General features: G+C 60.8%; 37 protein-coding genes (1 of these 37 running past the window's edge). 26 read left to right on the plus strand and 11 right to left on the minus strand.

Annotation, left to right across the window (positions count from 1 at the left end):
- The 3 genes in view from U367_RS0104425 to U367_RS0104435 are tightly spaced (at most 29 nt apart) and all read left to right on the plus strand, a layout consistent with a single transcriptional unit that may run on beyond the window.
- A protein-coding gene (locus U367_RS0104425) for an aldo/keto reductase (RefSeq protein WP_028615846.1) crosses the window boundary here: on the plus strand, positions 1-982 show its 3' portion. Its footprint begins 23 nt before the window's first position; 982 of the gene's 1,005 nt are visible here — the last part of the coding sequence; the start codon falls outside the window, past its left edge; the stop codon is at positions 980-982.
- A gap of 17 nt (positions 983-999) precedes the next feature.
- Positions 1,000-1,797, plus strand: coding sequence for an SDR family NAD(P)-dependent oxidoreductase (locus U367_RS0104430; RefSeq protein ID WP_028615847.1), 798 nt, complete (start codon positions 1,000-1,002; stop codon positions 1,795-1,797).
- Positions 1,798-1,826: 29 nt separating this feature from the next.
- Entirely contained in the window at positions 1,827-2,243 is a 417-nt protein-coding gene (locus tag U367_RS0104435; protein ID WP_028615848.1) for an SRPBCC family protein, read from the plus strand.
- Positions 2,244-2,402: 159 nt separating this feature from the next.
- On the opposite strand, the gene U367_RS0104440 is transcribed toward U367_RS0104435, so the two are convergent.
- Positions 2,403-3,794: a sensor histidine kinase gene (locus tag U367_RS0104440; RefSeq protein ID WP_028615849.1), complete on the minus strand. Its 1,392-nt coding sequence runs from the start codon at positions 3,792-3,794 to the stop codon at positions 2,403-2,405.
- Positions 3,772-4,455 (minus strand): response regulator transcription factor, encoded by a 684-nt coding sequence (locus tag U367_RS0104445; RefSeq protein ID WP_010211030.1) that lies wholly within the window; start codon positions 4,453-4,455, stop codon positions 3,772-3,774. Before U367_RS0104445 ends, U367_RS0104440 begins: the two co-directional genes overlap by 23 nt.
- Before the next feature lie 315 nt (positions 4,456-4,770).
- On the opposite strand from U367_RS0104445, the gene U367_RS0104450 reads away from it, so the two are divergent.
- A complete protein-coding gene (locus U367_RS0104450; protein ID WP_028615850.1) occupies positions 4,771-5,676 on the plus strand; it encodes a hypothetical protein in 906 nt (301 codons plus the stop codon).
- Between the two features lie 98 nt (positions 5,677-5,774).
- On the opposite strand, the gene U367_RS0104455 is transcribed toward U367_RS0104450, so the two are convergent.
- Positions 5,775-6,986, minus strand: coding sequence for a multidrug effflux MFS transporter (locus U367_RS0104455; RefSeq protein WP_028615851.1), 1,212 nt, complete (start codon positions 6,984-6,986; stop codon positions 5,775-5,777).
- Positions 6,987-7,078: 92 nt separating this feature from the next.
- On the opposite strand from U367_RS0104455, the gene pdxR reads away from it, so the two are divergent.
- From pdxR to U367_RS0104480, 5 genes are all read left to right on the plus strand, one after another.
- On the plus strand, positions 7,079-8,500 hold the full coding sequence (gene pdxR / locus U367_RS0104460; RefSeq protein WP_028615852.1) for a MocR-like pyridoxine biosynthesis transcription factor PdxR: 1,422 nt from the start codon (positions 7,079-7,081) through the stop codon (positions 8,498-8,500).
- A gap of 26 nt (positions 8,501-8,526) precedes the next feature.
- Positions 8,527-8,865 (plus strand): hypothetical protein, encoded by a 339-nt coding sequence (locus tag U367_RS0104465; protein ID WP_028615853.1) that lies wholly within the window; start codon positions 8,527-8,529, stop codon positions 8,863-8,865.
- Positions 8,866-8,961: 96 nt separating this feature from the next.
- Positions 8,962-10,191 carry a TolC family protein gene (locus tag U367_RS0104470; RefSeq protein WP_028615854.1) on the plus strand — a complete coding sequence of 410 codons (1,230 nt, stop codon included), beginning with the start codon at positions 8,962-8,964 and terminating at the stop codon, positions 10,189-10,191.
- The gene (locus tag U367_RS0104475; protein WP_028615855.1) at positions 10,184-11,362 is read left to right on the plus strand and encodes an efflux RND transporter periplasmic adaptor subunit; all 1,179 of its coding nucleotides are present in this window, start codon (positions 10,184-10,186) and stop codon (positions 11,360-11,362) included. Before U367_RS0104470 ends, U367_RS0104475 begins: the two co-directional genes overlap by 8 nt.
- Complete coding sequence (locus U367_RS0104480) at positions 11,359-14,517, plus strand: efflux RND transporter permease subunit (RefSeq protein WP_028615856.1); 3,159 nt, start codon at positions 11,359-11,361, stop codon at positions 14,515-14,517. Before U367_RS0104475 ends, U367_RS0104480 begins: the two co-directional genes overlap by 4 nt.
- Here the strand turns inward: U367_RS0104480 and U367_RS0104485 are convergent.
- Positions 14,447-15,355 carry a MurR/RpiR family transcriptional regulator gene (locus U367_RS0104485; protein ID WP_028615857.1) on the minus strand — a complete coding sequence of 303 codons (909 nt, stop codon included), beginning with the start codon at positions 15,353-15,355 and terminating at the stop codon, positions 14,447-14,449. The genes U367_RS0104480 and U367_RS0104485 overlap by 71 nt on opposite strands.
- A gap of 284 nt (positions 15,356-15,639) precedes the next feature.
- Between U367_RS0104485 and U367_RS0104490 the strand changes: the two genes are divergently transcribed.
- The 14 genes from U367_RS0104490 to U367_RS0104550 all read left to right on the plus strand — a co-directional run bounded on the left by U367_RS0104490 (position 15,640) and on the right by U367_RS0104550 (position 31,190).
- On the plus strand, positions 15,640-17,577 hold the full coding sequence (locus U367_RS0104490) for a bifunctional 5-dehydro-2-deoxygluconokinase/5-dehydro-2-deoxyphosphogluconate aldolase (RefSeq protein ID WP_028615858.1): 1,938 nt from the start codon (positions 15,640-15,642) through the stop codon (positions 17,575-17,577).
- A gap of 104 nt (positions 17,578-17,681) precedes the next feature.
- A complete protein-coding gene (gene iolE / locus U367_RS0104495; RefSeq protein ID WP_028615859.1) occupies positions 17,682-18,569 on the plus strand; it encodes a myo-inosose-2 dehydratase in 888 nt (295 codons plus the stop codon).
- 3 nt (positions 18,570-18,572) lie between these two features.
- The gene (gene iolB / locus U367_RS0104500) at positions 18,573-19,361 is read left to right on the plus strand and encodes a 5-deoxy-glucuronate isomerase (RefSeq protein ID WP_028615860.1); all 789 of its coding nucleotides are present in this window, start codon (positions 18,573-18,575) and stop codon (positions 19,359-19,361) included.
- A gap of 29 nt (positions 19,362-19,390) precedes the next feature.
- Entirely contained in the window at positions 19,391-20,206 is an 816-nt protein-coding gene (locus U367_RS0104505; RefSeq protein WP_028615861.1) for a TIM barrel protein, read from the plus strand.
- 10 nt (positions 20,207-20,216) lie between these two features.
- Positions 20,217-22,148 (plus strand): 3D-(3,5/4)-trihydroxycyclohexane-1,2-dione acylhydrolase (decyclizing), encoded by a 1,932-nt coding sequence (gene iolD / locus U367_RS0104510; protein WP_028615862.1) that lies wholly within the window; start codon positions 20,217-20,219, stop codon positions 22,146-22,148.
- Positions 22,149-22,167: 19 nt separating this feature from the next.
- Positions 22,168-23,178, plus strand: coding sequence for a Gfo/Idh/MocA family protein (locus tag U367_RS0104515; protein WP_028615863.1), 1,011 nt, complete (start codon positions 22,168-22,170; stop codon positions 23,176-23,178).
- Between the two features lie 153 nt (positions 23,179-23,331).
- Positions 23,332-24,360 (plus strand): Gfo/Idh/MocA family protein, encoded by a 1,029-nt coding sequence (locus U367_RS0104520; RefSeq protein ID WP_028615864.1) that lies wholly within the window; start codon positions 23,332-23,334, stop codon positions 24,358-24,360.
- A gap of 127 nt (positions 24,361-24,487) precedes the next feature.
- Positions 24,488-24,664 (plus strand): hypothetical protein, encoded by a 177-nt coding sequence (locus U367_RS1000000132005; protein WP_162834916.1) that lies wholly within the window; start codon positions 24,488-24,490, stop codon positions 24,662-24,664.
- A gap of 48 nt (positions 24,665-24,712) precedes the next feature.
- Entirely contained in the window at positions 24,713-25,642 is a 930-nt protein-coding gene (locus U367_RS0104525) for a sugar ABC transporter substrate-binding protein (RefSeq protein WP_028615865.1), read from the plus strand.
- Positions 25,643-25,706: 64 nt separating this feature from the next.
- Complete coding sequence (locus U367_RS0104530) at positions 25,707-27,260, plus strand: sugar ABC transporter ATP-binding protein (RefSeq protein ID WP_028615866.1); 1,554 nt, start codon at positions 25,707-25,709, stop codon at positions 27,258-27,260.
- Positions 27,261-27,286: 26 nt separating this feature from the next.
- Positions 27,287-28,309: an ABC transporter permease gene (locus U367_RS0104535; RefSeq protein ID WP_016975559.1), complete on the plus strand. Its 1,023-nt coding sequence runs from the start codon at positions 27,287-27,289 to the stop codon at positions 28,307-28,309.
- Positions 28,310-28,690: 381 nt separating this feature from the next.
- Positions 28,691-29,095 (plus strand): TraR/DksA family transcriptional regulator, encoded by a 405-nt coding sequence (locus U367_RS0104540; protein ID WP_010564800.1) that lies wholly within the window; start codon positions 28,691-28,693, stop codon positions 29,093-29,095.
- Between the two features lie 543 nt (positions 29,096-29,638).
- A complete protein-coding gene (locus U367_RS0104545) occupies positions 29,639-30,871 on the plus strand; it encodes a methyl-accepting chemotaxis protein (protein ID WP_376713301.1) in 1,233 nt (410 codons plus the stop codon).
- A 115-nt stretch (positions 30,872-30,986) separates the two neighbouring features.
- Entirely contained in the window at positions 30,987-31,190 is a 204-nt protein-coding gene (locus U367_RS0104550; RefSeq protein WP_028615868.1) for a hypothetical protein, read from the plus strand.
- Positions 31,191-31,197: 7 nt separating this feature from the next.
- Here the strand turns inward: U367_RS0104550 and U367_RS0104555 are convergent, their stop codons facing one another.
- The 3 genes from U367_RS0104555 to U367_RS0104565 form a co-directional block, all read right to left on the minus strand.
- Positions 31,198-31,434 carry a DUF2789 domain-containing protein gene (locus tag U367_RS0104555; RefSeq protein WP_028615869.1) on the minus strand — a complete coding sequence of 79 codons (237 nt, stop codon included), beginning with the start codon at positions 31,432-31,434 and terminating at the stop codon, positions 31,198-31,200.
- 67 nt (positions 31,435-31,501) lie between these two features.
- The gene (locus tag U367_RS0104560; RefSeq protein ID WP_028615870.1) at positions 31,502-31,732 is read right to left on the minus strand and encodes a hypothetical protein; all 231 of its coding nucleotides are present in this window, start codon (positions 31,730-31,732) and stop codon (positions 31,502-31,504) included.
- Between the two features lie 110 nt (positions 31,733-31,842).
- Complete coding sequence (locus U367_RS0104565; protein ID WP_028615871.1) at positions 31,843-32,118, minus strand: hypothetical protein; 276 nt, start codon at positions 32,116-32,118, stop codon at positions 31,843-31,845.
- Between the two features lie 417 nt (positions 32,119-32,535).
- On the opposite strand from U367_RS0104565, the gene U367_RS0104570 reads away from it, so the two are divergent.
- Together U367_RS0104570 and U367_RS0104575 are read left to right on the plus strand one after the other, a co-directional pair.
- Entirely contained in the window at positions 32,536-32,985 is a 450-nt protein-coding gene (locus U367_RS0104570) for a hypothetical protein (RefSeq protein ID WP_174890956.1), read from the plus strand.
- A 133-nt stretch (positions 32,986-33,118) separates the two neighbouring features.
- On the plus strand, positions 33,119-34,135 hold the full coding sequence (locus tag U367_RS0104575; RefSeq protein ID WP_028615873.1) for an ABC transporter substrate-binding protein: 1,017 nt from the start codon (positions 33,119-33,121) through the stop codon (positions 34,133-34,135).
- A gap of 90 nt (positions 34,136-34,225) precedes the next feature.
- On the opposite strand, the gene U367_RS0104580 is transcribed toward U367_RS0104575, so the two are convergent.
- Both U367_RS0104580 and U367_RS0104585 read right to left on the minus strand, forming a co-directional pair.
- Entirely contained in the window at positions 34,226-36,352 is a 2,127-nt protein-coding gene (locus U367_RS0104580; protein ID WP_028615874.1) for a TonB-dependent receptor, read from the minus strand.
- Between the two features lie 95 nt (positions 36,353-36,447).
- On the minus strand, positions 36,448-36,837 hold the full coding sequence (locus U367_RS0104585; protein WP_028615875.1) for a DUF2946 domain-containing protein: 390 nt from the start codon (positions 36,835-36,837) through the stop codon (positions 36,448-36,450).
- A 93-nt stretch (positions 36,838-36,930) separates the two neighbouring features.
- On the opposite strand from U367_RS0104585, the gene U367_RS0104590 reads away from it, so the two are divergent.
- On the plus strand, positions 36,931-37,368 hold the full coding sequence (locus U367_RS0104590; protein WP_028615876.1) for a DUF3995 domain-containing protein: 438 nt from the start codon (positions 36,931-36,933) through the stop codon (positions 37,366-37,368).
- A gap of 126 nt (positions 37,369-37,494) precedes the next feature.
- Here U367_RS0104590 and U367_RS0104595 read toward each other — a convergent pair whose 3' ends face one another.
- On the minus strand, positions 37,495-37,854 hold the full coding sequence (locus U367_RS0104595) for a hypothetical protein (protein ID WP_028615877.1): 360 nt from the start codon (positions 37,852-37,854) through the stop codon (positions 37,495-37,497).
- A 7-nt stretch (positions 37,855-37,861) separates the two neighbouring features.
- Positions 37,862-40,624: RHS repeat-associated core domain-containing protein (locus U367_RS01000000129860; RefSeq protein WP_032864134.1), on the minus strand; the 2,763-nt coding region annotated here is incomplete at its 5' end.

The following is a 40,624-nucleotide window of genomic DNA, read 5'->3' on the forward strand; positions in this document are numbered from 1 at the left end:
CGGCCAACTCGGCTTTGGCACCGCACCGCTGGGCAACATGTTTCGCGCCATTCCTGAAGACGAGGCCCAGGCCACCGTGGAGGCCGCCTGGAGCGCCGGCGTGCGCTATTTCGACACCGCGCCGTTCTACGGCTCGGGCCTCTCGGAAATCCGCCTGGGCCAAGCCCTGTCGCAGTACAACCGCGACGACTTCGTGCTCAGCACCAAGGTCGGCCGGGTGATCCTCGACGAAGTCGAAGACAGCGCCCGTGACCTCGGCGAAAAAAGCGGCGTGTTCGAACACGGCCGCCCGAACAAGATGCTCAACGACTACAGCGCCGACGCCACTTTGCGCTCCATCGAAGACAGCCTGACCCGCCTGAACACCGATCGCCTGGACATCGTATGGATTCACGACATCGCCCAGGACTTCTACGGCGACCAGTGGCTGGAGTACTTCAACCAGGCCCGTACCGGTGCGTTCAAAGTGCTGACTCGCTTGCGCGAAGAGGGCGTGATCAAGGCCTGGGGCCTGGGCGTGAACCGCGTCGAGCCGTGCGAATTGACCCTGGACCTGACGGAGGCGCAGCCCGACGGCTTTTTGCTGGCCGGCCGCTACACTCTGCTGGACCACGATCGTGCCCTGCAACGCCTGATGGACGCCGCTTCGGCCCAGAACGTCGAGATCGTCGTCGGTGGCCCCTACAGCTCCGGCATCCTTGCCGGTGGCGAACACTTCGAATACCAGAAAGCCAGCCCGGCGATCATCAGCAAGGTCGAGCAGATCAAGGCGATTGCCCAGGCGTTCGGCGTCAGTGTGAAAGCCGCCGCGCTGCAATTCTCCCTGGCCCATCCGGCCGTGGCGGCGGTGATTCCCGGTGCCAGCCGTCCGGGCAGGATTGCCGAAGACGTCGCGGCGTTGTCAGAAAAGATCCCGGCAGCCTTCTGGCAGGCCCTGCGCGATGCCCGATTGATTTCGGATCGCGCACCACTGCCGCTTTAACTTCAGGAGTTTCAACCATGAAAATTGATGTAAGCGGCAAAGTAGCGATTGTCAGCGGCAGCACCGCCGGCATTGGCCTTGGCATCAGCCAGGCGCTGGCGCAGTCCGGCGCCACGGTGGTGGTGATCGGGCGTGACGCGGGCAAGGTGGATGACGCCTTGGCGAGCATCCGCCAGGCCGTTCCCGGCGCTGACCTGCGTGGTTTGGTGGCGGATCTCGGTACGGCTGAAGGCGCAGAAAAACTCTTCGCCGCCGAACCGCGTGCCGACATCCTGGTCAACAACCTGGGCATCTTCAACGACGTGGATTTCTTTGAGGCCCCGGACAGCGAGTGGACACGCTTCTATGAGGTCAATGTGATCTCCGGTGTACGCCTGGCGCGGCATTACACGCCGGGTATGGTCGAGCAGGGCTGGGGGCGGGTGATTTTCCTGTCGTCGGAGTCCGGCGTGGCAACCCCGGCGGACATGATCAACTACGGCGTGACCAAGAGCGCCAACCTGGCGGTGTCCCATGGTTTGGCCAAACGCCTGGCGGGCACCGGTGTGACGGTAAACGCGGTGTTGCCTGGCCCGACCTTTACCGACGGCCTGGAGCAAATGCTCAAGGACGCCACCGCACAATCCGGGCGCAGTGCGCGGGACGAGGCGGATGTGTTTGTGCGTCACGCACGGCCGACCTCGATCATCCAGCGCGCGGCAAATGTGGATGAAGTCGCCAACCTGGTGGCGTACATTGCTTCACCCCTGTCATCTGCCACCACCGGTGCCGCGCTGCGGGTCGACGGTGGTGTGGTCGACAGCATGGCCATCTGAATTGTTTTCTATTTTCTGGAGTAATTAACGTGGCAACAGCGTCTTCTGTGATTGAAATCCCGGTTTCGGCCGATCAGGTCTGGCAATTGGTCGGTGGCTTCAACAGCCTGCCGGACTGGCTGGCGTTCATTGTCAAAAGCGAGCCAAGCGATGGCGGCCGCGTGCGTCACCTGCAAACCGCCGACGGTGGCGTGGTGGTGGAGCGGTTGCAGAGCTTTGATAACGTTGGGCGCACCTACAGCTACACCATCGAGCAGTCACCGTTCCCGGTGAGTGCGTACCTGGCGACATTGCAGGTTGAGGCCTTGACCGAAACGTCGGCGAAAGTGACCTGGTCGGGTGTGTTCACGCCGGCGACGGGGACTACGGATGCGACGGTGGAGGAATTGTTTGCCGGTGTCTACAGCGGTGGGCTTGACGCGTTGCGCGCCAATTTCCCAGACTGAAACTGAACCTGTGGTGACTGGGTTTTGTGGTGAGCGGGCTTGCCCCGCGCTGGGCCGCGCAGCAGCCCCAAAAATCTTGGGAGCGCTACGCACTCCAGCGCGAGCAAGCTCGCTCACCACAGCAAGCCCGCTCACCGAAGTAAATCTCAACAGCGCAAGCTATTCGGGCATGAGCTGCTGGCGGCATTCCAGGACTAATCTGGCACCGCCTTGTTCACTGGTACCCACTTCCAACTTGAACCCATGCAAGTTGATGATCGCCGCCACAATCGACAAGCCCAACCCGAACCCGCCTTGCTGGTCGCTTTCATCCACGCGATAGAAGCGCTGGAACACTGCGTCACGCTCCGCCGCGGGTATGCCGGGGCCGGAGTCGTGCACTTCAATGCGCGTGCTGCCGGCATCATTGACCCCGCGCAAGATCACTTCGCCGCCCGGTGGGGAGAACTTGATCGAGTTGCTCAACAGGTTGGCCAGGGCCTCGAACAGCAGCGCGCGGTCGCCGGTGATCCATGGCAGGGATTCCGGGGTTTCGAGGCGCAGTTGCAGTTCGCCTTCTTCGGCCAGCGGCAGGTAGAAGTCGTGCAACTCGCGCAACAGCGGCAGCGGGTCCATGACCAAAAAGCCTGAGCGACGCTGGTGGTCTTCCAGTTCGGAGATACGCAACAGCCCGCGAAAGCGCGCCATCAGCGTATCGGTTTCGGCAATCGCGTCATCCAGTTTCACCGCGTAGTCCGACTCCGCCTCGGCCTCCTGCTTGATCCGGTACAACTGCGCGCGCAAGCGTGTCAGCGGGGTGCGCAGGTCGTGGGCGATGTTGTCGCACACGCCCTTGACCTCGTTCATCAGCTTCTCGATGCGATCCAGCATGGCGTTGACGATGGCCGCGAGCATGTCCAGTTCGTCGCGTCGGTTCGACAGCGGCAGGCGGTGGGTCAAGTCCCCGGCGACGATGGCTTCGGCGCTGGCCTGGATCCCGCGAATCCGCCGCAACGGGCGTCGACGCAGTAAGTGCCAGCCGGCAACACCGGGGATAATCGTCAACGAAAGTGCCCACAGCAGGGCATGCCAGATGATCCGGGTCACGCCAAACAGCGACCCATTGGCGCGCACTAGTACCAGCCAGCGGCCGTCTTCGGTGTGGGTGGCGACGGCGTCGCAGCTGTCCTTGGGCAACTTGGGGTCGTCGGAGTCGACGCAATTGACCAGGGCGTGGATCTTGCCGTCCAGCGGCAGGTCGGGCGGTACCGCACGGATCGGCCCACTGAGCGGGCGAAACTGCTCATCGAACAGGCCGTAGGCGTCCACGCCCTTCATGTCGAAGGTCATGCTGGTGGTCAGGGCTTCCACCAGTTCCTCGCCGTCAAAGCGCTGGAACAGGTGCTGGCGCTGCATCAGCGAATGGCGCGACAGGTCGCCCAGGTAACCCGACACCTCGTAATACAGCACCCCCATGAGGATGCAGCTCCAGGCCACGAACAATGAACTGTACAGCGCCAGCAAGCGGCTGCTGGAAGAGCGCCAGCCTTTAGAGGGGTTCAGCAATGACATAACCGGAACCTCGTACCGTGCGGATCAGCGGCGTGAGGCCTGGTGGGTCGATCTTCTTGCGCAGACGGCCGATGTGCACGTCGATCAGGTTAGTGCCGGGGTCGAAGTGATAGCCCCAGACTTCTTCGAAGATCATCATCCGCGACAGGATCTGCCCGGTGTTGCGCATCAGGAATTCCAGCAACTTGTATTCGGTGGGCAGCAGGCTCAGGGGCTGATCGGCGCGACTGGCTTCGCGGCTGATCAGGTTCAGCTCCAGGTCGGCCACGCGCAGGGCGGTTTCGAACTCCTGAACCGTGCTTTTGCGCCGCAGCAGCACTTCGACGCGGGCGGCCATTTCATCCGAGGCGAACGGCTTGGTGAGGTAGTCATCCCCGCCGGCACGCAGGCCGCGCACACGCTCATCCACGTCGGAGAGGGCGCTGATCATCAGGATCGGCGTCGACACACCAATCGTGCGCAGCGTGGTGACGATGGCCAGGCCATCGAGCTCCGGCAGCATGCGGTCGAGGGTGATCAGGTCGTAATCGCCACTGACGGCGCGGACCAGGCCTTCACGGCCGTTGTCTACCCAATCTACATCCAGTCCATGGCTACTCAGCTCGGCGACGATCTCGCGGGCCGTTACGGCGTCATCCTCGATGGTCAAAATACGGGTCATAGGATTACCTTTCACACTGGAAGACCGCAATCGCCGGCAAGCCGGCTCCTACAGAAGTGCGGGCATTTTGCCAAGAAATGGCTGAACGCTTCCTAAATAAAACTTCATGTTGGCAAAACCGCCACATTGATCTTCGGGAATGCATAAAGCCCGCCTGCCACTGCTGTTTCTTGCAACTTGCATGGTTTTAGGAAGTTCAAGTTATTTAACCTGTTGAAATATATAGATATTTATTTTTGTGGCGACTGGCATGGTGCCTGCACTGTCCCTTTTGAGACTTGTAACACTATTTTTCTGCCTTGGAGCACAACAACAATGATCACATCTTCATCCACGCTGCAAGAGTCGAGCGCGCTCTCCGGGGTTTCCTGGGGGGCGATTTTTGCTGGGGCGGCCGCTGCGGCCGCATTGTCCCTGATCCTGGTGCTGCTGGGCTTCGGCCTGGGCTTTTCGGCGGTATCGCCGTGGGCTGACAGCGGCATCAGTGCCAAAGGGCTTGGCATTTCCACGATTGTCTGGCTGGCGTTTACCCAGATCGTCGCGTCCGGGCTGGGCGGTTATATCGCCGGCCGGTTGCGGGTGAAGTGGGCGAATATGCATGGCGATGAGGTGTACTTTCGCGACACCGCCCATGGTTTCCTGGCCTGGGCTGTGGCCACGCTAATTACTGCGGTACTGGTAGTCGGTTCGGTGAGCAGTGTCGTCAGCGGCGGCGTGAAAGCCGGTGCCAGCGTTGCAGCCGGCGCGGCCAGTGGCATCACCCAAGCCGCTGGCAGTGCTGCCAAGGGCGTCAACGGTGGCGACTTCGACTACTACGTCGACAGCCTGTTCCGCGATGATCGCCCGGCCGCCGTCAGCGATGACGCCGCCCATGGTGTGGTTGCCCGCATCTTCACCCGCACCCTGAGCAACGACGGTCAACTGGCCCCTGAAGACCGTGCCTACCTGGCCCAGTTGATCAGCCAGCGCACCAACCTCAGCCAGGCGGATGCCGAGGCGCGTATCGACAAGGTCTATGGCGATGCCCGTAAAGCCGTTGAAGACGCCAAGCTCAAAGCCAAGCAAGCCGCTGACACCGCTGCAAAAGTCGCTGCCTATACCTCGCTGTGGACCTTTGTTGCCCTGTTGATCGGCGCGTTCTTCGCCAGCTTCGCAGCCACCTTTGGCGGTCGCCGTCGCGATGCCGTGGTGTATGTCGAAACCGAACACTTCGTACGTTAATTCAAGGAGAACATCATGCGCTCATTACTGCTTTGGTTCCTCGGTGTGCCTATTCCGGTGATCATCCTGATCGCGATCTTCATGCACTGATTGTTGCGTTACCCAAGCCGCGCCTGAGCAACAGGCGCGGCTTTTTGCTGCAAGGCCAGCCAGCTTGTCACCAGCAACACACTGGCCAGTGCCGTCATCATCACCAACGGTGCCGACGTCCCATCGGACAACAGCCCGGTCGCCCAACTGCTCACAGCCGTCAGGAACATCTGGGTAAAAAAGAACAGCCCGGATGCCGTTCCCGCGATTGCACCATAGGGCTGCAGCACCGAGAGCTGACAGGCCGGAATCACCATCCCCACCGACACCATGATCAGCACCATCGGCAGCACGATCGCCAGCCATTCCCCCGGCAGCGCGACGCTCGCCAGCGCGAGAATCCCACTGCCCAGCACGTTCATTGCTATGCCGACGACGATCAAACGGTCTGCCTCGAAGCGCCGCACCAGCCGACGAAACAGGTTCGCGCCCAGCATGTAGCCGCTGATGGTTGCTGCGAACACCAGTGCGTAAGCAGTCGCGGACAGATGAAACCCCCGTTGCAGCAACGCCGATGACTCGCTGATAAACGGAAAATAGGTGCTGTACACGCAACCGATCGCCACGGAGTAACGCAGGAAGTAACGGTCACGCAGCAGTTGGCCGTAAATGCGCAGCAGCCCACGCGGCGGGGCGGCGGCGACTTCCGGTGGGCGGGTTTCAGGCAGACGGCGATACACCACCAGGCACAGCACAGCTCCGATGACGCCCAGCAGCACGAACAGTCCGCGCCAGTGGATGAACGGCAGCATCAGGCTACCCAGTACCGGCGCGGCCATGGGCGAAATTGCCATGGCCATGGAGATCAGCCCAAGCAGGCGTGCTTGCTCGTTGCGGTCGAAGTAATCGCGCACGATCACACGGCCGATCACGGTGGTGCAACAGCCACCCAAGGCCTGGAACAGTCGGGCGATGATCAACACGGCGATGTTGTCCGCCAGGGCACAAGCTGCCGTGGCGAGGACATACAGAAACAACCCGGCCAGCAACACCGGACGACGACCAAAGCGGTCGGTGAGCGGACCACTGACCAGAAGCGAAATCGCCGAGCCGAGGGCGTACAGCGTCAGGGTCAGTTGCAACTGGCTGTCGCTGGTCTGGAAGTAATCGGCCATGGCGGGCAGGGCCGGCAGGTGCATGTCCAAGGTCACGCGTGGCAAGGCGATGAGCACGGTCAGCAGCACCAGCCAGAACCCGGTGGAGAGGGCGCGTTGAGTCATGGGACGTCTCGATGCAAAGAGTAGAGTCCTGACTCTAGCTGCATTGTGGTTTAATCATTAGGACCACTTGTGCCATGTTCGATAGGACCACTATGAGCCGAGGAAAAACCGCATCCGCCCTCGACCTGCCGCGCCCCGATACGCTGGACGCGGGCAAGCAGCAGGGCGCCTACGAAGCCTTGCGCGGTGCGATCCTGAACCGCCAACTGCCGGCAGGCAGCCGCTTGCCTTCCACGCGGAGCCTGGCCGAACGCTGGCGGGTCTCCCGTGGCACGCTGGAGGCCGTGTTCGACCGTCTGCACAGCGAAGGCTACGTGCAGCGGGTCGCCGGGTCCGGCACGCGGGTGTGCGCGGTGATTCCCGAGCAGTTCATCGCCGCGCCGTTGGCCAAGGACATACCCCGTCGGCCTGTGGAGTCTGATCTGCCGGACAGTGGTGTGCAGAGCCATGTGCCCTTTGTCGCACGGCGCCCGGATGCCAGCCTGTTCGATCTGAAGAGCTGGGCCCGCTGTATCACCCGTGGGCTGTTGTCAGTCGGGCCGGGCGTGTTGGAAGCGTCACACCCGGCCGGCCTGCCCGAGTTGCGCGCACAGATCGCCGACTACCTGCGCAGCTATCGCGGCCTGCATTGCGAAGCCGATGAGGTGATTGTCACCACCGGCATCCGCCACGCCCTGGACCTGATCGCGCGCAGCGTGCTCAAGGCCGGCGATAGGGCCTGTGTCGAGGATCCCGGCTACCTGCCGGCACGGCGCCTATTCACGCTGGCAGGCGCCAATGTGCAGGGCATCCCCGTCACCGCCGAGGGCCTCGATACTGCGCACCTTCCCGAGACAGCCCGCTTGGCCTACGTCACCCCGGCGCACCAGGCGCCGCTGGGCATGACGCTGTCGGTGTCCCGTCGCCTGGCGCTGCTGGACTGGGCAGCCCGCGCCGACGCCTGGGTGGTCGAAGACGATTACGACAGCGAGTACAACTACAACACCGCGCCACTGGCCGCGCTCAAGTCCCTGGATTCGGCCGACCGCGTGATCTACTGCGGCAGTTTCAACAAGAACCTGTTCCCCGGTTTGCGCGTGGGCTTCATGGTGGTGCCCAAGGCGTTGCGTCGCGGGCTGTTGCGCACCTTGCAACTCACCGGGCATTCGGTGGGGGCCACTGATCAATTGGGGTTGGTCGAGTTCTTGCGCAGTGGCGCCTTCGTGCGTCACTTGCGTGCCTCGCGCCAGGCGTACCAGGCCCGTCGTGATGCGTTGCTGGAATGCCTGGACGGGCGCTGCGCGGTCAGTGGCCAGCAGGCAGGGTTGCATTTTGTGTTGTGGTTGCCGGCCGGTGTCGAAGAGGGCGATTTCTGCAACCATGCCGCCGAAGCCGGGTTGACGCTGCAGCCTCTGGGCAAGTTCTGTCACGGCGTGAGCTTGCCGCCGGCGGTGATCATCGGCTACACCGCGTTGACCCTGGCCCAGATCCGCTATCACGGCCGAGTTCTCACGCAATTGTTAATAGCGGCTTAACCCGCGCTTGGCTAGACTCGCGCCCCATGAGCCGCCTCTTGCGTTTAGTCCTGGTCCTGCTGTTGAGCCTCACGCTTCCCCTGACCGGGATGGCGGGTGTGCCGTCCAGCACCGAACCCTGCCCGATGAAGATGTCGGACATGCAGGTGATGACCGACATGAACCCTGACTGCTGTCAGGATGGCGTCGATCACGGCAAGGCCTGCAAACCCGGCCAGGAATGCAAGACTGGCGGCTTGCTGCAACTCTCCTTGCCGGTGCTCAAGGCGCCGTTGACCCTGACGCATCCGCTGCTCGTCAGCGCCTCTTCGGATTTCATTCCAGACCGCACGCCGTCCGGCGTCTGGCGCCCACCCCGTGCCTGATTCCTGTTGCACCTCAAGACGCATCCCCTGACCGGGATGGCTTTGCTGTGGGCCGCGTAATGCGGCGCGCAGCGCAACGGAACAGGAATTTTCAACATGAATCCCTTCTACTTGCGCGCCCTGGTGGTGGGCGTGCTGGCGTGGCCGGCGTGGGCGAGTGCGCTGACCCTGGACGACGCCCTGCGCCTGGCGCAGAACAACGCACCGTCGCTCGCTGCTGAGTCGGCCAAGCTGCAAGCCGCGACCCAGGCGGCGATCCCGGCGGGCGAACTGCCAGATCCGAAGCTGGTGGTTGGCCTGCAGAACTTCCCCATCGGTGGGCCCAATCGCGGCACGTTGTATGGCGATGACATGACTGAACAAATGATCGGTATCCAACAGCAGGTGCCCAGCCGCGACAAGCGCAAGGCGCGTATCGAGCTGGCCGATGCCACGGTGGAGCGCACCGTGGCCGAAGGTCGGATCGAGCGCCTGAACGTGCGCCAGGCCACGGCCCAAGCCTGGATCCGTGCCTATGCGGTGGAACGCAAGGAGGCCTTGTTCAAGGACTTCTACCAGCAGAACCGCCTGCTGCAAGACAGCGTGCGTGCGCAATTGGCCGGTGGTCGCGGCCAGCCCTCGGATGCGGTGATACCACGACAGGAAGCCGCCGAACTGGCCGGACGCGAAGATGAACTGGTCCAGCAACGCGCCCAGGCCCGTGCGGCGCTCAAGCGCTGGATCGGCCCAGCCGCCAATGAAGCACCCAGCGGCCAGTTGCCCAACTGGCCCATCGACGGGCGTTACAACCTGCATCAACACCCTGAATTGCAAGCTTTTGCGCCGCGCACCCGCGAGGCCCAAGCGCGGTTGCGCGAAGCCAAGGCGCAAAAGACTTCGGACTGGAGTTGGGAAGTGGACTACCAGCACCGTGGCCGTGAATACGGCGATATGGTCAGCCTGCAATTGAGTTTCGACCTGCCGATCTTCCCCGGCCGTCGGCAAAACCCCGGGATCGCCGCCAAGCAAGCCGAGCTGGATCAGCTGGATGCCGAGCGCGAAGCGGTCACCCGCGAACACACCCAGCAACGGGATGATGACCTCGCGCAATACCAGCGTGTGGACCGCGCCGTGCAGCGCAGCCAGGACAGCCTGGTGCCCCTGGCCGAAGAGAAGGTCGCGCTGAGCTTGGCCGGTTATCGCGCTGGCAAGGGTGACTTGCTCAACCTGGTCGGCGCCCGACGTGAGCTGGTCGAAGCGCGTTTCAAGCAGATCGATGCCCTCGAGCAACGTGCCCTGGTTGGCGCGCAGCTGTATTTCGCCTACGGAGAAGCCTCCCATGATTAATCGACTCCTCGCGGTGGCGTTGTTGGGCGGTGGCCTGGGCGCCGGTTACTGGCTTGCGCAGGCACCGGCTCCGGTCGCGGCCATGGCCGACAACAAACCGGCGCTGTACTGGTATGACCCGATGTACCCGCAGCAGAAATTCGACAAACCCGGCAAGTCGCCTTTCATGGACATGCAATTGGTGCCGCGTTATGCCGAAGGCGCTGCAGGCAGCGCCGCTGTGCAGATCGACCCCCGTGTGGCGCAGAACCTCGGTGTGCGCCTGGCAACGGTAACCCGTGGCGTGTTGGCGTCCACGCTGGAGCTGTCTGGCATCCTCGCCTTTAACGAGCGTGACGTCGCCGTGGTACAGGCGCGGGCCAGTGGTTTTGTCGAGCGGGTGTATGACCGCGCGCCGGGCGACGTGCTCAAGGCCGGTGCGCCTCTGGCTGACCTGTTGATACCCGAATGGGCGGCGGCCCAGGAAGAGTTCCTGGCCTTGCGCCGTAGCGCGGATGCGCGTCTGTTGGCGGCTGCGCGCCAGCGTTTGCGCCTTAGCGGTATGCCCGCCGGGTTGATCGCGCAGATGGAGCGAAGCGGCCGTGTGCAATCGGTATTGACCGTCGCCAGCCCCATCGGCGGCGTGGTGCAAACCCTCGACGTGCGCGAAGGCATGACGATGGCGGCGGGGCAGAGCCTGGCGCGCATCAATGGCCTGGATCGCCTGTGGTTGCAGGTTGCTGTGCCGCAAGCTCAAGGTGCTGCGCTGGCTGTGGGGCAAGCGGTGGAAAGCCGCTTTGTCGGGCTGCCGGGGCAAACCGTCAAGGGCACCGTCAGTGCTATTTTGCCGACGATCGCCGGCGACAGCCGTACCGTGCAGGTTCGCGTTGAACTGCCCAATGCCGATGGCACCTTGCGCCCCGGCATGACGGCCCAAGTGCGTTTGGCGCAATCTTCCGCGCAATCCGTGCTGCAGGTGCCCAGCGAAGCGTTGATCCGTACCGGTAAACGCACGTTGGTGATGCTGGCCGAGGAGGGCGGGCATTACCGCCCGGTGGACGTCGAGGTCGGCGCTGAAAGCCAGGAGATGACGGTGATCCGCAGCGGTTTGCAGGAAGGCCAGCAGGTGGTCGCGTCCGGTCAATTCCTGCTGGATTCTGAAGCCAGTTTGCGCGGGATTATCCAACCATGATCGCCTTATTGATTCGTTGGTCAGTCGCCAACCGTTTTCTGGTAGTGCTCGCGACGTTGTTTGTCACGGCTTGGGGCGTCTGGGCGGTGCAAAACACGCCGGTCGATGCACTGCCGGACCTCTCCGATGTGCAGGTGATCATCCGCACGCCGTATCCCGGCCAGGCGCCGCAGATCGTGGAAAACCAGGTCACCTACCCGATGACCACCACCATGCTTTCGGTGCCGGGCGCCAAGACCGTGCGCGGGTTTTCCTTTTTCGGCGACAGCTACGTCTATGTGCTGTTCGACGAAGGCACCGACCTGTATTGGGCGCGTTCGCGGGTGCTGGAATACCTCAGCCAGTTGCAGGCGCGCTTGCCCGTATCGGCCAAGCCAGCGCTGGGTCCGGACGCCACTGGCGTCGGCTGGATCTACCAGTACGCACTGGTAGACCGCAGCGGCCAGCATGACCTGGCGCAGTTGCGCGCCTTGCAGGACTGGTTCCTCAAGTTCGAACTCAAGACCCTGCCCAATGTGGCCGAAGTCGCGACCATCGGTGGCCAGGTCAAGCAGTACCAGGTGCAGCTCGATCCGCTGGCCCTGGCCAATCGCGGCATTACCCAGGCACAGGTGGTGGAGGCCATCGGCAAAGCCAACCAGGAAACCGGCGGCTCGGTGCTGAACATGGGTGAGTCCGAGTACATGGTGCGGGCGTCCGGCTACCTCAAGTCGCTGCAGGATTTTCGCGGGATTCCCTTGCGGCTGGACGCGAACAATGTGCCCGTTACGCTTGGCGACGTGGCAACCATTCAGTTGGGCCCGGACCTGCGTCGGGGCGTCAGCGAGCTGGACGGCGAAGGCGAGGCGGTGGGCGGTGTACTGATCCTGCGCAGTGGCAAGAATGCCCGTGAAGCCATCGCTGCGGTCAAGGCCAAGCTGGAACAACTGAAAAGCAGCCTGCCGCCCGGCGTGGAGATCGTCACCACCTACGACCGCAGCAAACTCATCGACCGCGCCGTGGACAACCTCAGCCACAAGCTGCTGGAAGAGTTCGTGGTGGTGGCGCTGGTCTGCGGGATTTTCCTGTGGCACCTGCGCTCATCCCTGGTGGCGATCATCTCGCTGCCGGTGGGGGTGTTGATCGCGTTTATCGTCATGCGCTTCCAGGGCATCAACGCCAACATCATGTCCCTGGGCGGCATCGCGATTGCCATCGGCGCGATGGTCGACGCGGCGGTGGTGATGATCGAAAACGCCCACAAGAAACTCGAAGCCTGGCACCACGCCAATCCGGGTCGTGAGCTCAAGGGCGAAGACCATTGGCAGGTGATGACCGACGCGGCGGTAGAGGTCGGCCCGGCGCTGTTTTTCTGCCTGTTGATCATCACCTTGTCGTTCATTCCGGTGTTCACCTTGCAGGCCCAGGAAGGTCGCTTGTTCGGCCCGCTGGCCTACACCAAGACCTACGCCATGGCGGCCGCCGCCGGTTTGTCGGTGACCTTGATCCCGGTGCTGATGGGCTACTGGATTCGCGGGCGCATTCCGGATGAGCAGCGTAACCCGCTCAATCGCGGCCTGATCAAGCTCTACCAGCCTGCACTGGAGGCGGTGCTGCGTCGGCCGCGCCTGACCCTGGTGGTAGCGTTGCTGGTGGTCGCCAGTGCGGTGTGGCCGATCTCGAAACTGGGCGGTGAATTTTTGCCGCCGCTGGACGAAGGGGACTTGCTGTACATGCCCTCGGCACTGCCGGGGCTGTCGACGCAAACGGCGGGTGAGTTGTTGCAACGCAGCGACCGGCTGATCAAGACCGTACCCGAAGTCGCACACGTGTTCGGCAAGGCCGGTCGCGCCGAAACAGCCACTGACCCGGCCCCGCTGGAAATGTTCGAGACCACTATCGAGTTCAAGCCCCGTGACCAATGGCGCCCCGGTATGACCCCGGACAAACTGGTGAAGGAGCTCGACCGCGTGGTGCAGGTGCCGGGCCTGACCAACATCTGGATCCCGCCGATCCGCAACCGCATCGACATGCTTGCCACCGGCGTGAAAAGCCCGGTCGGCGTGAAGGTGGCCGGTACCAGCCTGATGCAGATCGACGCAGTGACCCAGGCGGTGGAAAAGGTCGCCAAGCGTGTGCCGGGCGTCAGTTCAGCCTTGGCCGAACGCTTGACCGGCGGGCGTTACATCGACGTGGATATCGACCGGGCAGCGGCCGCGCAATACGGACTGAACATCGCCGATGTGCAGTCGATTGTGTCGGGTGCCATCGGCGGGGAAACCATTGGCGAAACCGTGGAAGGCCTGGCGCGCTTCCCGATCAGCCTGCGCTATCCAAAGGAATGGCGCGACTCGGTGACGGCCTTGGCAGACTTGCCGATCTACACGCCGTCAGGCAGTCAAACCACCCTGGGCACGGTGGCCAAGGTCAAGGTGAGCGACGGCCCGCCGATGCTCAAGAGCGAAAACGCACGGCCTTCCGGCTGGGTCTACATCGACGTGCGCGACCGCGACCTGGCATCGGTGGTGAAGGATCTGCGCGCGGCAATCAACCAGCAGGTGCAGCTCCAACCGGGCATGAGCCTCAGCTATTCGGGGCAGTTCGAATTCCTGGAACGGGCCAATCAACGCCTGAAACTAGTGGTGCCGGCGACTTTGCTGATCATCTTCGTGCTGCTGTACCTGACCTTCCGCCGCGCGGACGAAGCGCTGCTGATCCTGGCGACTTTGCCGTTCGCACTGACGGGCGGGGTGTGGTTGCTTTACGGGCTGGGTTTCAACTTGTCGGTGGCGACGGGCGTGGGGTTTATCGCGCTGGCCGGTGTGTCGGCGGAGTTCGGCGTGATCATGCTGCTGTACCTGAAAAACGCCTGGGCTGATCGCAAGGATGGGGATCTGCTGGCCGCCATCACCGAAGGCGCGGTGCTGCGGGTACGGCCCAAGGCGATGACCGTGGCGGTGATCATCGCGGGCTTGTTGCCGATCCTGCTGGACGGCGGCACCGGCAGCGAAGTGATGAGCCGCATCGCCGCGCCGATGATCGGCGGGATGCTCACGGCGCCGTTGTTGTCGCTGTTTGTGATTCCGGCGGCCTATCGGTTGATGCTCAGTCGTCGAAGCCGACCTGCTCATGAATCTCATCCACCTTCAACTCCAATCGGTACGCCACCGCAATAAACAACGCCTGGCACAGGCACAGGGTGGCGCTCAACGAGCGGAAGGCAAACGACGAGCCTTCATTCACCAACAGCACCGCGTTCGCCCGCTTGGCCAGGGGCGACAGGTTGCTGTCGGTGATGATCAGGGTCTTGGCCTGGTGGTGCTGGGCGATGCGCAGACAGTGCTGGGTCTCTTTGCCGTAGGGCGTAAAGCTGATGGCAATCACCAGGTCATTGGCGCGCACGCTGCGCATCTGCTCGCGGTAGCTGCCGCCCAGGCCTGAGATCAGGTGGATGCGCTTGTTGGTGTGCTGCAGGTTGTAGACCAGGTAATCGGCCACCGCAAAAGAGCGGCGCACGCCGACTACGTAGATATTGTCGGCATTCACCACCAGGTCCACGGCTTTGTCGAACGCGACATCATCCAGCTCCAGCCCCAGGCGCTCGATGCCGGACAAGGTCGCGTTGACGCATTCGCGCGCCAGGTCGCCGCCGCTGGCCTTCTGCGACTTGTTGGCGATCATGCTGCGGATGCGTTGCTGGTAGTTCTGCACCGGCGTGGTCTTGTGGGTGTAGGCCTCGCGGAACAACGCCTGCATCTCACTGAAGCCACTGAACCCGAAGCGTTGCGAGAAGCGCACGATGGCCGACGGGTGCACCTCGCACTCGCGGGCGATGTCGCTGATGCGGTCGACCATGATCCGGTCGCTCTGTTGGCTCATGTAGCTGGCGATGCGCTTGAGCTGGCGCGGCAGGCTCTCGTATTCGTCGGTGATCAGCTGCAACAGGCGCTCGGCATTGATCGGAGGGCTGGCGAGAGTGTCTTCCAGGGTGGTCTCGGGATCGGTGCGGGACATGGGCAATCCTTCTGGCGTTGTTGTCTGTTGCGCTGATGGGTGGCGCAAGTCTACAGGGTAGGCGCAAAAAAATACCCCGGCATCACGGCCGGCGTGGCCTGCTGAAACGATGCACTGTAGTGGGACTGGCTCTGTACAAGCTTAATGGAAAAAATATTCCAATGAAAAAATATCTGGAATAAATATTGATTGGCGTCGCCGGACGTTCTAGTCTGCTCCCACCAAGAGCGTTTGCCGTCGCCACGTCGGCACAACGCAGGCTGATAAAAATAACAGGAGCCAGCATGGGCCAGACTCGTTTTGCCAGTGGGCGTCAATTGGATCTAATTTGCCTCGGGCGCCTGGGCGTCGACCTTTATGCACAGCAAGTAGGTGCGCGGCTTGAGGACGTGTCCAGCTTCGCCAAGTACCTCGGCGGGTCCTCCGCCAACATCGCCTTCGGCACCGCCAGGCTGGGGCTCAAGTCGGCGATGTTGAGCCGGGTCGGCGACGACCATATGGGGCGCTTCCTGGTGGAGTCCCTGGCCCGCGAAGGCTGTGACGTCAGCGGCATCAAGGTCGACGCGGAACGCCTCACCGCCCTGGTATTGCTCGGCCTCAAGGACCGCGAAACCTTCCCCCTGGTGTTCTACCGCGAAAACTGCGCCGACATGGCCCTGCGCGCCGAAGACATCAGCGAAGCCTTTATTGCCTCCAGCAAGGCGCTGCTGATCACCGGCACGCATTTCTCCACCGACGGCGTGTACAAGGCCAGCATCCAGGCCCTGGACTACGCGGCCAAGCACAACGTCAAGCGCGTGCTGGATATCGACTACCGCCCGGTGCTGTGGGGCCTGGCGGGCAAGGCCGATGGCGAAACCCGGTTTGTCGCCGACCAGAATGTCAGCCAGCACGTGCAGACCATCCTGCCGCGCTTCGATTTGATCGTCGGCACCGAAGAAGAATTCCTCATCGCGGGCGGCAGTGAAGACTTGCTCACCGCGTTGCGTAAGGTGCGCGAACTGACCCCGGCGACCCTGGTGGTCAAGCTTGGTCCGCAGGGTTGCACGGTGATCCATGGCGCTATTCCAGCGCGGCTGGAAGACGGTGCCATCTACCCCGGTGTGCGGGTTGAAGTGCTCAACGTATTGGGCGCCGGCGATGCGTTCATGTCGGGTTTCCTCAGCGGCTGGATCAACGACGCGAGTGACGAGCGTTGCAGCCAGTTGGCCAACGCCTGTGGCGGCCTGGTCGTCTCACGCCACGCTTGCGCTCCGGCCATGCCGACGCCGGCGGAGCTGGAATACCTGTTCAACAGCCCGGTGCCGATTACCCGCCCGGACCAGGACGTGACCCTGCAACGTCTGCACCGCGTGACGGTGCCGCGCAAGGCCTGGAAGCAATTGTTCGTGTTTGCCTTCGATCACCGCTGGCAACTGGTGGACCTGGCGCAAAAGGGCGGCCAGGACCCGGCGCGCATCAGTGATGCCAAGCAACTGTTTATCCAGGCCATCGAACGCGTCGAGAAAAAACTCGCCGAGCAAGGGGTGGAAGCCGACGTCGGCCTGCTTGCCGACCAACGCTTCGGCCAGGACGCGCTCAACGCCGCCAGTGGTCGTGGCTGGTGGATCGCGCGCCCGGTGGAAGTGCAGAACTCACGGCCACTGGCCTTCGAACATGGCCGTTCAGTGGGCAGCAACCTGATCGCCTGGCCCCAAGAACAGATCATCAAGTGCCTGGTGCAATTCCACCCGGATGACGAGCCGATGCTGCGCCTGGAGCAAGAGGCACAACTCAAGGCGGTATATGAGGCGTCGATTGTCAGCGGCCATGAACTGCTGCTGGAAGTCATCCCGCCCAAGGATCATCCGTCCACCTACCCGGATGTGCTCTACCGCAGCCTCAAGCGCCTGTACAACCTGGGTATCTACCCGGCGTGGTGGAAGATCGAGGCGCAATCGGCCGAAGACTGGAAAAAGCTCGACGAACTGATCGAGGAGCGCGATCCGTACTGCCGTGGCGTGGTGTTGTTGGGCCTGAATGCCTCGGCGGAATTTCTCGCCGACGGCTTCCAGCAGGCCAGCCAGAGCACCACCTGCCGTGGCTTTGCCGTGGGCCGCACGATCTTCCAGGAACCGAGCCGCGCGTGGATGGCGGGGGAGATCGATGACGAGACCTTGATCCAGCAGGTGCAGGCCACCTTCGAACAGCTCATTAACGCCTGGCGCAGTGCTCGAACCTAAGCACAGCTCCAGATAGGGAATGCAATCAAATGTGGGAGCGAGCAAGCCCGCTCCCACATAAAGCAGATCTCATGCAACTTTGAAAAACAATAAAAGGTGCAGCCATGCCCGCAATCCGAATTGGCATCAACCCGATCTCCTGGAGCAACGACGACCTGCCGGCCCTGGGCGGTGAAACCCCCTTGAGCACCGCCCTGAGCGAAGGCAAGGAAATCGGCTACGAAGGTTTTGAACTCAACGGCAAGTTCCCCAAGGACGCCAAGGGCGTCGGCGATGTTTTGCGCCCTTATGATTTGGCGCTGGTTTCCGGCTGGTACTCCAGCCGCCTGGCCCGGCGCTCGGTGGCTGAGGAGATCGAGGCCATCGCCGGGCATGTCGAGTTGCTCAAGCAGAACGGCGCCAAGGTCTTGGTCTACGGCGAGGTGGCCGATTCAATCCAGGGCTCGCGCATTCGCCTGATCGAACGTCCGCGTTTCCACAGCGAACAGGCCTGGCAGGACTACGCCGACAAGCTCACTGAACTGGCGCGCTTCACCCTGTCCCAGGGCGTGCGCCTGGCGTATCACCACCACATGGGCGCTTATGTCGAATCCCCGGAAGACATCGACCAACTGATGCGCCGCACCGGCCCTGAAGTCGGCCTGCTGTTTGACTCGGGTCACTGCTACATGGGCGGCGGCGAACCTCTCGAGGTGCTGCGCAAACACATTGAGCGCATTTGCCACGTGCACTTCAAGGACGTGCGCAAACCGGTGGTGCAACTGGCGCGTAACCAGATGTGGAGTTTTCCCGACTGCATCGTCAACGGCACTTTCACCGTGCCCGGCGATGGCGATATCGACTTCGCCGAATTGCTCGACGTGCTGCTGGCTGCCCACTACGAGGGCTGGCTGGTGGTGGAAGCCGAGCAGGACCCGGCAGTAGCCCCCAGCTATATCTACGCGAAAAAAGGCTATGACACCTTGCGCGCGCTTCTCAACGAGAGGACTTGAGTGATGAGCTTGTTGGTCAAAAGCAGCAAACGCGGCCAGACCATGGTCGCCCTGGAAGCCGGGCGCCTGGAGTACGTGGGTTTTTCCGCCTACCGCCTGAGCCTGGGGGAAACCCTGCCGGTCAGCGCCGGTGATAAAGAACTGTGCCTGGTTCTGCTCAGTGGCCGGGTGAACATCCAAGGTGAAGGCTTCAACTGGCAGAACCTGGGTGATCGCCAATCGGTGTTTGAAGACAAATCGCCGTTCGCCGCCTACCTGCCGCCGGGCACCGATGCCCAGGTCACGGCGTTGAGCGACGTGCAGATTGCCGTGTGCGCGGCGCCTGGCACCGAGGGCTACGAGCCACGCCTGATCCGCCCCGAAAACTGCAAGCGCAGCGTACGTGGCAAGGGCGCCAACACCCGCTACGTGTGCGACATCCTGCCCGACAGCGAGCCGGCCCATTCGCTGCTGGTGGTGGAAGTGCGCACGCCGTCCGGGCATTCGTCGAGCTACCCCCCACACAAGCACGACACCGACGACCTGCCGCACCAGAGCTTCCTGGAAGAAACCTACTACCACCAGATCAACCCGCCCCAGGGCTTCGTGTTCCAGCGCGTCTACACCGACGACCGCAGCATCGACCAGGCCATGGCCGTGGAAAACAGCGACCTGGTGGTGGTGCCCAAGGGTTATCACCCAGTCAGCGTGCCCTATGGCTACGAATCCTATTACCTGAACGTAATGGCCGGCCCCAAGCGTGCCTGGCATTTCCACAACGACCCGCAGCACAGCTGGCTGCTGGACCTTTAATCAGCGGTTTGGACGGAGAACAACAATAAATGAAGTCGCCTCTACGTTTCGCCCTTAACCGCATGGTCGCTCCCAACCTGTCCCTGCCGGATTTCATCCAGTTGGCCGCAACGCTCAAATGCGATGCGATCGAGATTCGCAACGACCTGGCCGACAAGCAGATCGAATTCGGCACCCCGGCCAGCCGCGTGCGTGAACTGTGCGCGGTGCAGGGCATTACCGTGCTGTCGATCAACGCGCTGTACCCTTTTGATGTGTGGAACGACGAGCGTCGGGCCCAGGCAATCACACTGGCGACCTACGCCCGTGAATGCGGCGCCCAGGGCCTGGTGATGTGCCCGCTCAATGAGCCGGGCGACACGCGCAATGAAGCCCAGCGTGCCGCCGGTTTGCGCACGGCCTTGAGCGAGTTGGCGCCGATCCTGCGCGACTACGGGATTCTCGGCTTTATCGAGCCCCTGGGTTTTGAAGAGTGTGCCCTGCGGCGCAAGCGCGTGGCGGTGGAGGCGATCAAGTCCATCGGCGGCCTGGATGTGTTCCGTCTGGTGCACGACACCTTCCATCATCACCTGGCCAGCGAACATGAGTTCTTCCCGGAGTTGACCGGGCTGGTGCATATCTCCGGCGTGGAAGATAGCGAGGCGCCGCTCAGTTCGATTCGCGACGGCCACCGCGTGCTGGTGGGCGAGGGCGACATCCTGGGTAACGCCGCACAGATCGACACCTTGCTCAGCACCGGCTACAGCGGCTACCTGTCATTCGAACCGTTTGCCGAGAGCGTGCATGCATTGGCGGATATCCAGCAGGCGTTGGGGGCAAGCATCGCCCACCTGCAGAAACGATAAGGGGCGCGAGATGACCACAACAAGACTGACCATGGCCCAGGCCCTGGTGAAGTTCCTGGACAACCAATACATCGAAGTCGATGGCGTGCAGAGCAAGTTCGTCGCCGGAGTGTTCACGATTTTCGGCCACGGCAATGTGCTGGGCCTGGGTCAGGCCCTGGAACAAGACGCCGGCGACCTGGTGGTGCACCAGGGCCGCAACGAGCAGGGCATGGCCCACGCTGCCATCGGTTTCGCCAAGCAGCATCTGCGCCGCAAGATCTACGCGTGTACGGCCTCCGTCGGCCCTGGCGCCGCCAATATGCTGACAGCCGCCGCGACCGCCACGGCCAACCGTATCCCGTTGTTGCTGTTGCCCGGCGATGTGTACGCCAGCCGCCAGCCTGACCCGGTGCTGCAACAGATCGAGCAGTTCCACGACTTGAGCATCAGCACCAACGATGCCTTCCGCTCGGTCAGCAAGTACTGGGACCGCATCAACCGCCCCGAGCAGTTGATGACCGCCGCCATCCACGCCATGCGCGTGCTTACCGACCCGGCCGAGACCGGCGCGGTGACCCTGGCATTGCCCCAGGACGTGCAGGCCGAGGCCTGGGATTATCCGGATTATTTCCTGCAGAAACGCGTGCATCGCATCGACCGTCGCCCGGCGACCGCCGCGATGATCAGTGATGCATTGGCGGCGTTCCGCGGCAAGCGCAAGCCGCTGATCATCTGCGGTGGTGGGGTGAAGTACTCCGGCGCCAATGCCGCGCTGCAAGCCTTTGCCGAACGGTTTGATATTCCCTTCGCGGAAACCCAGGCGGGCAAGAGCGCCGTGGTTTCCAACCATCCGCTGAACGTCGGCGGGATCGGTGAAACCGGCTGCCTGGCGGCGAATCTGCTGGCGCCCGAAGCGGACCTGATCATTGGGATCGGCACGCGCTACACCGACTTCACCACCTCGTCCAAATCGCTGTTCAAGCACGCAGACGTGAAGTTTCTTAACCTCAATATCAGCCCCTGCGACGCCTTGAAACTGGATGGCGTGCAGGTGTTGGCCGACGCGCAGATCGCCTTGGAGGCACTGGCAGATGCCCTCGGCGATTACCGTTCCGGTTGGGGCGAGCAGATCAGCAAGGCCAAGGCGCAGTTGGAGGCCGAAGTGGACCGTGTGCATCAGGTCGAATATGCCGGCGACGGTTTCGTGCCTGAGGTCGACGACCACCTGGACCGCGCGGTGCTGCGTGAATTTATCGAGCTGACGGGCTCGTGCCTGACCCAAAGCCGCGTGCTGGGTGTATTGAATGAAACCCTGGCCGACGACGCCATCATCGTCGCCGCCGCCGGCAGCCTGCCCGGCGACCTGCAGCGAGCCTGGCGCAGCAAGGGCGTGAACACCTACCACGTCGAGTACGGCTATTCGTGCATGGGCTACGAGATCAACGCCGCCCTGGGCGTGAAACTCGCCGAACCGAGCAAAGAGGTCTACGCCCTGGTCGGCGACGGCTCCTACATGATGCTGCACTCGGAGCTGGCCACCTCGATCCAGGAGCGCCGCAAGATCAACGTGGTGCTGCTCGATAACATGGCCTTCGGCTGCATCAACAACCTGCAGATCGGCAATGGCATGGACAGCTTCGGCACCGAATTCCGCTACCGCAACCCCGAGAGCGGCAAGCTCGACGGTGGCCTGGTGCCGGTGGACTTTGCCATGAGCGCAGCGGCCTATGGCTGCAAGACCTACAAGGTCAGCAGCGTGGAACAGCTGCAAGCCGCGCTGGCCGATGCGCGTACGCAGACGGTGTCCACGCTGATCGATATCAAGGTGCTGCCCAAGACCATGATCCACGGCTACCTGTCGTGGTGGCGAGTGGGCGTGGCGCAGGTCTCCACCAGCGAACGCACGAATGCCGCCGCGAAAAAACTCAATGAACACCTGGCGAAGGCCCGGCAGTACTAATCACAAGAGGAGTGTTTGTATGTCTTTGAAGCTCGGTGTCATCGGTACAGGCGCTATCGGCCGGGACCATATCCGTCGTTGCAGCCAGACCTTGCTCAACAGCCAGGTGGTGGCGGTGACCGACATCAACCTAGAGCAGGCCGCCAAGGTGGTGGCTGACTTGAACATCAGCGCCGAGGTGTACGCCGACGGCCATGCGCTGATCAACTCCCCGGAAGTCGAAGCGGTACTCGTCACCTCCTGGGGCCCGAGCCACGAAGAGTTCGTGCTCGCCGCCATCGCCGCCGGCAAGCCGGTGTTCTGCGAAAAACCGCTGGCGGTCACCGCCGAAGGTTGCCGCAAGATCGTCGATGCCGAAGTGGCCTTCGGCAAACGCCTGGTGCAGGTCGGTTTCATGCGCCCCTACGACGAAGGCTATCGCGCCCTCAAAGCCGTGATCGATAGCGGCCAGATCGGCGAACCGCTGATGCTGCACTGCGCGCACCGCAACCCGACGGTGGGCGAGAACTACAAGACCGACATGGCGATTACCGACACCCTGATCCACGAGCTGGATGTGTTGCGCTGGCTGCTCAACGACGACTATGTGTCGGTGCAAGTGGTGTTCCCGCGCAAATCCAGCAAGGCGTTGGCCCATCTGCGCGACCCGCAGATCGTGCTGCTGGAAACCGCCAAGGGCACGCGCATCGATGTGGAAGTGTTTGTGAACTGCCAGTACGGCTATGACATCCAGTGCGAAGTGGTGGGGGAGACCGGCATCGCCAAGCTGCCGGAGCCGTCCCAGGTGCAACTGCGCAGTGAAGCGAAGCTGTCCAACGCGATCCTGATGGATTGGAAGGACCGGTTTATCGGCGCCTATGACGTGGAGTTGCAGGCGTTCATCGACAGCGTGCGCGCCGGCCAGGTCGGCGGGCCTTCGGCGTGGGATGGCTTTGCGGCGGCAGTGGCGGCGGATGCGTGCATCGAGGCGCAGAACAGTGAGCAGATTGTGAAGGTGAGCCTGCCTGATCGCCCGCACTTCTACGGCTGATTCACTGGAGAAACCCGGTCAAAAACTGTGGGAGCTGGCTTGCCTGCGATGGCGGTTCATCAGTGTCAGATTCATTGCCTGACACACTGCTATCGCAGGCAAGTCAGCTCCCACAGTTGAATTGGGTTTCCAGTTTAAATTAGGAGTGTATGTATGAGAATTGGACTGGTTGGCTATGGCCATGGAGGGCGCTTCTTTCATGCGCCGCTGATTGCAACACTGCCCGGCGCCACGTTTGTTGGCGTCGTTACTCGCTCACCTGAACGCCGCCAGCAGTTGGCGACTGACCATCCCGGCCTCAAGGCTTTCGATTCCATCGGCCAGATCGTCGAGGCGGGTGTCGACGCCCTGGTCATCTCCACCACCCTCAAAGGCCGCCCGGCCCTGGTGCTGGAAGCCATCGAGCACGGCGTTACCGTGGTCAGCGACAAACCCTTCGCCGCCAACGCCGAACAGGCCCAAGCGCTGATCACCGCGGCCGAGCGCCAGGGCACGCTGCTCAGCGTGTACCAGAACCGGCGTTGGGATTCGGACTACCTCACCCTGCGCAAACTCATCGACGCCGGCGCCCTGGGCAAAATCAGCCGCTTTGAATCCCGCGTGGAACGCTACAGCCCGCAAGCCGTAGGTAACGCCAGCGGTGGTGGCTGGCTGCGCGACTTGGGCAGCCATTTGGTCGACCAGGCCTTGCAACTGTTCGGCCCGGTAGATCGAGTGTTCGCCCAGCTGCATTACACCGCCGAACACCCCACGGTGGATCACGGCTTCTTTGTCTCCCTGACTCATGCCAACGGCGTGATCTCCCATCTGTGGGGCAACGCCTTGCAAAACAGCCAGGCACCGCGTTTTCGCGTCAGTGGCAGCGCAGGCTGTTACACCGTCGAAGGCCTGGACGGTCAGGAAGAGGCGCTAATGGCCGGCAAGTCGCCGAAAACCGAAGGCGAGCACTGGGGGGCCGAAGAGCATCGACGCTGGGGCTGGTTCGAACAAGGTTCTGAGCGTGAGCGAGTACCCTCGGAGAAGGGCTGCTGGACGCAGTTCTATCGGCAGTTGCAACTGGCCGTGCAAGGGCAGGGACCGTTGCCAGTGGACGCCTGTGACGCCTTGGAAACCACCCGTATATTGGACGCAGCACGCCTCAGCGCCGAGCGTCAGCAGGTGGTTTCAACAAAAATAGAATAAAATTCTAAAACAGGTTGATATGGAAATTATTTTCCAATAAAGTCTTTTCCAGGTTGCATAAAGTACGTTCGGGCCCGACCCGCGCGACTCAACAAAAACAAGATCAAAAACAACCAGGTACCGTCAGATGAAAATCTTCAACGCTGTACTGCGAGTTTTACGCCCCACTCTTGCGCCACGCGGTCTGCCCCGCGCCCGGCCGTTCTACTTCTCCTTCCTTAATCTGCTGTGCGTCGAAAACAAAGGCGCGCTGGTGTGCTGCATTCCAGGCGCACCGGTCGTCCGGCTGCCTGCCGAGCTCTGATAAACGCAACGTCCAAAAAACCAACAAGAAAGTGGAGACAGACCGTTCATGAAGACCCCGATCCGTTTTACCGCGCTGGCCCTGTCCATGCTGCTCGCCAGCGGTGTTGCCTCGGCTGCTGACCTCAAGATAGGCGTGAGCATGTCCGCCTTCGATGACACCTTCCTGACCTACCTGCGCGAAGACATGGACAAGCAAGCCAAGTCGTATCCCAAGGGGGATGGCGTGCAATTGCAGTTCGAAGACGCCCGTGCCGACGTGGTCAAGCAACTGAGCCAGGTCGAGAACTTTATCAGCCAGAAAGTCGACGCGATCATCGTCAACCCGGTGGACACCGCGTCGACGGCCAACATCATCAAGGCCGCCACCGCAGCGAAAATCCCGCTGGTGTTCGTCAACCGGCGTCCTGACAGCGCGACATTGGCCCCAGGCGTCGCGGCGGTGACGTCCGACGACGTCGAGGCCGGCAAGCTGCAGATGCAGTACATCGCCGAAAAGCTTGGCGGCAAAGGCAACATCGTGATCCTGCTGGGTGACCTGGCAAACAACTCCACCACCAACCGTACCAAGGGTGTGAAGGAAGTCCTGACTAAGTACCCAGGCATCAAGATCGAGCAGGAACAGACCGGTATCTGGCTGCGTGACAAGGGCATGACCCTGGTCAACGACTGGCTGACCCAGGGCCGCGAGTTCAACGCAGTGTTGGCCAACAACGATGAAATGGCCATCGGCGCGTCCATGGCCCTCAAATCGGCGGGCAAGAAGGGCGTGTTGATCGCCGGTGTCGATGGTACGCCGGATGGCCTGAACGCGATCACCAAGGGTGACATGACGGTGTCGGCCTTCCAGGATGCCAAGGGCCAGGCCGACAAGTCGGTGGAAACGGCGCGCAAGATGGCCAAGAACGAGCCTATCGAGCAGAACGTGGTGATCCCGTTCCAGCTGATCACCCCGGACAACGTCAAAGACTTCAAATAGCCCTGCATAACAACAATAAGCCGGCAGGGCGGTCTTGGCCGCCCTGCAGATGGAGTACTTCCCTATGCTCGCTCAAGCGACTGTCTCGCAGCCTCCCGGTCTTCAGCCCCAGCCGCTGGAAGAACCCTACCTGCTGGAAATCGTCAACATCAGCAAAGGCTTTCCCGGCGTCGTGGCCCTGGCCGACGTGCAACTACGGGTGCGCCCCGGCACCGTGCTGGCGCTGATGGGCGAGAACGGTGCGGGCAAGTCGACGCTGATGAAAATCATCGCCGGCATCTACCAGCCCGACGCCGGGGAAATCCGCCTGCGTGGCAAGCCGATTGTGTTTGAAACCCCCCTGGCGGCCCAGAAGGCCGGGATCGCGATGATCCACCAGGAACTCAACCTGATGCCGCACATGAGCATCGCCGAGAACATCTGGATCGGTCGTGAGCAGCTCAACAGCCTACACATGGTCAATCACCGCGAAATGCACCGCTGCACCGCCGAGTTGCTGGCGCGCCTGCGCATCAACCTGGACCCTGAGGAACATGTGGGCAACCTGAGCATCGCCGAGCGGCAGATGGTCGAGATTGCCAAGGCCGTGTCCTATGACTCCGACATCCTGATCATGGATGAGCCGACCTCGGCCATTACCGAGAAGGAAGTGGCCCACCTGTTTTCGATCATTGCCGACCTCAAGTCCCAGGGCAAAGGCATTGTCTACATCACCCACAAAATGAACGAAGTGTTTGCCATCGCCGATGAAGTGGCGGTATTCCGCGACGGCCACTACATCGGCCTGCAACGTGCCGACAGCATGAACAGCGACAGCCTGATCTCGATGATGGTCGGCCGTGAGCTGAGCCAGTTGTTCCCGGTGCGCGAGACGCCCATCGGCGACCTGTTGCTGACGGTGCGCGACCTGACACTGGATGGCGTGTTCAAGGACGTATCGTTCGATCTGCACGCCGGTGAAATCCTCGGTATCGCCGGGCTGATGGGCTCGGGCCGTACCAACGTGGCAGAAACCATTTTTGGCATCACGCCCAGCAGCAGCGGCGAGATCACCCTGGATGGCAAGGCGGTGCGCATCACCGACCCGCACATGGCCATCGAAAAGGGCTTCGCGCTGTTGACTGAGGATCGCAAGCTCAGTGGCCTGTTCCCGTGCCTGTCGGTCCTGGAAAACATGGAAATGGCCGTGCTGCCGCATTACTCCGGCAACGGCTTTATCCAGCAGAAAGCCCTGCGTGCGCTGTGTGAAGACATGTGCAAGAAGCTGCGAGTGAAAACCCCGTCGCTTGAGCAGTGTATCGACACCTTGTCCGGTGGTAATCAGCAGAAGGCCTTGTTGGCGCGCTGGCTGATGACTAACCCGCGGCTGCTGATCCTCGATGAACCCACCCGTGGCATCGACGTGGGCGCCAAGGCTGAGATCTACCGATTGATCTCATTCCTCGCCAGCGAAGGCATGGCCGTGATCATGATTTCCTCCGAATTGCCCGAAGTGCTGGGCATGAGTGATCGGGTCATGGTGATGCACGAAGGCGAATTGATGGGCACCCTGGACCGCAGCGAAGCGACCCAGGAAAAAGTCATGCAGTTGGCCTCCGGGATGACGGCAGTCCACTGACGTACAGAATAAGAAGGTGATGGGCTATGAACGCAATAACGGATAACAAACCCGCGACGGTACCCACCAAAAGTCGCCGACGCATGCCCACCGAGCTGAGCATCTTTTTGGTGCTGATCGGCATCGGCCTGGTCTTCGAGCTGTTTGGCTGGATCGTGCGGGACCAGAGTTTCCTGATGAACTCCCAGCGCCTGGTACTGATGATCCTGCAAGTGTCGATCATCGGCCTGCTGGCGATTGGCGTGACCCAGGTCATTATCACCACGGGGATCGATCTGTCCTCCGGTTCGGTGCTGGCGCTGTCGGCGATGATCGCCGCGAGTTTGGCCCAGACTTCCGATTTTTCCCGTGCGGTGTTCCCGAGCCTGACCGACTTGCCAGTGTGGATCCCGGTGGCGATGGGGCTGGGCGTCGGGCTGCTGGCGGGGGCGATCAACGGCAGCATCATCGCCGTCACCGGCATTCCGCCGTTCATTGCGACCCTGGGCATGATGGTCTCGGCCCGAGGCCTGGCGCGTTACTACACCGAAGGCCAGCCGGTAAGCATGCTCTCGGACTCGTACACGGCCATCGGCCATGGCGCGATGCCCGTGATCATCTTCCTGGTGGTGGCGGTGATCTTCCATATCGCCCTGCGCTACACCAAGTACGGCAAGTACACCTACGCGATTGGCGGCAACATGCAGGCGGCGCGTACCTCGGGGATCAACGTCAAGCGCCACTTGATCATCGTGTACAGCATCGCCGGTCTCTTGGCTGGCTTGGCGGGTGTGGTGGCCTCGGCACGTGCCGCCACCGGCCAGGCCGGCATGGGCATGTCTTACGAGCTGGATGCGATTGCTGCGGCAGTGATCGGCGGTACCAGCCTGGCGGGCGGGGTAGGGCGCATCACCGGCACCGTGATCGGCGCGCTGATCCTTGGGGTGATGGCCAGCGGGTTTACCTTTGTCGGTGTGGATGCGTACATCCAGGACATCATCAAGGGCCTGATCATTGTGGTGGCGGTGGTGATCGACCAGTACCGCAACAAGCGCAAGCTCAAGCGCTGAAGCGCTTTCTGGTAGGAGCCGGCTTGCCGGCGATAGCATCGACACGGTCTCGCTGAAGAGCCCGGTTGACTGCATCGCCAGCAAGCCGGCTCCTACATTTAACCGTTTGTCTTCTATATAGCTCCACAACACTGAATTTCTTGCTATAAACGCACTCCGATGACCATTCGCCGAGCCCGTCCTGGTGCTTTTGGGGGTTATCTCGGAAAAATTGCCTGTCTTTTCAGTTGCTGCGCCCTCAAGTCGGCCTTAGACTGCCGCCCCTCGTAAATTGAGTGCCGGGTGGCGCTTGAAATGAATGGCGCCCTTCCGAGACCTGCAGAGGCCTTCCGGAACGCTCCCTTATTCGCCTTAATGCACGTATTTTTTATAGAGAAATCAATGACAAAGGAAAAGTTGCTGGCCATGCCGGCGGATGACTACATGAATGCCGAACAGCACGCTTTTTTCGAGCAGTTGCTGCAAGACATGAAAGTGGAACACCACGAGCGCATTGAACAGAACCGTATCGCCATTGAAAGCCTGGACACCCCGGCCGACCCGGCCGACGCCGCTTCTGTTGAAGAAGAGCGCACCTGGCTGGTCAACGCCATTGACCGCGACCAGCGCATGCTGCCGCAGCTTGAGCGCGCACTGGAGCGCATCAAGGAAGATTCCTTTGGCTGGTGCGATGACAGCGGCGAGCCTATCGGCCTCAAGCGCCTGCTGATCAGCCCGACCACCAAGTACTGCATCGAAGCGCAAGAGCGCCACGAGCAGATCGACAAGCATCAGCGCCAAGCCTGATGCGGTGAAGCGGGGGACCGTCCAGCGGTTCCCCGGGAAAGACCCGTTACACCCCGTCTATTGATCTGCTGCAAGCCACCCCACTAAAGGCCCATGGATAATGGCCCGATAGTGGCGTTTAATGCAGCGACAATAATGACAAGCAGTGGGGTAACGAAGATGGCTGGAGACGGATCTCTGATGGGCGCAGCAGTGCCACCGCAAGCGGTGGCGCGCGGGCTGCCCGGCTGGCTGACGCCCCTTTTGCAGAGTACCGCCCTGGTGTTGGTCCTGCTGGGCTTGGCGCTCGCCAGCCTGCCGCTCTACCTTTGCCTGCCACTGGCCCTGCTGGTGATCTGGCTACCTCGATTGAAAAGTCGCACACCTGTTATCGCATCTTCCGATGCCGTCGACGCCATCGGCGAATTGACTCGCGACCTGTCCTACACCACCAGTCATAACGCGTTGTCCGCGGCCGGCGTGGCCTTTTCGGTCAAGCAGCTGGCGGCCCGTGTGCAGTCGCAGTTGGGCGCGGCCAAGCAGATTGTCAGCAGCGCCGAGGTGATGATCGGCACTGAAAAGATCACCTCCCAACTGAGCCGCGAAGCGCTTGGCGCCGCCAGCCAGGCGCATCAACGCAGCACTGAAGGCCGCGAAGTGCTGGCCCAGTCGATTACCCGCATGCACCAACTCAGCCAACGCGCCAACGCCAGCCGTGAGCTGATTGAAGCCTTGAGCCTGCGCAGCGAGGAAATCCAGCGGGTGACTTTGGTGATTCAGTCCATCGCCAGCCAGACCAACCTCTTGGCGCTTAACGCCGCGATTGAAGCGGCGCGGGCCGGTGAGCATGGGCGTGGGTTTGCGGTGGTGGCGGATGAGGTGCGTGGGTTGGCGGGGCGTACGGCCACGGCCACCGATGAAGTCGGGGTGATGGTGGCGGACATCCAGCAGCGCACCGCCCAGGTGGTGGAGCAGATTCGCCAGTTATCGGCGGACTTGCATGCCGGTGTCGAGCAGGTGGAGCACGCCGGCGAGCAGTTGCAAAGTATCGCCAGCCTGGCGGCCGATGTGGAAGGCCAGGTGAATGAAATCGCCCAGGGCACCGACACCAACCGCACCCAGCTCGACAGCTTGTTCCATGCCGTGGAACAGATGCGCAGCGACCTGGCTGTCAGCGATCAGCAAACCCGCCAGTTGGCCGACGCTGCCGTGCAGATGGAAGGGCAAGCCGAAACCATCAGCGAGCGCCTGGCGGAAGTTGGGCTGGACGACTACCACCAGCGTATCTACGACCTGGCGCGCGAGGGGGCGAGCCGGATTGCTGGGCAATTCGAAGCCGATGTGCAGCAGAACCGGATCAGCCTGGATGACCTGTTCGATCGCAGCTACACGCCGATCGCCAACACCAGCCCGAGCAAGTACCACACCCGGTTCGATAGCTACACCGACCAGGTGCTGCCGGCGATCCAGGAGGCACTGTTGCCACGGCATGAAGGGTTGGTGTTTGCCATCGCCTGCACGCCCCAGGGCTATGTGCCGACGCACAACAAGGCGTTCTCCCACGCGCTGACCGGTGATGCGCAGGTGGATGCCGTGCAGAACCGCACCAAGCGCAAGTTTGAAGACCGCACCGGGATCCGCTGTGGCAGCCACCAACAGGCCGTTCTGCTGCAGACCTATACCCGTGACACCGGCGAACTGATGCACGACCTGTCGGTGCCGATCATGGTCAAGGGCCGACATTGGGGCGGCTTGCGCCTGGGCTATAAACCCGAGGTAGCAAAAGGCGGGCGATAGGGATTATTGCTGTTTATGCAATGGAGCTATTCCGGGGATAGCTTTTTCCAACTGGAGGAAAACCGTAGCATGGCCAACATTGTTAGCCAGCTAACTAATGCTGCGGAGAAGCTCCATGCAAAACAAAGTCGATGTCGCCGTGATGATTGGCAGTGGCGTTCCCGAAACCTTGCGTGCGCTGGGTCAGAAGGCTTGCTGGGTGGTGTTGCTCAATGGTGAGCAGCGCGGCACGGCGTTCGCCAGTCGCGATGAAGCGGAGGAGTGCAGGGCTGCCTGGCAGGCGCTGTTGCGCCTGGAGCAGTCAGACAGCCTGCATTGACGCCGACTCAGTTCGCTTGATGCAGGCGTTGGTTAAGTTCATCCACGGCAATCGCCCATTCGGCATCGTCGCGAAGCTCTTCCTTGAGAAAACTCGCTTGTTGCGCCGACCAGAACGGTGCATCGATGAGCTTCACGTCTTCAGGCAATGGATGGGCAACGATAAACGCATCGATGGCGTCTGGGGTTGAATCCAGGCCCAATTGTTCAAACAGGGTTTCAAGGGTGGGGATTGGCGCGTCCATTTGGTTCTCCATGCAGGGTGGTCGTTATGCATGGGAGGGTTGTGGCGCAGCAGAGTTCTATCGGATCTCAGGAATTCAGGGCCCCGTCGTCCACGGCAGTCTTTAGCGCCTTGGCGGCGTCCTTGGCGGCGATGGCAGCCGCGTCGACGGTTTTGAACCAGCGGTCTTTTTCCACCTGATGGGTGGTGACAGTGGTCAGCGGAGGCTTGGCCCGCATAATGATCACTGCTTGAAACTCACCGTCTACTTCCCTTGCGTCGCCATGGATGAAAAATTCGCCGATATCAAATTCCGTCACGTAGAGCCTTCCCTTGGAGATAACTGCACTGGAGAAACCTGGCCCGCAGGGCACAAACTTCAGTGGACGGGCCAGTATGGCAGTTGTTGCGGGTCGGCGGCGCAGTTAAGTTATCGGGCGGACGAAACGACCGCTCCATGGTGAGCTTGCAACTGGGCTTCTAGTTTCTTGGCCAGTTCACAAGCCTTGACATGGCCGCTGCGAAAGCCTTTTATTTGGCCGCTGAGCACTTCACGGATGTGGAAGAAGTTTTTACCGGCAGGTACAACCTGGTAAAGAACCGGGTCCGAGTACCCCTCGAAGCCGCCCAAGCGGTAGTATTGAGCCTCGCCCTGGCATGATGAACGGGTGTGCGAAGACATCGCATTGTAGGTTGATCGTTGCATGGCCTGCTCCTTTCGATCGCTCCGGTTGACTTGATTGCAACGTTTTGGGTGGTTTTGATTGGTGCTGCTGTTTTAGTATTGTCGTCGGCGATCTGCGCCTGGTTCCATGACAGCGTGCTTATTTGCGCTTGCGTGTCGGAAAACTGCATTTTTAACTGGGTTATTCTCTGAAGTGGGTCGGTCCGTATTCTCTGGCCGTTGAACCTGTGATCTCCTGTGGTGCCTGATGACCTTGCACAAGGTCCATCGCGTACGTCTGTACTGGTCTTATGGCGCGGCAGTGGGTTCTTCTTCAGTTTTTTTCAAAGAATGAGTGATGTGATCGTGCCGTAATGGCCGTTTTTTTGTGCTGCCCGCTCTGGCGGACAGCGCTCTTTTTGATGTGGGGGCGTTTCCTTGGCAGTCAGTAATCTGGATATGCACGCGTTGTTCGTGCTGGGTGATTTGCGCGCAAAGTTGGTCAAACAGTTTCAGTCCCGTTTCGTTTACATTACTGAGCAGACGCCGGAAGGTATCTACATCGCCGAGATCGACACCGAGGCGGCGTTGGTCGTGGACGACAAGCCCCGCCTGGAACTCAAAGTTGGCGATCACTTCCGCGCAGCGGTATTGCCCAGCCGTGAAGGTGGCAAATTCGAACTGAAGTTCCGCGATATCAAGTTGACCGTCTATGGCCTGGGTGACTACGCCTTTGTCTCCTCGGCCGAAGGCCAGGGCATTGTGTTCAAGGAAGGCCACAGCGTGATGCTGGTGTTTGCCGCCAACGAGCAACTGCAGGAAGGCCTGACCAAGACCCTGAAAGCCGTGACCGGCAAGGCCGCCAAATGGCGCAAGGGTGAACTGGTGACTTTCAAGGCCAGCGAATAACCATCAAATTCCGCGAACACCCGTTATCTCCCGGAACCTCTACTACAGTTGAGTTGACTTAACTATTCAGAGGCTTCGCGCTTACGCAGCAAAGCCGTCCGCTGTCTGCTGCGATATCGCGAGGTGCAAGGGCATGAAAGGATTGAGAACGCTGTTGGCTGCATCCGTGACAGCCTTGAGTCTGTCCGTGGCCGCACTGCCGGTTTCGGCCGCCGAGACGCCGATACACTTTGCCGATTTGAACTGGGAAAGCGGCAGCCTGATCACCGAGGTACTTCGGGTGATTGTCGAAAAGGGCTACGACTTACCGACCGACACCTTACCGGGCACCACCATCACCCTGGAAACCGCCCTAGCGAAGAACGACATCCAAGTGATCGGCGAAGAGTGGGCCGGCCGCAGCCCGGTGTGGGTCAAGGCTGAAGCCGAAGGTAAAGTGGTCGGCCTGGGCGATACGGTCAAAGGCGCAACCGAAGGTTGGTGGGTGCCGGAATACGTGGTCAAGGGCGACCCAGCCAAAGGCATCAAGCCTCTCGCGCCGGAACTCAAGAGCGTGAAGGACCTGGCGCGCTACAAGGACGTCTTCAAGGACCCGGAATCCCCGGGCAAGGGGCGCTTTCTCAACAGCCCTATCGGCTGGACCTCGGAAGTGGTCAACAAACAGAAGCTCAAGGCCTACGGTCTGGACGACAGTTATGTGAACTTCCGCAGTGGCTCGGGCGCGGCACTGGATGCCGAGATCGCTTCGTCGATCCGCCGGGGCAAACCGGTGCTGTTCTACTACTGGTCGCCGACGCCGTTGATGGGGCGCTACAAGTTGATCCAGCTGGAAGAGCCACCGTTTGATGCCGAGGCGTGGAAGACGCTTACGGATGCGGATAATCCTGATCCAAAACCAACACGCTCGCTGGCATCCAAGTTGAGCATCGGGGTGTCGACGCCGTTCCAGAAGGAGCATCCGCAGATTGCGCAGTTCTTTGAGAAGGTCGAGTTTCCGATTGAGCCGCTGAACAAAGCCTTGGCGACCATGAGTGAAAACCACTCGGCGCCACGGGAAGTGGCCCAGGTGTTTCTGAAGGAACATCCGCAGGTGTGGAAGGCTTGGTTGACCGAGGATGTGGCGCAGAAGGTTGAAGCCAGTCTGAAATAACAGTGCGCATGTACTGTAGGAGCCCGGCTTGCCGGCGATGGTGTTTATCGGACGCCATCGCCGGCAAGCCGGGCTCCTGCGTTCAGGTGTTTAGAACCTGGTTTGTACTGCCAGCTCGAATGTCCTTGGCGCACCCAGGTAGTAAGCAGGCGACACATGCGCAAACTCGGCATACACCTCATTCGTCAAGTTGCGTACCCGGCCCGTCACCGAGGTATGCGAGTCCACTTTGTAGCGCAGGAACGTGCCGAACAGCGTGTAGGCCGGCACCGTCTGGGTGTTGGCGTTATCTGCGTACACCTCGGCCACATAACGCGCATCCACGCCCCCTTGCCAATCCTCGGCAAAATCATAGGTCAGCCACAGGTTCCCCACGCGCTTGGGCACGTTGGTTGGCGTATTGCCTTTGCGTGAGACCACCGCGCCACTGGCGATTTTCTCGTTGAAGTCGTCGTACTCGGCGTCGACCCAGGCGAAGTTACCCTCCGCCAGCAACCTTGGCGTGATGCGTAACGAACTGGCCAACTCGATGCCTTTGGATGACTGTGCGCCGACCGGAATGCTGTTAGTCGGGTCCTGCGGATCGGTCACGGCAAAATCCTTACGCTCGATCTTGTACGCGGCCACGGTGGCCGAGCCACGGCCGTCCAGGTAATCGAACTTGCTGCCCACTTCCCACTGTTTGCCCGTCGAAACATCAAACACTTGCGTGGTGGTGTTCGGCTGCTCGGCGGCGGTGCTGTATTGCACATACACATTGGCCGACGGGATGAACTGGTAAGTCAGGCCGACGCGGCCGGTTACCGGCTCCCAGCTGCGCTTGAAGTGGCGGGGATTGGTCGCGGTGATCGCACGGTGGTTGGTGACGTCCAGGTCGATAGCGTCGTAACGCAGGCCGGTAAGCAGCGAAAGTTTGTCGGTGAGCCCCAGGCGGTTCTCCACGAACACAGCTTTGGTGGTGACCTCGTTGGTCTTGTCCTTGCCGAACTTCTCGCGGGTTCGCGGGATGTCGTAGAAGTGCCCGGGATCGAAGTTGTCTGGATTCACTGTACTGTTGCCTGGCACATTCCATGGGGTATTGGTGGTGCTGTTGACCTTGTATTCGGAACCGCCAGACCACGTGGTCGACAATCCGAACATACTGTCATCGTGGCGCAGTTCGAACTGGTTGCCGTTCTGTTCGCCTTGATGACGTACCTGATAGGCCGTCGAGCGGTTCACCGCGCTGTTGTCGGCGTTGTACTGATAGGTTTCCAGGTTGCGGTAATCGCGTTGGCTGTCCAGGTGGTAGAGGGTGTTTTTCAGGCTGGTGCTGTCGTTGAGGCGGTAGTCGATGATCGAGCGCGCCCAGATCGTGCGCTGTTCGTAGCGACCGTCAGCAACGTTGTAGTTGTTGAAGCGGTTGTGCTTGTCGATCTTCAGCTCGCCCACCTTGGGGTTGAGCACCGGCGTGCCCCAGTAGGGACTGTCTTCATGCTCATCCTGGTATTCCAGCGCCAGGGTGTGAGACAGGTTGGGCGTGAGGTCGCTGAGCAGGGAAAACGCCAGGCTCCAGGCCTCGCGCTGGTCGCGGTCGATGTAGCTGTGATTGGTGTTGCGGCTTACATCCAGGCGCGCGTAGTGCTGCACATCGGCGCCGGGTTCGGTCAGGGCGTGATTGACACCAAACGCCATGCCGGCGGTGTCATAGCTGCCATAGGTGAGCTGGCCTTCGGCGGCCTGTTCCTCGCGGGTGGCCAGTTTGGTCACGTAGTTGAGCGAACCGCCCACGGAGCCGGCACCGTTGATCAAGGAGGAGGGGCCGCCTACCAGCTCCACCCGGTCATAGATCCATGCATCCACCGGCCGGGCCAGGCCGGTCGCCACATTGATCCCGTTGAACATCTGGGTGATCTGGCTGCTGGTAAAGCCACGGTAGGAGACAAACCCGCCAAATCCTGGCGGGGCGCTGGCATTGACGCCAGGCAAGGTGTTGGCGGCGTCGCGGAAGGTCTTGGCGCCGCGGCGCTCGATGTCATTGCGGTTGGCGATAGCCACCGACGCCGGGGTTTCGCGCACACTCAAGCCCAAGCGCGAGGCCATGCCGCTTGATTGATCCAGGGCCAGGCCAGGCTCGGCGGTTTGTTCGCCATCAATGGTGGTGGGAGCCAATTCAAGGGCCCAGGCGCAGACGGGCAGGCAGCCGAATAGGCCCGCCAACAGGGGTAGATGTTTCATGGTTGAATCCTGAAAAACTTGGCTTGAAAACAACGCACAACCGCCCGTACTTCCTTGCGGAAACGGTGGTCAGTGCAGATCGGAAAGCGAAGGAATCAGGCGAAAACAGGCGGTGCGCGCGGATTAGCCGCAGGCCAGGTGAAGCGGGCAGGGATGTCAGCAGCCAGGACAATGGCCGGCGGTGGCGCATGGGGCTGTGGCAACACCGCCACATTCAGGCTTGAACTCAGCGCTGGGCCCATGCCGCCTGTGGAACACAGCGGGCAACCAAACGCCTTGGACAGCGTTGGCAGGTTACGTTCAGTGGAGTTGGACGGCTTGGGCGCCTGGGTGCGCGGGTCCACTGTACAAAACTGGCCGCCGATGCCATTGAGCTGCATCCCGACCATCTGCCCATGACCGATACTGCAGGCGAACACATTGAACAGGACGCAGCAATAAAGCATCCAGGCAATGAGCGAGCGGTCGGCACGGGCGATTTTCATGGGGCGGCACTTTACCATCAGCCGCCGACGAAATGCCTGCAAAAAATCACCAGGCGACTATCCTCTTTCGCACCTTTTACGGGAGAGCCAGCCATGAGCTTTGTTGTCGCACGATGGATTGTCGGCATTTTCACCTTCATCAGCATGGTGCATTTGTACTGGGCTGCGGGCGGCAAACTCGGCTTCCAGGCCGCTATCCCCCAACTGCCCGGCGAATTCGCGCGTGGGCCGAAACCTGCGTTCAAACCCTCGGCGCTGGCTACGTTTCTGGTTGCCCTGGGGTTGGTGGGCATTGCGCTGATGGTGTGTTTGCGTGCCGGGCTGTATTTCTCGGCGGTGTCCCACGGGGCCTTGCAATGGGGGATCAGCGCGATTTCGGTGGTGATGTTTGCCAGGGCGATTGGGGATTCGGAGTTGGTGGGGCTTTTCAAGAAGGTCGGTGGTTCGCGGTTTGCGAGGTTGGATACGTATTTTTATTCACCGTTGTGTCTGGTGTTGGGGGTGGGGTTGTTGGTGGTGGCGTGGGGGTGAGGGGGGCTAACGCAGCGTTTGTAAAAAGCTAGAAGAAGAAAAACAGGCCTGTTCGGTCCGCTCGCCATAAGGGACTCATTTGCCTTGGCGAGCGGGGTTGCTGTAAATGGGCTCGGGCGCTCGCTTTCAACTTTTAGACTTGGTCGTGTTGTAGTACCGCTCTAAACAAGTCAAAAGAATTTGTATGAATTTTCTCTGGTCAGTTACAGGCGCGCTGAAGTAGGTTGCCATATTTTTAAAAACTTCATCAAAGTCATCATTTATAGCTAGGTAGTGTGTGATCGACGTAATGAACCACTCTTGCTCGGCCCTGCTGTAATCTAAAAATTCTGGCTTGGTCAATTCATCAAGAAGCTCGGTGAGTTCTTTCTCGTTATTTATGTCTTTTGATGCGATGAGTTTTTCTCGCTCAAAGTCATCCGTGTTTTCAATGTCGTAGGTGAACAGTAGTCCACGGATTATTGACATGCTCGGCTTGTTTGTCATTTTTTAGTCATTTCTCTGTGTATGCGGTTTTCGGTTTACCTTGGTTATTTAATATCACTCTTGCTTTACGCTGCTGACTATATTCCATACTGGTTCTGGAATATCCTTCACCAATTATTTTGCCCATGTCCATTGGTTGTAACGATGCTGCGAGTCCATTTCTTCTAAAAATAAGCTGGGCTCTATATATCGAGTTTAACTGATCCCTGTGGCTGAGATAATGCGTTGCGGCGGGCGGATATTTAGGTTCCCCTACGTTCGGCCCAGATGTGTAACGCTCAATAGTTCCTGTCGTCGGGTTTCTTGCGGTGTTCAAACGTTCGAGTTGAGACGCGAGTGTAGTCTGTGCTCCGTGTTTCTCTAGAAAGTGTGCTCCTGGCGTCGCCTTCTCCAATTCGTCTAGGCGCCTATATGCGTTCGCCTCAGCAAGCTCATCAATTCTTTCCTGACGCTTAGCACGCGTCAGTTGCGGTAAAGTGGGCTCTCCGTCGTTGACGCTTGGCGAAGAGCGTTGAGAGATGGCGCCTTGTTTGCAACCATCTCCACCAGGACATGAGCTCAATCCTAACGGGTCAACCCATCCGGTAGGATTAGGTGCGTACTGGTACGCATTGATCCCACCCGCCAGTTTCACCGGGTCCGGTGTCAGGTATCGACCAATATCCGGATTGTAGTAGCGATGACGGTTGTAGTGCAGCCCACTTTCTTGGTCGAAGTATTGGCCTTGGAAACGAAGCGGATTGTCCACTTTTCCTATGTCGAGACGGCTGATTTCGCCGTAGGCGCGGTAGTGCGCGGACCAGACGATTTCGCCGTTGGTATCGGTGAGTTCCTGCGGGGTGCCGAGGTGGTCGAGTTGGTAGTGGTAGGGCTTGGTTTCCTTTGGACCAAAGCCTTCCAGCAGCGCCAATGGCCGGAAGCTGTCGGGCTCGTAGAGGTAACTGCGGTGGCGATCCGTCTGGTGTTCGGCGATGAGTCTGTCGCCTTGCCAGAAAAACTCGGTAGTTGTGCTATCAACGGTCTTGCTGATGCGCCGCCCAAACGGGTCGTAGCGATAGCTGGCGGTCTGGCCGTTGGGTTTTTTGATGCCGATCAGGCGGTGCTGGCAGTCGTAGCGGTATTCAGTAACGAGTTGATGGCCTTTGCCACGCCGTTCGCGGATAAGGTTGCCGAAGGCGTCGTAGTCGTAATGGTGGTCGCCTTGGATCATCAGGCGGTTGCCGGCCACGATGTCGGGGCCGGGGCGGTTTTGCATGAGCAGGTTGCCGGCGGGGTCGTGGCCGAAGCGTTCTTGCTCGCCTTGCGAGTGGTTGGCCCGGGTGAGGCGGTTTAGCGGATCGTAGTGGTAGTGGTGGTCGCCTTTGTGGGTGTCGAGCAGGCGGGTGAGGTTGCCGGATTTGTCGTAGTCGTAGTGGCGTTGGTAGAGGGTGTGTTGCTGTTGGGTAACGGCGTGGGCGTGCAGGCGTTGTTGATCGTCGTAGTGGTAGTGGCTGATCAGTTGGCCTTGTTGGCGTTGGTGTTCCTGACCGGCCTTGAACAGGTGGGAGGTAAGGGTTTCACAGTTCAGTTCGACGGTGACTAGGTGGCCGCCTTTGCCGTGGTTGAACGCCACCCGATTGCTGTCGGGCAGGCGTAGGTTTTGCAGTTGGCCGCAGGCGTCGTAGCCATAGCGCAGCGTGCCCCAGCCTTGGTGTTCGGCGGTGAGACGGTTTTGGCTGTCGTACTCGTAGGCCAACGCCCAGTGGCCATCTTCGACGCTTAGGAGATTGCCTTGACGGTCGTAGGTGTAATCGACATGGTTGCCGTCGGGCAGGGCTTTTCTTACGAGCCGTCCGACATAATCGCGCTCGTAGTGGGTAACCAGCTGACTACCGTCATCGCCATGCTCGGTCTTTTCCTGCAGGTTGCCGTTGAGGTCGTAGAGGTAAGCAGTGCGCTGGCCGTCAAAGCCGGTTTCCTGTTGGATCAGGCCATTGGTGTGATACTGGAGTCGGTAGGTTTCGCCCACCTCATTTTCGATCTCGGTCAGCAATAACCGCACATTGTCGTAACGGTATTTGATCTGAGTGCCATCGGCGTTGATGCGCCGGCTGATCAGGTGCAGGCCATCGGCGTATTCGTAGCGAGTGACGTGGCCGAGTTCATCGCGTTCGGAGGTGATTTTTCCGTACGCGTTGTAGGTATATTTACGCGTATCACCGCTCGGCAAGACGATTTGGACTAATCGTCCTACGTGGTTCCACTCAAATTGCGTGAGCGCGCCGTGTTCGTCTTCCAGGCTGATTTTTCGCCCGAGATCGTCATAGCGGTAGCGCTTGACTCCGCCATTCGGCAACTGCTCTTCAAGCAATTGCCCGTGCTCATTCCAGACCAGTCGGTGACAGCTGTGATCCGGCAGCCAAACCTGCGTCAGTTGTCCGCGTTTGTTGTAGCTGTAGTCAGTAGCGTTGCCGTCAGGATCGGTCCTACGCGTAACGTCGCCCTGGTCATTACGCTCATACTTCCAAACCGCTTCACCACGCCGCACAACCCGTACGAACCCATTGTCATGCTCGTAGGTCGTCGGCTCATCATTCCCCCGAAACAACGCCACCAAACGCCCAGCTTCGTCGTACTGGTAGGCCGTGATCGCCCCCAACGGATCTTGCTCAACCGTCAGCCGGCCTTTCTCATCGTAGGATTTGAAGTGCTCAGCACCGTCAGGATCCACCCGCTGCACCAGCCGCGCCCGCTGGTCATGCACATAGACTTCCTGGCTGCCATCGGCGTT

Source organism: Pseudomonas canadensis (assembly GCF_000503215.1).
Classification (GTDB): Bacteria; Pseudomonadota; Gammaproteobacteria; order Pseudomonadales; family Pseudomonadaceae; genus Aquipseudomonas; species Aquipseudomonas canadensis.

Excerpts from the sequence above, each read along its gene's own strand:
- U367_RS0104480 (WP_028615856.1), top strand. The coding sequence starts at position 11,359 with ATGATCGCCTTATTGATTCGTTGGTCAGTCGCCAACCGTTTTCTGGTA.
- U367_RS0104485 (WP_028615857.1), bottom strand. The coding sequence starts at position 15,355 with ATGTCCCGCACCGATCCCGAGACCACCCTGGAAGACACTCTCGCCAGC.
- U367_RS0104475 (WP_028615855.1), top strand. The coding sequence starts at position 10,184 with ATGATTAATCGACTCCTCGCGGTGGCGTTGTTGGGCGGTGGCCTGGGC.
- U367_RS0104450 (WP_028615850.1), top strand. The coding sequence starts at position 4,771 with ATGATCACATCTTCATCCACGCTGCAAGAGTCGAGCGCGCTCTCCGGG.
- U367_RS0104430 (WP_028615847.1), top strand. The coding sequence starts at position 1,000 with ATGAAAATTGATGTAAGCGGCAAAGTAGCGATTGTCAGCGGCAGCACC.
- iolB (WP_028615860.1), top strand. The coding sequence starts at position 18,573 with ATGAGCTTGTTGGTCAAAAGCAGCAAACGCGGCCAGACCATGGTCGCC.
- U367_RS0104575 (WP_028615873.1), top strand. The coding sequence starts at position 33,119 with ATGAAAGGATTGAGAACGCTGTTGGCTGCATCCGTGACAGCCTTGAGT.
- U367_RS0104540 (WP_010564800.1), top strand. The coding sequence starts at position 28,691 with ATGACAAAGGAAAAGTTGCTGGCCATGCCGGCGGATGACTACATGAAT.
- U367_RS0104550 (WP_028615868.1), top strand. The coding sequence starts at position 30,987 with ATGCAAAACAAAGTCGATGTCGCCGTGATGATTGGCAGTGGCGTTCCC.
- U367_RS0104440 (WP_028615849.1), bottom strand. The coding sequence starts at position 3,794 with ATGTCATTGCTGAACCCCTCTAAAGGCTGGCGCTCTTCCAGCAGCCGC.
- iolD (WP_028615862.1), top strand. The coding sequence starts at position 20,217 with ATGACCACAACAAGACTGACCATGGCCCAGGCCCTGGTGAAGTTCCTG.
- U367_RS1000000132005 (WP_162834916.1), top strand. The coding sequence starts at position 24,488 with ATGAAAATCTTCAACGCTGTACTGCGAGTTTTACGCCCCACTCTTGCG.
- U367_RS0104590 (WP_028615876.1), top strand. The coding sequence starts at position 36,931 with ATGAGCTTTGTTGTCGCACGATGGATTGTCGGCATTTTCACCTTCATC.
- U367_RS0104585 (WP_028615875.1), bottom strand. The coding sequence starts at position 36,837 with ATGAAAATCGCCCGTGCCGACCGCTCGCTCATTGCCTGGATGCTTTAT.
- U367_RS0104470 (WP_028615854.1), top strand. The coding sequence starts at position 8,962 with ATGAATCCCTTCTACTTGCGCGCCCTGGTGGTGGGCGTGCTGGCGTGG.
- U367_RS0104555 (WP_028615869.1), bottom strand. The coding sequence starts at position 31,434 with ATGGACGCGCCAATCCCCACCCTTGAAACCCTGTTTGAACAATTGGGC.
- U367_RS0104455 (WP_028615851.1), bottom strand. The coding sequence starts at position 6,986 with ATGACTCAACGCGCCCTCTCCACCGGGTTCTGGCTGGTGCTGCTGACC.
- U367_RS0104530 (WP_028615866.1), top strand. The coding sequence starts at position 25,707 with ATGCTCGCTCAAGCGACTGTCTCGCAGCCTCCCGGTCTTCAGCCCCAG.
- U367_RS0104490 (WP_028615858.1), top strand. The coding sequence starts at position 15,640 with ATGGGCCAGACTCGTTTTGCCAGTGGGCGTCAATTGGATCTAATTTGC.
- U367_RS0104535 (WP_016975559.1), top strand. The coding sequence starts at position 27,287 with ATGAACGCAATAACGGATAACAAACCCGCGACGGTACCCACCAAAAGT.
- pdxR (WP_028615852.1), top strand. The coding sequence starts at position 7,079 with ATGAGCCGAGGAAAAACCGCATCCGCCCTCGACCTGCCGCGCCCCGAT.
- U367_RS0104525 (WP_028615865.1), top strand. The coding sequence starts at position 24,713 with ATGAAGACCCCGATCCGTTTTACCGCGCTGGCCCTGTCCATGCTGCTC.
- U367_RS0104570 (WP_174890956.1), top strand. The coding sequence starts at position 32,536 with ATGCACGCGTTGTTCGTGCTGGGTGATTTGCGCGCAAAGTTGGTCAAA.
- U367_RS0104595 (WP_028615877.1), bottom strand. The coding sequence starts at position 37,854 with ATGACAAACAAGCCGAGCATGTCAATAATCCGTGGACTACTGTTCACC.
- U367_RS0104580 (WP_028615874.1), bottom strand. The coding sequence starts at position 36,352 with ATGAAACATCTACCCCTGTTGGCGGGCCTATTCGGCTGCCTGCCCGTC.
- U367_RS0104515 (WP_028615863.1), top strand. The coding sequence starts at position 22,168 with ATGTCTTTGAAGCTCGGTGTCATCGGTACAGGCGCTATCGGCCGGGAC.
- U367_RS0104520 (WP_028615864.1), top strand. The coding sequence starts at position 23,332 with ATGAGAATTGGACTGGTTGGCTATGGCCATGGAGGGCGCTTCTTTCAT.
- U367_RS0104505 (WP_028615861.1), top strand. The coding sequence starts at position 19,391 with ATGAAGTCGCCTCTACGTTTCGCCCTTAACCGCATGGTCGCTCCCAAC.
- U367_RS0104545 (WP_376713301.1), top strand. The coding sequence starts at position 29,639 with ATGATCGGCACTGAAAAGATCACCTCCCAACTGAGCCGCGAAGCGCTT.
- U367_RS0104565 (WP_028615871.1), bottom strand. The coding sequence starts at position 32,118 with ATGCAACGATCAACCTACAATGCGATGTCTTCGCACACCCGTTCATCA.
- U367_RS0104445 (WP_010211030.1), bottom strand. The coding sequence starts at position 4,455 with ATGACCCGTATTTTGACCATCGAGGATGACGCCGTAACGGCCCGCGAG.
- iolE (WP_028615859.1), top strand. The coding sequence starts at position 17,682 with ATGCCCGCAATCCGAATTGGCATCAACCCGATCTCCTGGAGCAACGAC.
- U367_RS0104465 (WP_028615853.1), top strand. The coding sequence starts at position 8,527 with ATGAGCCGCCTCTTGCGTTTAGTCCTGGTCCTGCTGTTGAGCCTCACG.